This window comes from Agrococcus sp. Ld7 (assembly GCF_045064095.1).
Classification (GTDB): Bacteria; Actinomycetota; Actinomycetes; order Actinomycetales; family Microbacteriaceae; genus Agrococcus.
In genome coordinates this window covers 1-57296 of record NZ_JBISGY010000028.1, presented here as the reverse complement: position 1 = coordinate 57296, position 57296 = coordinate 1, and the positions used below count along the sequence as shown (strand labels likewise).

Genomic DNA, 57296 nt, shown 5'->3' with positions numbered 1-57296 from the left:
GCGAAGCCCATTGTGCGGCGCCGGGGCGTGCAGGCCCGTCGTCGCGACAGATGCAGAAGAGGCGCCCTCTCGGGCGCCTCTTCCGTGTGCCGCAGTTCGCGGACTTCTTGTTGCGGGGACAGGATTTGAACCTGCGACCTCCGGGTTATGAGCCCGGCGAGCTACCGAGCTGCTCCACCCCGCGGCACAAGATGAAACATTACCAGGGGTTCTGCAGAACGGCAACTCGGCTAGGGCGCGGTGGTCTCCTCCGGGGCCTCGGGCTCGGCCGGGGCCTCATCCGGTGCCGTCGTCTCCGCCGGCGCCGCATCGCCCTCGATCTCCGCCGAGAGCGCGAGCGCCTCCCCGAGCGCGGCCGTCAGTCGCTCGTCTGCTTCCGCGGCTGCGACCAGGTCGTTCTCCGCGTACGCCGCCTGACGCTCCTGCAGGGCGGTGCCAGCAGCCTGGACCGCAGCGTCGAGCTGTGCCTGCAGGCTGCCCTCGGGCGCGGGCTCCTCACCGGGCTGCTCCCCCTCGGGGTCGGTCGGATCGACATCCGAGTCGCCGGCCTCCGCCCCGGAGTCGCCGCCGAAGAGCGCGTCCAGCGCCTCGTCGAGCGTGTCCTCGAAGGCGATGTCGTCGCCGAACGACACCAGGATCTTCCGCAGCACCGGGTACGAGGTCGCACCGGTCGACTCGAGGTACACCGGCTGCACGTAGAGCAGTCCGCCGCCGACCGGCAGCGTCAGCAGATTGCCGTTCTTCACCTCCGAGGCTCCCTGCCGCAGCAGGTTGAGCTCTCGCGAGACCTGGTCGTCGGTGTCGAAGCGGTTCTGCACCTGACCCGGTCCCGGGATCGATCGATCCTTCGGCAGCATCTGCAGGGTCAGCTGCCCATAGGTGTCCGCCACCTCACCGTCGGTCCCTCCCGCGTCGGCGTTCACCGACAGGTAGCCGTAGAGCACATTGCGACCGTCCTGCGGAATGAACGTCGAGTAGAGCGTGAACGCCGGGTCCTGCCCATTCACCGACATGGTCAGGTAGTACGGCGGCTGCGTGGGCGCCGCGGCCTGCGTGGTGCCGACGGTCGGATCGGTCGGAGTCGCCCACTGGTCGTCGCCGGAGAAGAACGTCGCCGGGTTCGTCACGTGGTAGTTGCCCAGGATCGAGCGCTGCATCTTGAACATGTCGGCCGGGTAGCGGACGTGGCTCATGAGCTCGCCGGACATCTCGCTGATCGGCTTGATCGTGCCCGGGTAGATCTCGTTCCATGCCTGCAGGATCGGATCCTGCGGGTCCCATGCGTAGAGCGAGACCGAGCCGTCGTAGGCGTCCACGACCGCCTTGACCGAGTTGCGCACGTAGTTGATCACGTCACCGATCGGCGGCGTCGGGTTCGTGGTGTCGGCGATCGCCTGCGCGATCGAGCGCTGCGACGAGTAGGGGTAGCTGGACGCGGTCGTCATGCCGTCCACGACCCACACCAGCCGATCGTCGACGATCGCGGGATACGTGTCGGTGTCGAGCGTCAGGTACGGCGCGACCTGTGCGACGCGCTCGCGAGGATCGCGGTCGTAGAGGATCTGCGACGTATCGGTCACCGCATCCGAGAGGATGATCTGCTCCGACTGGAACTGCAGCGCGTAGACGAGCCGGTTGAAGATGTTGTCGAGCTTCGGCCCGCCATCGCCGGCGAAGGTCGTCTCAGCATTGCCGCTGCCCTCGTCGCTCGAGCGCGGGTAGTCGAGCTCGAGGTCCCCAGGAGCTCCCACGATCGAGTAGTCGGGCATCGATTCGCCGAAGTAGACGCGGGGCTGGTAGTCGCCGAGCTCGCCCTCTGTGGGGATGCCGGACTGCAGGAACACCGGCTGGCCCTCCTGGCCACGCTGGTTGCCGTAGGCGGCGACGACGCCGTAGCCGTGCGTGTAGACGATGTGGCGGTTGTACCAGCTGTCGTCGTCCAGGCCCGAGAGGTCCAGCTCGCGCACGGCGATGACCGTGTCCTGCGTCTGTCCGTCGACCTCGTAGCGGTCGACGTCGAGCTGGTCGCCGAAGCCGTAGTACGGGCGGTACTCCTGCAGGTTGGCGAACGCGTCGGTGACGAGCGCCGGGTCGATGATGCGGATGTTCGCGGTCGTCTCCGCGTCCTCCCGCAGCGCTCCGGGCTCGGCATCCGTGCGCGCGTCGGAGGCCGTCTCCACCATCTCGTCGACGCCCCAGGCAGCTCGGGTCGCGTCGATGTTGCGCTGGATGTACTCGGCCTCGAGCGTCCTCGCGCTCGGGTCGACCTGGAAGCGCTGCATGATCGCGGGATACGCGACGCCCACGACCAGCGACGCAGCGATCAGCAGCGCCGTGCCGACGATCGCGACGCGCCAGCGGCCGATGATCGCCGTGATGATGAAGAAGATCGCGACCACGGCCGCGATGCCGGCGAGGATCTGGGCGGCAGGGATCGACGCGTTCACCTCGGTCCATCCCGCACCGGTCTCGACGAAGCCCTGCGAGCTCTGCGCGAGCGACGCGTACTGGCCCAGCCAGATCGAGACGCCCAGCACGAGCATGTAGAGCCCGGCGATGACCGCGATCTGGATGCGCGCCGAGCGGGAGATGCGGAACTCGCGGCCGGTGATGCGGATCGCGCCGTAGAGGTACGCCGTGGCGATTGTCGCGACCGCGCAGATGAACAGCACGGCGAGCGCGAAGCCCACCACCTGCTGGTAGAACGGCAGCTCGAAGATGAAGAAGCCGACGTCGAAGCCGAACTGCGGGTCGACCTCGCCGAACGGGCGCCGGTGCAGCCACAGCTGCGCGACTTCCCACTGGGATGCCGAGGCGATGCCAGCGAAGAGCCCCAGCGCGGCCGGCGCGGCCCACATGACGAGCTTGCGGAGCGGCTCCACGAGCTCCTGATAGCGGTCGAGCTGCGAGTTCAGCTGCGCGTAGACGGGGCGTGAGCGGAACGCGATCTGCACCGCGAGCGCGAGCGGCACGGCCATCGCCACGAAGCCGATCGCGAACATCACGGCCATCGACAGCCAGCGCGTCTGCAGCACCTGCACGAAGCCGAGCTGATCGAACCAGAGGATGTCGGCGTAGAAGCCGGAGAAGAGCAGGAAGGCCCCGATGATGGCCGCCACGATCACCACCGTGATCAGCAGTGGCGAGGGCCGCTGCCTCCCGGTGGTCGCGGCGGTGGGTCGTTCGGCGTTGGCAGACACGTCGTGGGGCTCCAAAGGCTATGAGGCGGTCGAGCCATGGTAACCGTCGAGCCTATGAGCCGGCGCCCTCGCACGTGGGCAGTGCCGATGCATCCGCGCTCGTGGCGACCGTCTCGATCGCCCGGATCGCGTCGTCCAGCGTGTCGACCGCGAAGACCGTCAATCCTTCCGGCACATGACCGACGACGTCGCCGCAGTTCTCGACCGGCGCGAGGAAATGCGTGGCGCCTGCGTCGACCGCCCCGTGCAGCTTCTGCACGATCCCGCCGATCGGGCCGACGTCGCCGAGCGCGGAGATGGTGCCGGTGCCGGCCCAATCCGTGCCGGCGGTCATGGCACCGGGCGTCAGCTCATCAACGATGCCGAGCGCGAACATCATGCCCGCGCTCGGTCCGCCGACGTTCGGCAGCTGGATGTCGACGTCGAACGGGAAGGTGAACTCGTTGGACGGGTAGATGCCGACCAGTCGCTGCTCGCCCTCGACGAGCGGCGTGACCTCGACCGTCATCGGCTGCCCGTCGCGCTCGATGTCGAAGGTCGTCGCACCGTCCGTCGCGGCGATCGCCTCGCGGATGGAGTAGACGTCGTATGCCGTCTCGCCGTTGACGCGCAGGATGCGGTCTCCCTCCTCCAGCACACCGTCCGCGGGCGCGTCCGCGATCACGCCCGCCACGCGCACGTCGCTGACGATGTCGATCTCCTCGTGCAGCAGTGCCGCTGCCACCGCGGCCTGCTGCGAGTTCTGCATCTCGATCTGGCCCGCCTCGTTCGACTCCTCGACCGTCACGTCCGGCGGGAAGGCGGCGTCCAAGGGGATGATCGAGTCGGCCGGGTCGAGATAGGCCTGGGCGACCTCGATCCAGCTGAGCGGCCGCTGCGGGCTGCCGTACCAGGCGACCGTGAGCAGGCGCAGCTCGCCCTCGGTCGGATAGGTCTCGGCGCCATCGATCTCGATGAGCGGCCCCGCCTCGGTCTCGCCGAGCGTGTCGTAGGTCGGGCCCGCGGTCTCGACCACGTAGGGCGATGGCACGAACGCGAGCGCAAGCGCCGCGGCTGCCGCAGCGGCGAGGGCGCCCCAGCCGGCACGCCGAAGGCGCCGCGGCCGAACGTCGGGAAAGCGGCGGTGGACCGGCTGTTCGCGGACGGCGGAGGGCGGGATGGGCGGATTCCCGGCGGGTTCGGACATGCTGCGGCTAGCGTAGTCGCATGCCCGAGGACTCCGACGACCGTCGCCCCGAGGACGAGCTGCGCGAGATGCTGCAGCAGTTCCTCTCCGGCGCTGGCCCCATCGATCCATCGCGACTCGCGGGCGCGGCGGGCATGCCGACGGATCCCGCCCAGCTGCAGGCGATCATGGCCCAGCTGCAGGCGGCCCTGTCGCGCAGCGAGGACGGCATCGACTGGTCCGCTGCCAGCCGCCAGGCCGCCGCGATCGTGCAGCGCGACCCCGGTTCGGTCACGAGCGCCGAGCGCGAGGGCGTGCAGCAGGCCGTCGACCTCGCCTCGCTGTGGCTCGGCGAGACGACCCAGATCGGGGCGGCCACCGGCCTCACGATGCTGTCGCGGCAGCAGTGGGTCGACGCGACCATGCCGGTCTGGCAGGAGATGAGCGAGCCGGTGGCCAACAGCGTCGCCAACGCGCTGACGCGCGCGATGCAGGAGCACGCGCCGGAGGAGGCGCAGGAGATGCTCGCCGGCGCCGAGAAGATCCTGCGGAACGTGGGCGGCACGATGTTCGCCATGCAGCTCGGCAACGTCGTCGGCCAGCTTGCCGGCGAGACCGTCGCGGGCGGCGACTTCGGGTTCCCGCTGCTCGAGGACACGGCCGCGCTGCTCCCCGTCAACCTGCGCGCCGTCGCCGAGGGCCTGGAGATCCCCGAGGATCAGGTCCACATCTGGATGGCAGCGCGCGAGCTCGCCCACGCGCGCCTGTTCCACCACGCACGCTGGCTGCGCCTGCACGTGCTCTCCTCCGTGCGCGAGTACGCCGAGGGCATCCACATCGACATCGAGCGGCTCGAGGAGCTGGCGGAGTCGTTCGACCCGACGAACACGGACGAGCTGCGCGAGGCGCTCTCGAGCGGCGCGCTCATCCCCCCGAAGAGCCCGGAGCAGCTCGAGGCGCTCGCTCGGCTGGAGACCACGATCGCGCTGATCGAGGGATGGGTGGATGCCGTGACCGAGGCGGCCACCGCGCGCCTGCCCAAACGGGACGCGATCGCCGAGTCCGTGCGACGGCGTCGCGCCACCGGCGGCCCGGCAGAGAAGGCCTTCGGCACGCTCGTCGGGCTGGAGATCCGCCCTCGCCGCCTGCGGGAGGCGGCGGCCTTCTGGCGCAGCGTCACGGACGCCGTCGGACCCGAGCTGCGCGATTCGCTCTGGGATCAGCCCGACCTGATGCCGGGCTCCGATGACATCGACGACCCGGCAGGCGTGATCGCGCGGCTGCAGGGCGGCGGCGAGCTCGACGAGATGGATCTGGCGCTGCAGGAGCTGCTCGACGACGCCGAGCGAGCGCAGCAGGACGGCCGGGGGCCCGCTGACCCGGACGATGCTGCTGCGACCGATGCCGGCGAGGCGCCGGGCGACGACGAGGGCGACGCGGCCGACGCGCAGGACATCGCCCCGGATGACGAGCCCGGGGACGCCGAAACGCGCTGACCTGTGGAGAGCGGGCGACGGCACGCGCTGCGATGGCGCACCATGCGCCCATGCTCCGTCTCGATCCTCACCTGGCCGTCTTCCGCTGCACGCCCGACCGCATCGCGATCGGGGCACAGGAGCCGGTCGCGGTGCTCGACGCCGACCCCCCGACCCTGCGCGCCATCGCGGCGCTGACCCGCGGTGTGCTGCCGCGTGAACTCGCGCAGCTGATCGGCGACGACGCGGCCGACGCGCTCCTGGCCGCGCTCGCGTCGGCGGTGATCGACACGGCGCCCGCCATCGCAGTGGTCGTGCGCGGGCGCATCCGGCTGGCGGAGCGCCTGCACCGCGCCGCCCGCGACGCCGGGCACCCGGCGGGCGACGACGGCGTCATCGTGCCCGTCGCGTCGTGGCGGCTGCCCGACGCGGAGGTCGAGCGGCTGCAGCGCTCGGCTGCCGCGCAGCTGCCCGTGGTGGTCGGTGACGCGTGGCTGCAGGTCGGCCCGTTCGTGCCGATCGGAGGCGGGTGCACCCGTTGCCCTGCACCGCGGCAGCGGCTCCTGCTGCCGGCGCACCTCGCGTCCGTCGAGGGCGCGATCGGGTCGGCGCAGTGCGTGGTGACGGTGCTGCACGCGCTGCAGCGTGCGAGCGAGGATGCGCTGCCGGCCGGCTGGGCGGTCAGGATCCGCCAGCGCGACGGCGCGATCAGCGCGCTGCGCCGCCGGCCCTGCCCGCACCGCGACGCGCGCCCGGAGCACCCGGCGGCGCGATCTCGGCCAGGAACCGCGAGGGCTGCCTGACCGAGTGCCCGGCGCTGCGCGCCCAGCTGAGCGAGAGCGTGCGCTCCGCACGCGTGATGGCCACGTAGAGCAGCCGCCGCTCCTCGTCGATCTCGGCGAGCGTCGACGCGTGCGAGACCGGCAGCAGACCCTCGGCGAGACCGCACACGTGCACGTGCTGCCACTCGAGGCCCTTGGCGGCGTGGATGGTGGCGATCGTGACCGCCGCCACCGACGGCTCGTGCTCGGTCTGCGCCCGCCGCTGCAGATCGCTCGCGAAGGCGGGCAGATCGGTGCCCCCTGACTCCTCTGCGAGGGTGACGAGCGCGTGCAGGGCGTCCCACTGCGCCCGCTCCTCACCGTGCGTCGCCGGCGGCTCAGCGCGATAGCCGAGCCCCATGACGATGTCGGTCACCGCCTGGAAGACGGGTCGTCGGTCGGCCGGTGCGCTGCGCAGCATCATCACGGCGCGCTTGACGACCGGGATCTCGAAGAACCGGGCCGAACCGCGCACCGTCGACGACAGCCCGACGCTCGCGAGCGCCTGCTCGAGCAGACCGGACTGCGCGTGGAATCGCGTGAGGATCGCGATGCGACCGGGGTCGGCGCCCGCGTCGACCTGCGCGCGGCACGCCGCGGCGATCGCCGCAGCCTCCGCCGAGTCGTTGGCGTGCACCGACAGCGTCGGCTCCTTGCCCGGCTCGCCCGATGCGGCGGTGAGCGTGAGCGCATCGCGGCCACGCATGAGCCGATTCGCGCAGCCGACCACTGCGGCGGTCGACCGGTAGGAGCGCTCGAGCCGCACCACTTCCGCGTCGGGGTGATCGTGGACGAATCGCCCGAGGCTGGCCGCGTCGGCGCCGGCGAACGAGTAGATCGTCTGGCTCGGGTCGCCCACGACGCAGACGTCGCGGCGATCGCCCAGCCACGCGGCCAGCACCCGCTGCTGCATGGGCGAGACATCCTGGTACTCGTCGACCGTGAAGTGCCGGTAGCGCGAGCGAACCTCGTCGGCGACGACCGGCTCGCGCTCGATCATCCCCGCGGTCGCGAGCAGCACATCCTCGAAGTCGATCTGCCGGCGCTCATCCTTCACCCGCTCGTACGCCATGTGGAGGTCGATCATGGCCTCTGGCAGGATGCCCGTCGGCATGGGCCGGATGCGCGCCTGCACGCCGTAGTCCTCGATCGTCATGGCCTGCGACTTGCGCCACTCGATCTCGCCGGCGGCGTCGCGCAGCTGCGCCGTCGGCAGCCGCATCCGCAGCTGCGCAGCGGCATCCGCGAGCGTCGCCGCCTTCTGCGGCAGCAGCGCCGGCATGCGGGAGCCGGTGATGCGCGGCCAGAAGTGCGAGAGCTGCGCGAGCGCCGCAGCGTGGAAGGTGCGCGCCTGCACGCCGCCCGCGCCCAGCCGGGCGAGGCGCGAGCGCATCTCCCCCGCGGCCCGCGAGGTGAAGGTGAGTGCGAGCGACGCGTGCTCCGCCTGCTCCCCCGTCGCGACCGCGTAGGCGATCCGATGCGTGATGGCGCGCGTCTTGCCCGTGCCGGCACCGGCCAGGATCGCGACCGGACCGCCCAGCGTGGTCGCGGCCAGGCGCTGCTGCTCGTCGAGCCCCGCCAGGATGCGATCGGCATCGGTGACCGCGCCCGACACGCCTGTCGCGCTGCTCATCGCTCCAGCCAGGCCTCGAGGATCCAGGAGGCGATCGATGAGCGTCCGGGCAGCTGGACGGCCCCGGCGCGGAGCTCGGCGCGGGTGAACCAGCGCACATCGAGGATCTCGACGCCGTCCGGCACGATCGCTTCGGGATCGGGCGCCACACACTCGAATCCGAGCATGAGGCTGCGGGGGAACGGCCACGGCTGCGACCCCAGGTAACGGGGCTCGATGACCTCCAGGCCCGTCTCCTCCCGCACCTCTCGCACCACGGCGGCCTCGAGCGATTCGCCCGGGTCGACGAAGCCGGCGATGAGCGAGTAGCGGCCCTTCGGCCAGGCGGCGTTGTGGCCCAGCAGGATGCGCTCATCCGCCTCGTCGTGGATCGCGACGATCACGGCAGGATCGGTGCGCGGGAACTGGGCGGCACCGCCCGCTGCGCGCCGCACCCAGCCGGATTCCTCGAAGCTCGTGGGCGTGCCGTCGAGCGGGCTGTGCAGGCTCTCGCGCTGCCAGACGCCGAGCGCGACGGCCTGCACGAGCAGCCCGGAGTCCGCATCGTCGAGGTCCGCACCGATCTCGCGCAGTGCGCGCCACACGGCACCATCGACCTCGAACGGCTCCCGCACGAGCTGGCTGAGGATGATCGCACCCGGCTCCCCGTCACGATCGGGCACGAGGCGGCCCATCCAGCTCAGGGGCACCGGCGGCTCGACGTGCGGCAGGCTTCCGGGCAGCTCCTGCGGCGCGAAGCGCACGATCCTCCCGTCGCGCACGGGTGCACGATCACCGGCGATCACGATGATGCGGGTCGACCCGAGCTCGAGCGCTCGAGCGACGGCGTCCGGGGCGACGCGCGAGCCGTGATCGCGATCGAGGCCGAAGCGAGCGAGCGGTGGCACCGAATCGCGGCCTGCAGTGCTTGGCACGTCACCTCCATCGCGTGGCGCGGCCCCTCGTGCGCGAGTTGCGGCCTAGCCTGGCATCCATGAGCCCGAACCCCCTCACTCTAGCCGCGCTCGCCACCACTGCTGTGCCGGGCCTCGATGTCGTCGGAGCGACGGAGGACGGCTCGGACGAGCACCGCTCGGTCATCGCGGCGCGACTCGCCGACGGGTCGACCGTGCAGATGCTCCTGCCGCGATCGGTCGCCGCGCTCTCGAGCGCCACGGCGCATGCGGCCGCGCTCGGCGCGCTCACGCTCGCCACCCGTTCGCGACTGCCGTTCGAGGTGCCGTCGTTGCTCGGCACGACCCCGGCAGGCAAGTCGACGCTCTTCGTGCTGACGCGCCTCGCGGGTGCCCCCCTGCGGCTCGCCGACATCTCCCCCGCACGCCTCGGACTCGCCACCAGCGTCGGCAGGGCGATCGCCGCGATCCACGAGCTGCCGACGTCGGTGGCCGCCGATGCGGGCCTGCCGCACGAGAGCGCCCAGTCGCTGCGTGCGCGTCTGCTCGACACCTTCGATCGGGCGGCCGCGACCGGCGTCGTGCCCGCCGCACTGCTGCAGCGCTGGGAGTCGGCGCTGGGCGACGACCAGCTGTGGCAGTTCAAGCCCACGCTCGTCCACGGCGACCTGCAGGCCCCCGCCTTCCGCGTGGACGGCTCCGAGGTCGTCGGCCTCGACCTCTGGCACGCGCTGTCCATCGGCGACCCCGCCCGCGACCTCGCGTTCCTGCTGGGCTCAAACCAGTTCGGCAGCGTCGACGAGGCCTTCGACGCGCACGCGGCGGCGCGCGGCATCGGCGACCGCCAGGTGCGCCAGCGGGCGATGCTCCATGCAGAGCTCGAGATCGCGAAGTGGCTGCTGCACGGCGTCGATCGCGACGACGCGTCGATCGTCGAGGACGCGAAGGGGATGCTCGCCGGCCTGGTCGCGCGCGTCGACGCCGACCCGGACGCCGCCATCGCTCCGCAGCACCCCGAGACGATGGACCTCACGGGCGTGCAGGCCTACCTGGGCGAGTCGAACCCGTCTGCCGAGATCCCCGACCACGCGGCCGGAGCGGTCGAGAACCCGGTGGCGCACCACGATGGCGACGCGCCGGTGACGGACGGCGACGACGCGAGCAGCGGGGCCTCAGCCGACCGCTGAGGCCTCGGCCACCGCCTGCTGGGCCGCGAGCCAGCGCGCCTCCAGCTCCGCGAGCGACTCGATGCGATCGGGCCTGACGACACGGTCGTGCTCGACGAAGTAGAGCTCGGCGTCCACCTGCTCGGGATCGAGCCCCGCGTGCGCCGCGTAGGCGGCACGGTAGAGCGCGAGCTGCAGCTGGCGTGCCTCCAGATCGGCCGCACCGGAGGGCAGGCGCCCCGTCTTCCAATCGACGACCGTCGCCCGATCGCCGTCGCGGTAGACGGCGTCGATCTTGCACACCACCGTGGTGCCCGCGAGCGGCAGGTGGATCTCGATCTCGGTCTCGGCCGGCTGACGGTCGCCGTACGGCGAGGCGAGGAAGGTCTGCTTGAGGCGCTCGAGCCGCTCCGCGTCGATGCCGACGAGCTCCTCGTCGAGCGGCTCGTCGTCCACCGCATCACCGAGGCCGATCGCCCCGTCGCGCCGCTCCACCCAGCCGTGGAACAGGGTGCCGAGCCGCGTGGCGGCGAACGGCTGCTGCGGCATCGGGCGGGCGATCTGCCGCGCGACCGCGACCGGGTCGGCCGCCCAGTCCTTGAAGCCGGATGCCGCGATGCGGCTCGGGAGCGTCAGGGTCGGCTGCGCGCGGTCGGCCAGCAGCAGCTCGATCACGTCGTCCCACGGGGTCGGCTGCGCCGGGTCGGCCGCGTCGACGAGCGCGGCAGCCCGCTCGACCTCCGCACGGCGCCCGCCGAGCGGATCGACCGGCCAGGTCACGACCGCCGAGCTGCCGGCGCGCGGGTTGCCGTCATCCTTCGAGGCAGCTTCCAGCAGCGCGGTGCCCATCGTCGCGGCAGCCAGCTCGAGCAGCCGGGTCGGCTTCGCGGGCGTCGTGCCGGTGCCGTACCACTGTGCGCCGGAGAGCCAGAGCGCGCGGCGGGCCCGGGTGACGGCCACGTAGGAGAGCCGGTCGCCCTCGGACTCCCCGTGCTCGGCGAGCGCACCGAGGAACTCGCCGCGCGCGGCGAGGTAGTCGTGGAGCGTCGGCTGGTCGTGGTCGAAGACCGGCAGCATCGCCGCGTCGCCGCGCAGCGGGAACGGCAGCTTCCCCCAGTCGAGCCATCCGCGCGAGCTCGGGTCACGGCGGGCCTGCGCGAGCCGGGGCAGTGCGACGACGTCCCATTCGAGACCCTTCGAGGCGTGCATGGTCAGCACCTGCACGACCCCTGGCTTCGGCTCCTCCTGCGGCGCGTCCGGTCCGCGGCCGCGCTCGACGGCTTCCAGATAGGTCAGCAGCGCGTCGAGCGTCCCGCGCTCGTCGGCCGACGCGAAGGCCTGCACCTCGCGCGAGAAAGCGTCCAGCGCGGCGTTCGACCGACTCGGATGCGCTCCCACCTCGATGTCGAGGCGGAGCGCCCGCTCGACCACCCGCACGTAGTCGGGCAGCGGCATGCCCGCCTGCCTGCGGAGCTCGCGCAGCAGCGTCGCCGCCTGCCGCATCCGCGCGCTGCCCGCGTCGGTGGCGCCCTCCAGCGCAGCCCCGTCGACGAGCGCGTCGAGGGCGTCGACGATCGACGACGAGGCCTCGATGACCACCGCACCGCGGTCGCGCGCTCGCTGCTCGTCGGAGAGGCCAGCCGCTGCCATGCGCTGCGCCGAGCGCTGGAGCGCCATGAGGTCGGCGACGCCGATCCGCCAGCGCGCGCCCGCGAGCAGCCGCACGAGGCTCGAGCCCTCTTCCGGTCGACCGAGCACCCGCAGCGCCGCCACGAGGTCGACCACGGCGGGATCCTCGAGCAGACCGCCGCCGCCCGAGCGCGAGACCGTCAGTCCGCGGGCCGCGAGGGCGGCGGAGAGGTCGATCGCCTGCCCGTGCGTCCGCACGAGCACTGCGGCCGTGGTGTCACCCGCACCGGCACCGTGCCCGGTCAGCCACGCGGCGAGCGCATCGGCCTCGTCGTCGACCGTGCGGCAGTGACGCACCGCGACCTCTCCCTGGCCCGCGCCGCGGCGGGCTCGGAGCTGCTCCACCGGCACCTCGGCGCGGGTGGGCAGCTCGTCCGCGATCGCCCCGGCCAGCCTGAGGATCTCCGCGTCGTTGCGCCAGCTGATCGAGAGCGTCGCCTTCGCGGTCTCGCCGAAGTGATCCTGGAAGAGCGCGAGCGTGCCTGCGCTCGCACCGCGGAAGCCGTAGATCGCCTGGTTGGGATCGCCGACGGCCATGACGGGTCGGTCTCGGAAGATCCTGCCCAGCAGCTGCAGCTGCAGCACCGAGGTGTCCTGGAACTCGTCGAGCAGCACGAACCGGTGGCGATCGCGCAGCTCGTCGATCGCGCCGTCGTGCGCCAGCAGCGCGTCGAGGGCGAATCGCACCTGGTCGCTGAACTGCACGACGCCCAGCCGCCGCTTCTGCTCGTCGAAGGCGTCGACGAGCGCGCTGAGCGGGGCGAGCGCGCCGACCCGGGCGATATCGGCCGCGAAGTCCTGCTGCGCCTTCTGCGCCGGGGCGCGCTTCGCGGCCGGATCGGGCGGGAGCTCGGCCTTCGCCGCGAACGCGTCGGCGAAGCCCGCGCGGCGCAGCCGACCGGTCGAGACGTGGTGGTCGCCGAGCTCTCCGGCCAGTCGCAGCACGTGCTCCGCCACGCGGGTGGCCGAGCCGATCGCCGCCAGCCGCTCGTCGTCGGAGGCCCGAGCGATCCGCAGTGCCATCAGCAGCGCGGCCGGATCGGAGAGCACCTCGGAGTCCGGGTCGCGCCCGATGAGCAGCGCCCACTCCTTGAACAGGCTGCCTGCGAACGAGTTGTACGTCTGCACCGATGGCTTCCGGGTCTGCACGACCTCCGCCGGCACCAGCTGCGCCGCTGCCAGCAGCGCCAGCTGCTGCTCGAGCCGCTCTGCCAGCTCGCGCGCCGCCTTCCGGGTGAAGGTCAGCCCCAGCACCTCGTCCGGCTGCGCGACCTCGTTGGCGACCAGCCAGAGCACGCGCTGCGCCATCGTGTGCGTCTTGCCGCTGCCGGCGCCCGCGACGACGAGCGTCGGAGCGGTCGGCGCCTGGATGACGGCGATCTGCTCCTCGGTCGGCAGCTGCACGGGCTTCCCCGCCGCATGGGCGAGCCGCTCCGCGAGCTCCGTGGCGCTGAACTTCATTCGGTGACCTCCGGGAGGACGTGGATGGCGCACTGGCCGTAGGAGAAGTCGTCGTAGCAGTGCTCGGCAGGCGACGCGGAGAAGGCGACCCCGCCCATCGTGTCGATCGCAGCGCGCAGGTGCTCGACGAAGTGCTCGCGCACGTCGTCGAACGCCGACGCCTCCACCACCTTCGTCCTCGGGGCGATCCGGGGCAGGAACAGTCGTGCCTCGGTGGGCGAGTGCGCGGGCACGCGCTCGATGGCGCCGAGCGAGACCGCCAGCTGGTAGGCGCGCAGCTGCAGGTTGCCCAGCTCCGGGTGCGCGTCCGGCTTGTGCGATCCGGTCTTCAGGTCAACGACGCGGACGGTGCCGTCGGCACCGTGCTCGAGCCAGTCGATCGATCCCCGCAGCTGGCTGCCGTCGTCGAACCGCACCTCGAAGCGCGCTTCGTGCTCTGCCGGCTCGACGCGCCATCCCTCGCCCTTGAGCGCAAGGAAGTAGTCCGCGATCTGGGCGGCAATGGGTGGGATGTCGGCCCGCTGGCGCGCGGCTTCCCACGTCGACTCGTGCACGAGCTCGCCCACCCGCGCGCCGATCGCGGCTTCGAGCGCCGCAGCATCCGTCGCATCCGACGACTCGACGGCCTCGTGCACGATCGTGCCGAACCCGGCCGCGCGGTTCGACGTCGAGCCCGCCAGTCGGTCGATCACCCAGGCCACCTCGCACTCGTCGAGCTTCTGCAGCGAGGAGGGTGAGGCGGCCACGGGCTCGTTCGCGTCCAGGCGGGCCTCGGTCGTGATCGGGGCGAGCCCCGCCCACTCGGCCGTCGCCGCGCCCGCCGCGCCCTCGTCGGCGAGGCGTCGCAGCGCTGCTGCGGCAGCCGCATCCTCGCGCGCGGTGACCCTGGTGCGCAGGTGCGCGACGAGCGATCGCAGCGAATACCAGGCCTCGGCGTGCGGCAACGCCTTCGACGCACCCATCGTGAACGGCGACGGCTGCTCCTCGTCGCTCTCGACCGCGGCGAGCACCACCGTTGTGCGCGCGGTCGAGACGGCCTTCGCGAAGGTCCGGAGCTCATCGTGCAGCACCGCAGCGCGGGCATCGTCGGTCACGTCACCGTCGAGCCGGTTGGCGCCCAGCAGCGACCCGCGCAGCCGCAGGTTGGGCCAGACGCCCTCCTGCAGGCTCGCGACCACGACCGTGTCGAGCTCGCGGCCGACGAACTGCCCTGGCGTGCCGATCGAGACCCGCGCGCCGTCGGTGCGGGCAGCGAGCGAGTCGTCGTCGACGTTCGAGGCCAGCCAGGAGTCGACGAAGCCGCCCGTGTCGAGGTCGGGTCGCCGCTCGATGAGCCTCGCCACCTGGTCGAACAGCGCCACGACCGCATCCAGGCGCCGGTTCGCGAGCGCGCGTTCGACGCCACCGCCCTCGAGCGCCGCGCGCTGCCAGGGCTTCGCGACGCCCGCGGCCGCCCACACCGCCCACAGCGCCTGATCGACGGACGCCGGCGACTCCGCCTCCACGAGCGCCCGCGCATCCGCGAGCATGCGGGCAAGGCGGCGTGCTGCGATGGCGCCCGCCCGCGCACCGCGCAGCCCCTCGAGCGCCTCGGGGTGCTCGAGGGCCGCTCGCACGAGCTCGGCACCCGGCACATGCACCTCGTCGCCCGCGGCGATGATCTCGTGCCGCAGCGCGCGCTTGAGCCGACGCACCGCGAGCGCGTCGAGACCCAGCAGGTCGCTGCGCAGCAGCTGCTCGGCGAGCTCGCCCGTGAGCGGCATGCGGCCCGTCGCGAGCGCGAGCACCTGCACGAGCGCATCGACGACCGGCGCCTCGCGCAGCCGCGTCGGAGCGCCGGAGGCGACGGGCACGTCGAGCGCCGCGAGCATCGAGGCGAGCTCCGAGGCGATGCGGCCCGTGCGCACGATGATCCCGATCTCGTCATGCGCCACCCCTGCGCGCCGCCGCTCATGGACGACGCGCGCGATCTGCCGCGCCTGCTCGTCGACGGATGCGGCGACGCGCAGCGCGACCGGTTCGTCAGCGCCCCCCGCCGCAGCGGCGGCGCGGTGGTCGCTCGCGCCCGCCGCGCCGATGCGCTCGGCGAGGCTCGCCGCGAAGGCTCGCACGTGCTCACCGTGCCGGTGGTCGTGGCGCAGCAGCAGACGGCGGCCGTCGAGGTGGGAGAAGCCCAGCCTGATGGGCAGCCGGGCCAGCAGCGCAGGATCGGCGCCGCGGAAGCCGCCCGTCGTGGTGTCGGGATCGCCGAAGGCGATCACCGACGCGCCGCGGGCGCGCAGTGCCTCCAGCAGGACGACGGCGCCCTCGGTCAGCTCCTGCGCGTCGTCGACGAGCACGAGGGACGGCACGGCGACGGCGGTCGAGGCGACCTGCGCCGCCGCCGCGCGCAGCAGCGACGCCGCCGTGACCGCATCGGCACCGCGTCGCTCGAGCCGCTGCAGCCGCTCGAACTCATCCATGAAGGCGCCGGCTGCAGCCCATTCGGGCACGTCGCGATCCCGGCCCTCGCGCGCGAGCGCATCGGCCGTCATGCCGCGCTCTGCGGCTGCTGCCATCAGCTCGCGCAGCTCGGCACGGAAGCCCGCCTGCTCGCGCACCTGAGGACCGAGGTGCTCGGGCCACTGCGGTCCGCTCGGGAGACCGGCGGCGGCATCGTCGGCGTGACCGGCGAGCATCGCGGCGATGATGCGGTCCTGCTCGGCGCCCGAGAGCAGCTGCGGGGCGGGCCGGCCGTCGGCGAGCGCAGCGGCGGTGAGCACCGCGTGCGCGAACGAGGGCATCGACCGCGCCATCGGGCCCGGGGTGACGAGCCCGGTGCGCGCCGCCAGACGGTCGCGCAGCGCGGTCGCCGCCTGCCGAGAGCCCGCGACGACGAGCAGCTCGGCCGGCTGCAGGCTCGACGCCCGCAGACCATCCGGCCGCGGGCTCGAGCCGAGCCGCTCGGCGACGAGCTCGACGAGCGTGGTCGTCTTGCCGGACCCCGCCACGCCCAGCACGATCGCGGATGCATCCTCCGGCAGGTCGAGCACAGCACGCTGCGAGGCGTCGAGGGGCATGGGCTGATCGGTCACAGCGCCACGGTACCGACGACCGCCGACACCGCGGAGCGGCCCACCGCCGTCCGTCGTCCGAACGTCGCGCACCGACGTTCGCCCGGCGCGGAAGCGGCGGAGCGGCCCGCGCGGATCGCCTATCCTCAGGAGCATGGACATCCGCATCGGCATCAAGGACTCTGCGCGTGAGATCGCGTTCGACTCGGCGCAGGCCGCCAAGGAGGTCGAGGACGCCGTGCTCGCAGCACTCGACTCGGGTCACCTCGTGCTCGACGACGCGAAGGGGCGCCGCTACATCGTGCCCAGCGCCGGGATCGCGTACGTCGAGATCGGCAGCGAGTCGACGCGGCAGATCGGCTTCGTCGCCTGATGCTCCCCATCCTCATCCTCGTGCCCATGGTGATGGGCGCGACCATCGGGCTGCTGGCGCGCTACCTGCTGCCGGGGCGCCAGTGGGTGGGGCTGTTCCTGCACCCGCTGGCGGCCGCTGCCGCAACCGGCATCGTCTGGACGATCGGTGCGGCGCTCGGCGCCACGGCCGACAACGGCTGGCTGTGGCTGGCGAGCCTCGTCGCGGCGCTCGTCGTCTCGCTGGTGATCCCGCGAGTGCTGCCTGGGCGTCGCGCGGCTGCCGACGCGACGTACCTCGCCCAGCTGCAGGCGATCAAGCGGGCCTGAGCCTCAGGCCGTCAGGCCCAGCTCGTCCATGCGGCGGGTGTGCGAGGCGACGATGTCGTTGAAGGCCGGCTCCAGCCGCTTCTGGCTCGGCACGGCGCGACCGGTCTCGTCGGGCCCGTTGACGGCGAGATACATCTGCAGCAGCGCATCGCCGACCAGCCGTCGGCCCCACACCGCCATGCGGTCGGAGAGCCTCGGATTCACCTCGATCGCCCCGTGCAGCAGCGCGACGAGCAGCGGGTGCGCGCTCTCCTCCCGCAGTGCGCGCAGCATCGCGTCCTGGTCGCCCTCCGGCAGGCCCGGCGCGATCGCGATGAAGAAGTCGCCGAGCAGCCCGGAGACGACGTGGATCGCGAGCAGCTGCTCGTACCAGTCGGCGCCCTCGGTCGCTCGCGCGAACTGATGGATCGACTCGGCGAAGGGCCGCATGGCATCCTCGACCTCGACGCCCTCTCGCTCGAGGATGCGCGCGAGGGAGTTTGCCCGGCTGGCGTGCACGCGAACCACCTCGGCGAGCTGGCTGCGCTCCGCGAGCGTCGGCGCGTGCTCGAGCACGCGACCGGCCTTCGCGACCAGCTCGAGCTCGAGTCCGAGCGCCTGGCCGACGAACGGCACGAGCGCCGGGCGCACGTCCGAGAGCAGCACGCGATCGCCGACCACCGGCATCCGGTGCTGTCGGAGCAGCTGGCGCGTCACGTCGCGCGGCGTCCGGTCGAACCACTTCACCACGTGCAGGAGTCTACGGGCGACGCCGAACGTTCCCCCGCACGCCCACGGGTAGGATTGCCGGAGTATACGAACAGGCGGAACACTCCCTTGACTTTCCAAGACCTCAACATCGACGCCGACATGGTCCAGGCTCTCGCCGACCGCGGCATCCTCGAGCCCTTCCCGATCCAGCAGCAGACGATCCCGCTTGCGCTCTCGGGGCAGGACATCATCGGCCAGGCCAAGACCGGCACCGGCAAGACCTTCGCGTTCGGTCTTCCTCTCTCGCAGCGGCTGGGCGAGACGCCCGCACCGGGTGTGCAGGCGCTCATCGTCGTGCCCACGCGCGAGCTCGCGGTGCAGGTGACCGAAGACCTGGAGCTCATCACCTCCAACCGGCCCACCACGGTCGTCTCGATCTACGGCGGCAAGGCCTACGAGGGCCAGATCGACCAGCTGAAGGCCGGTGCCCAGATCGTGGTCGGCACCCCCGGTCGCCTGCTCGACCTCGTGCAGCAGCGCATCCTCGACCTCTCGAACGTCAAGGAGATGGTGCTGGACGAGGCCGACCGCATGCTCGACCTGGGCTTCCTGCCCGACGTCGAGAAGCTCTTCTCCAAGGTGCCGGGCGTGCGCCACACGATGCTGTTCTCGGCCACCATGCCGGACGCCATCGTCGGGCTCGCGCGGCGCTTCATGTCGCGCCCGCTGCACATCCGCGCCACGAACGTCGACGAGACGATCGCGCAGGCGAACATCGAGCACATCGTCTACCGCGCGCACGCGCTCGACAAGGACGAGGTGATCTCGCGCATCCTGCAGGCCGATGGGCGCGGCAAGGCGGTCGTGTTCACGCGCACGAAGCGCGCCGCCTCCCGCATCACCGAGGAGCTCATCGACCGCGGCTTCAACGCCGCCGCCGTGCACGGCGACATGAGCCAGGAGGCTCGTGAGCGCGCCATGGCGCAATTCAAGGCCGGCAAGAAGGATGTGCTGATCGCAACCGACGTCGCCGCCCGCGGCATCGATGTCGACGACATCACGCATGTGATCAACCACACGCTCCCCGAGGACGAGAAGGCGTACCTGCACCGCGTGGGCCGCACGGGCCGCGCTGGCCGCACCGGCATCGCCGTCACCTTCGTCGACTGGGATGACCTGCACAAGTGGGCCCTCATCGACCGCGCGCTCGAGTTCAACAGGCCCGAGCCGGTGGAGACCTACTCCTCCAGCCCGCACCTCTACACCGACCTGAACATCCCCGAGGGGGTCAAGGGTCGTCTCACGACCACCCCGCCCCACAAGGAGGCCAAGCGCGAGGGCGTCGCGCCCGGCGGCCGCGGCGGCGAGCGCGGCGGACGCGGCGAGAGCGGCGGACGCAGCGAGCGCGGCGGTCGCAGCGAGAGCGGCGAGCGCAGCGGTCGCAGCGGCGACGGTGCCGAGCGCGCCGAGGGCGATGGCCGGCGGCGGCGCACCCGCAGCGGCCGCGGTCGCTCCGGTGGCGAGGGCCAGCAGGCCGATGGGGCACCGTCGCGCGACCAGCATGCCGGTGGCGAGCAGCCCAGCGCCCAGCCGGTCGAGGGCCGCGGCACGCACGACGGCGGCGGCAGCGAGCACCACGACGGCAACCCCGCTCCCCGGCGTCGGCGTCGCCGTCGCTCGGGCGGCGGTGGCGGCGGCGCGAACGCGCCCCAGGCGCCGCAGGCCTGACGCCTCCCCGCAGCGACGCTGCGCACGGCCGCTCCGCAGCTGCGGGGCGGCCGTGCTGCATTCCGCGCCGCGAGCCTCGCGTGCAGCCGCAGCCACCGAAGCCTTGCGCTCTCAGCGCCGCGCTTCGGCCTCGGCGTCCCGCGGATCGTCAGCGCTGCGGCAGCACCGGCGGCCACCCCGTGGCGCGCCGCACGATCTCGGCGACCACGGCGGGATCCGTCGTGTGCTCCCCGAGCCGGTTGGGCTTGCCCGTGCCGTGGTAGTCGCTCGATCCGGTGACCAGCAGATCGTGCTGCGCCGCCTCGGCCAGCAGCCGTCGACGGTCGGTCTCGTCATTGTCGCGGTGCCAGACCTCGAGTCCGCCGAGGCCCGCGTCCACCAGGTCGCCCAGCACGCCCATCCGCAGCACCGGTCGTCCCCTGCCGCCGGGGTGCGCGAGCACCGAGACACCGCCCGCCTCGCGGATGATGCCGATCGCCTCCTCCGGCGCGGGTGCGCGATGCGGCTGGTAGTAGCCGCCCTGCCAGTGCAGGATGCCCTCGAAGGCCGATGACCGGTCGGGGACGATGCCGAGCGTGACGAGCGCGTCGGCGATGTGCGGGCGACCGATCGTCGCGCCCGGCGCGGAATGCTGCTCGACGTGCTCCCAGCGCAGCGGGTAGTCCCTGCCGATCGCGTGCACCATGCGCTCTGCACGGGTGATGCGCTCGGTGCGGATGCGCTCGCGCTCCCCCATGAACGCGGGCGCCTCGGGGTCGAGCAGGTAGCCGAGCACGTGCACGCTCGCCGGGCCGATCTGGGAGGAGAACTCGACGCCCGGCAGCAGCGCGACGCCGGTCTCGCGAGCGGCATCCGTCGCCTCCGCCCACCCCGCGACCGTGTCGTGATCGGTGAGCGCGATGACGCCGAGCCCGGCTGCCGCGGCCGCGCGCACGACGGCTCCGGGCGCATCCATGCCATCGGATTCCCGCGAGTGCGTGTGCAGGTCGGCGGGGCCGAGTGCGCTCCAGTCGACGTCGGTCGGCTCGCCCTCAGCCCGGTGTCGCTCCATGCCGCCAGCCTACGCGCGCGCCCTCCCGACGACGCTCAGCCGATCGCCTACGCTCGCACCATGCTCGCGATCCTCGGCTGGCTGCTCGCCATCGTCATCGCGGGCTGCTTGACCGTCGCCGCATGGCCGCAGGCGTTCGGCCTCGAGCAGGCGCCGGTCGTGGCGCAGGTGGTCTCGATGCGCATCGGGGTGGTCGGCATCGCCATCGTGCTGCTGCTGCTCTTCCTCGCCTTCGTCGGCTGGCGACGGGTGCGGCCCTTCGTGCTCGGGGTGGTGTCGCTGCTGCTGGCGTTCGTGCTCGTCTCCTCGGGCATCCACCTCTCCCGCGGCGTCGATGCGAGCCAGACGCTCTCGGAGGGGGTCGACGGCGACATCGTCGTGCTCACCTGGAACACGCTCGGCGACGAACCCGGCGTCGACGAGATCGCGCGCATCGTCGACGAGACCGGTGCGGATGCGGTGATGCTGCCCGAGACGACGCTCACCACGGGCGTCGCGGTCGCCGAGCTGCTCCGCGAGACCGGCAAGCCCTTCTGGGTGCACACGACGGGCTACTCCCCCTCCTACGGCGCGCTGAACACGACGCTGCTGATCTCCGCGGCGCTCGGCGAGTACACGACGGATCTCGAGGTGGGCGGCACCCGCACGCTCCCGACGGTGGTCGCGCGCCCCGACGACGGCGAGGGGCCGGTGCTCGTCGCCGCGCACCCGGTCGCACCCGTGCTCGGCCAGATGCGCAACTGGCGGGCCGACCTGGAGTTCGTCGCGGGCCTGTGCGACGGCTCCGACTCGATCATCATGGCGGGCGACTTCAACTCGACGCTGGATCACTGGTGGCAGCACCGCGCCGACGGCGGCGACCTCGGCGTCTGCCGCGACGCCGCCACCGCGGTCGGCGCCGGCGCGGTCGGCACGTGGCCGACCTGGGCGCCGGTCTGGCTCGGCACGACCATCGACCACGTGGTCGCCACGCCCGACTGGACGCCGGTCGCCGCGCGCGTCCTCACCGGCCTGGACGATGCCGGCACCGACCACCGCCCCGTGGTCGTGCGCCTGCGCCAGACCAGCTGACCCGCGAGCCGCGCCGCGCCCACTCGCCCCCGCCCACTCGGGCGGAGAGGCGCGTCAGCGGGCGCGCGTCAGCGGGCGCGCGTCAGCGCGTCGACGGCGGCGAGCACCGCGCGTGCCGCCTCGGCGGTCGCGAGCGGCCGGAAGTGCCCGTTCGCGCGCAGCCGCACGCCCGCCGTGCCCTCCGGGATCAGGTTGCCGGGGATGTGCGGGTCGATGTCGGGCAGCACGACGCGGATGCGCGCGTCGGCGCTCCGCTCCGCCGCGAGGGCGCGCAGAGACTCGTTCGTGGGGTCGAACTCCCGGATCGCGGCATTCCGCATCAGCCTCGCGCGGGACGACCCGGCGAATGGCGTAGCGAGCGCCACGAGTCCCGCCGGCTGCGGCAGCTGCGGCTCACCCGCTCGATCCACGAGCATCCGCTTGCCGCTCAGCCCGCCCTTGGAGTGGCCGACGAGCACGACCTGCGCCTGGGGGTGGGCCGCTGCGACGCGATCGACTGCCACCCGCACGAGCACTGCGGCCTCGTGCACCGGCATCAGGTGCCTGCCCAGCTCCGGCACGAAGTGCACCGCGTGGCCCGCGTGCACGAGCCGCTTGCCGAGCGGCTCCATGAAGTGCCAGCGCTCGACGACGCCGGGGATCATGATGCAGTGCACGCGGGCACCGGGCATCCCGGTCACGCTCGGCGGCCGAGGGTCGAGCGTCGACCTCAGGTGCATCCGCGCCGCGAACTGGTAGTCGCGTGCCCACACGAGCACCTCACGCAGCGTGATCGGCACCGGCGAACTCCTGGATCATCGACGCGACCGGCTCCGCGCCGGTGACCATGGCCTCGTGCCCGCGGCCCTCCGCGACCCGCAGGCGACCATCCGGCAGGCCCGCGACCACCTGCCGCACCCAGTCGGCAGGGGCGACGCGATCCTCGTCGCCCCGGATCACGAGCGTGGGCTGCTGGATGCGCGGCAGCACCGCGCGGATGTCGTGGTCGAGCATCGTCCGGAGCTTCCGCAGGTACCAGCGCGGCCCGGTCCGGAGGTAGAGGCGCGCGCCGATGGCGGCGACGATCGGTGGATCGTTCGCCAGATCCTGCACCAGGCGCAGCGCCTGCTGCCAGCCGGTGCGCTCGGCCGCGTTCACCGTTGGGGCGATCAGCACCACGCTCTGCACGAGCTCCGGATGCCGCGCGGCGAGCTCGGCGACCACCTGGCTGCCCATCGAGTGGCCGACCGCGACGCAGGGCACGCTCGCGTGCGCCTCGATCGCGTTCGCCACCAGGTCGGAGAGCTCGGGCATCGACAGCGACTGCGACGGCTCCGGGGACGTGCCGAAGCCTGGCAGGTCGAGCGTGACGACGTCGAACGTGCGCGTGAGCTCCGCTCGCAGCAGCCCGAAGTACTGCTGCCCCATGCCGATGCCGTGCACCAGGACGGCGCAGGGCGCGTCGGCGCGCGGCCAGCGACGCACGATCACCGAGTGCTCCCCCTCGGTGTGCGCGGCGCTCACCGCGTCTGCGAGCCCGTCGGCGGCAGCACGCCACTGCGCGACGCGCGCGCTGCTCAGGATCCCCACCCCTCCAGGGTAGGCCCGGCGGCTGAGCGAGCCACGCGTCAGGATCCGCCGTCGGGCAGCCGCCGCAGCAGCCAGAACGGACCGATCACCACGCACAGCGTCGACAGCAGCTGGCCCGCGGCCCCGGCCCACAGCGTCGGCACCACGCCAATCCAGGTGCCCAGGCCGCCAGCGAGCAGCGCCGCGATCGGCATGACGCCCCAGACGCAGAAGCGCACGGATGCGTTCATGCGGCCGAGGAGGCGCGTCGGCGTGATGCGCTGACGGAACGTCACCTGCGTGATGTTGTAGACCAGCACGGCGAAGCTGCCGACGAACAGCTGCGCGACCAGGAGTGGGAACGCGATCGTCGGCACGGCAGCGGCCAGCGGCAGCACGAGCGCAGCGAGCCCGAACGCGATCGCGCTCACCGGGATCGCTCGCGCCTCGCCGAGCCGACGGACGATGTGCGGGGTCGCGATTGCGCCAGCGAGCCCGCCGACCGAGCCGAGCGACAGGATGATCCCCATCTCCACGGGGCTCAGGCCGAGCTCGCGCAGCAGGAAGATCGGCAGCAGCGTGAACGACATCGTGCTGAAGAAGTTCGAGATGCCGGTGGTGCCGACGATGCGCCGCAGCAGCGGGTTGCCGAACACCCAGCGAAGGCCCTCCGCGATCTCGCGGCCGATCGGCGCACGATCATCTGCGGCGCGCGGCACCTCGTGATCGCGCGTCAGCAGGAGCGCCACGAAGGACGCGAGGTACGTCGCGACCGTCGCGACGATCGCGAGCGGCGCCATGATCGCGCCGATCAGCCATCCGCCGACCGCGGGGCCGGCGATGTTCGCCAGCTGCCCCGTGGCCTCGAGCTTGCCGTTGGCCTCAGCGATCTGGCTGGGTCGCACGAGCGAGGGGATGAGGCTCTGGTAGGACACGTCGAAGAAGACGGTCGCGACGCCGACGACGAGCGCGACGAGCACCAGGTGCCACATTGCGAGCACGTCGGCCCACCAGAGCACCGGCACCACCAGCAGCGCGACCGCACGCACCGCGTCCGCCCAGATCATCACGCGCCGCTTGCGCAAGCGGTCGATCCAGGCACCCGCCGGCAGCCCGACGACCAGGAAGGCGGCGACACCCGCGGCGCCCAGCACCCCCACCTCGAACTCGCTGGCCTGGAGCAGCAGCACCGCGAGCACGGGGATCGCGAGTTCGGTCACCTGCGACCCGACCTGCGCGAGCGCTTGGCCCGACCACAGCGTGAGGAAGTTCGCGTCGCGCCACAGCGAGCTGGTCCTGCCGGCATCGCCCGCCCGCCCCGGCGTCGCGGCGGAGGGACCGCCGGCCCGCACGGACGTCGAAGGCGTCGCATCCGGTGGCGTCGCGTCGGGTGGCGTCGCACCCGGTGGCGTCGCCTGCGGCTGTGATTGGGACATGTCGATCAGTATGCGCGTGCGATTGAGGAGTGTCAATCGATGTCGCTAGCATGTGTGCATGGTGCAGGAGCCCCGTGAGGCAGTGGCCGAGAGTGATGCCGACGTGCAGGCGCGCGCACGCGCCCTCAGCTCGCCGCTGCGGCTGCGCGTGCTCCGACTGTGCGCGTTCGAGGCGCGTACGAACAAGGAGCTCGCGCAGCTGCTGGGCGTCAACCCCGGGACGATGCTCCACCATGTGCGCACGCTGGTGCAGACCGGCTTCCTCGCCGCAGAGCCCGACCGCTCGGGCACCGGCGGGGCGCGCGAGGTGCCCTACCGTGCCACAGGACGCTCCTGGACGACTCGGGTGCCGGAGATCTCCCCGGTGCTGCTCGAGACGTTCCTGCAGCAGATCGACGGCGTGCCGCCCGACATGATCGACATCTCCTGGATGGGGCTGAAGCTCAACGATGAGCACCGCGAGGAGTTCCAGCAGCGCCTCTTCGAGCTGATGAACGAGTTCAAGGAGCGCGGCCCAGACCCGGACGGGGAGACGATCGGCGTGTTCACCTCCGTCTACGCCGACTTCAACCCGGCCGCGCCGGAGCGCTGACCCGCTGCCCCTCCCCCGCCCCGGCCAGTCGGTGGGACACTGGGGGCATGAGCAGTGATTCCACCACGACACAGCCCACCACCAACCGCTCGACGACACCGACGTCGTCGGCCTTCACCGAGCACATCCAGTCGGGTTGGGCCGAGCGCGATGAGACGACACCGTCGCCGCGCGCAGCAGCCGCCTTCGCGGCGGCGCGGCGCGCACGCATCTCGGCCCTCCACCCCGGTGTGCGGCTGGTGATCCCCGCCGGCGGGCTCAAGGTGCGCTCGAACGACACCGACTACCCCTTCCGCGCCCACCCCGACTTCACCTACCTCACCGGGTGGGGATCGGATGCCGAGGCCGACTCGGTGCTCGTGCTCGAGCCCGTCGCGGGTGCCGACGAGCACCGCGCGACCCTCTACTTCCGCGGACCCGCCGGCCGCGGCACCACCGAGTTCTACGCCAACCCGGCGATCGGCGAGTTCTGGGTCGGGCCGCGCCCCTCGCTCGCGCACGTCGCCGCCGATCTGGGCCTCGAGGTCGCCGACCTGAGCGAGCTCGGCGCCGCGCTCGCGGGCGCCGGCGACGTGCTGGTCGTGACCGGTGCCGACCCCGCCGTCGAGTCGCAGCTGACCACGGCGAACCCGGATGGCGACCTGCTCGCGCGGGACCTGAGCGAGCAGCGGCTCGTGAAGGACGAGCACGAGGTCGCCGAGATCCAGGCGGCGGTCGATGCCACCGCGCGCGGCTTCGACGATGTCATCGCCGACCTGCACACCGCCTCGCAGCACGAGCGCGGCGAGCGCGTCGTCGAGGGCGCCTTCCACCGCCGCGCGCGCCTGGATGGCAACGCCGTCGGCTACGACACCATTGCCGCATCCGGGCACCACGCCTGCTACCTGCACTGGACCCGCAACGACGGCGCCGTGCGCGACGGCGACGTGATCCTGCTCGACGCTGGCGTCGAGGTCGACAGCCTCTACACGGCCGACATCACGCGAACGCTGCCCATCTCCGGCTCGTTCAGCGAGGTGCAGCGCCGCATCTACGAGGCCGTCCTCGAGGCGGCCGACGCCGCCTTCGCGATCGTGAAGCCCGGCATCATCTTCAAGGAGGTGCATGCCGCCGCCATGGAGGTCATCGCGCGTCGCACCGCCGAGTGGGGCCTGCTGCCGGTCGCTGCGGAGGTCTCGCTCGAGCCCGACCAACAGCTGCACCGCCGCTGGATGGTGCACGGCACCAGCCACCACCTGGGCCTCGACGTGCACGACTGCGCGCAGGCCCGCCGTGACTTCTACCACGACGGCGTCGTGCGCGAGGGGATGGTCTTCACCATCGAGCCCGGCCTCTACTTCCAGGCCGATGACCTCACGGTGCCGGACGAGTTCCGCGGCATCGGCATCCGCATCGAGGACGACATCCTCGTGACCGCGGATGGCGCGGTCAACCTCTCGGCCGCGATCCCGCGCACCGCCGACGAGGTCGAGACGTGGATGCGCGAGGTCCGCGCGCGCTGACGCGCGCCGCGCGCCCGCCCCGCCGATCCAGGCGACGCGTGTCAGGTTGTTGCACTTTCTCGCTCCCGCGGCTGCAACAACTCGACACGCGGCGCTCAGCCTTGCCGTGGCGGGTGGGCGCGGCAGCGGGTGGGCGCGGGGGCGGATGGGCGCGCGGACGCGTCAGCCCGTGACGAGCATGACCGCGATCATGAGCATCACGAGCGCGATGCCGCCGTCGAGGATGCGCCAGGCGCGCTCGGTGCGCAGCAGCGGCGCGAGGTAGCGGGCGCCGTAGCCGAACCCGACGAACCAGACCGTGCTCGCCGCGATCCCGCCTACCAGGAACCACCAGCGGGCATCGCCGTAGGTGCCGGCGACGGAGCCCAGCACGACCGTGGTCTCGACGATCGCATGGGGGTTGAGCCAGGTGACGGCGAGGATCGTGAGGAAGACGGTCATCCGCCCGCCGCGCTTGCGCTTCGTGGTGAAGCCGGTGGTCGGCATGGCACGCTCCGTCGCGATCGCCCGGGTCGGCGTAGCAGCCCCACTGGCCGCATCCGCGTCTGCGCACGACGCGACGCGTCCAGCGCCCTCCGCTCCCTCGTGCAGCAACGGGTCGGCCGGCTCGTCCGGTGCGGCCTCCAGCGACCCGCCGCCGCGGATCGCGCGTCGGATGCTGAGCGCCGCGAAGCCCACGATGAAGGCGGCTCCCGCCCATCGCGCGAGCGTCTCGAGCCACGGCTGCGCCGTGATGAGGGTGGCGACGCCGGCAACCCCCACGAACTGCAGGATGGCGTCGCTCACCACGCAGACCAGCACCACGATGCCGACGTGCTCGCGTCGCAGTCCCTGCCGCAGCACCACGGCGTTCTGCGCGCCGATCGAGAGGATCAGGCCGAGGCACAGCGCGAAGCCCGACAGCAGCGCGACGATCCCCTGGTCCATGACCACGACGCTAGGACAACCAGCGGATGCAGTCCAACGATTGTTTCTTCGCCAACGTAAGCCAAACTGCATCTAGTGTGGTCGGCATGGAACTGCCGCTCGATTATCTGCGCACCCTGGCCGCCGTCGTCGACGCGGGCACGCTCGAGCGCGCGGCATCCGCGCTGGGCATCACGCCCTCAGCAGTGAGCCAGCGCCTCCGGGCGATCGAGCACCGCACGGGCCGCATCGTGCTGCAGCGCACGAAGCCCGTGCGCCCAACGGAGGCCGGGGAGACGCTCGTGCAGCTCGCCCGCAAGCTCGCGCTGCTCGAGCATGACGCGCTGACCGCGCTCGGCGCCGCCGCAGGCCCGACCACAGCACCGCGCGTGCCGCTGGCGGTGAATGCCGATTCGCTCGTCACGTGGTTCATGCCCGCGCTCACCGCAGTCACCGCGCAGACGCCCGCCACCTTCGATCTGCACCGCGAGGACGAGGAGCGCACGGCGCAGCTGCTGCGAGCCGGCACCGTCATGGCCGCGGTCACCGCGCAGCGCGAGCCAGTCTCGGGCTGCATCGCGTCACCGCTCGGCAGCATGCGATACGTGCCGGTCGCCGAGCGTGCGTTCGCGGCACGCTGGTTCGGGGACGGGCTGACCAGGGCTGCGCTCGAGACCGCCCCCATCGTGGACTTCGACGCGAACGACACGCTGCAGGCGCGGTTCGCGAAGCGGCACGGCGCACGCACCGCCGCGCCCCGGCATCGCATCTCGGCGTCCGCCGAGTTCGCGCAGGCGGTGCGGATGGGCCTCGGCTGGGGCATGCTGCTGCCCGGTCAGTTCGAGCGCGGCGTGGCCGACGGCTCGCTCGTCGTGCTGGCCGATGATGCGGTCGCGGTGCCGCTGTGGTGGCAGCGGTGGAACATCCAGTCGCCCCTGCTCGACCTCGTCAGCGATGCGGTGGCGGATGCTGCCCTGCGGTCGGGCGCAATCTCCTGATCGCGCGCTGCTGACCGCAAGGCTGATCGCGCGCGCTCGACGCGAGGCCGGTGTCCCTCGCGCCTCGACGACCTAGGAGCGAGGCGGCTCGCGCCGCTCCGGCGCCGGCGTCGACGCACCCGTGCGCTCCCCCGGCCCGTCTGCGGATGCGCCCGTCGGCTGCTCCATCTGCTCCGGCGACCCGTGCGGCGGCGGCGCGCTCTGCAGCTGCGCTTCGCTCGGCACGGCGGCGCCCTCGCGCTGGCCGATGACCTGCATCGCACGACCGGCGACCGTCTGCGGTGCCACGACGTCGTACCGAGCCGCGAGCACCTGCTGCGTCGACGCGAAGTCGCGCTTGCGACGGATGATCGCGTGCTGCACGACCGCGAGCAGGATGCCGAATGCGAGGCCGAGCAGCGGGAACACCAGCACCGAGGTGATGGCCTCCGGCACGAACACCAGGAACATCAGGCCCAGGAACGCACCGAAGCCGAGGCCGCGGATCGCGCCGCGCATGGCGACCTTGCCCCAGGTGAGTCGGCCGACGATGCGCTCGACGAGCTTCAGGTCGTTGCCGATGATGGCGAGGCCCGCGAGCTCGGTGTCGGAGCTCGAGACCTTCGCGACCGCAGCCTGCGCCTGCGCATACGTCTCGTAGGAGGCGACGACCACGCCGTTCGGCAGATGCTGGTCGCCAGCCATGGATCGCTGGAACATGCTCACCGGCCCAGTCTTCCACGCGACCCCGCGAGGCGCGGCCCGGTTCGCTATCGGCGTCAGCCTCGCGCGGTACGTTGGTGGCCATGAGCGCACCCACGGTCTTCGTCGCGCGCCTCGCGGGCGCGGGCGTGTTCGACCCCGCCGGCGAGCGCATCGGCAAGGTGCGAGACGTCGTCGCGGTGCCGAGGCAGGATGCGTCCCCCCGCGTCGTCGGACTGGTGGTGGAGGATCGCGGCCGCCAGCGGGTCTTCCTCTCGATCGGTCGCGTGCTCTCGATCGGTGGTGGCCAGCTCATCGCCTCGACCATCAGCGATCGTCGCTTCAGCCAGCGCGGCAGCGAGCGGCTGCTGCTCGCCGACGTCCTCGGCCGCAGGGTCACACTGCAGAACGGCTCCAGCGCAGTGCTGGAGGATCTGTCGATCGCCGAGCAGGGGCCCGGCGAGTGGGAGGTGTTCGAGCTCTTCCTCCGCAAGCCCAAGGTCGGCCCATTCGGCAAGGGGCCGACCAGCCTTGCTCGCTGGAACGACGTGCGCCACGAGCGCGACGCCGAGCACGACACCGAGCACCTGCTGGCCACGCTCGAGGAGCTGCCCGCGGCCGATGCGGCATCGGCCATGCTCGACCTGCCGCAGCAGCGCATGCTGGAGGTCGCCGAGGACCTCTCGGACGACCGCCTCGCCGACATCCTCGAGGAGATGCACGAGGATCGGCAGATCGAGATCCTGGCCTCGCTCGAGGACGGGCGCGTTGCCGACGTGCTCGACCAGATGGAGCCCGACGACGCGGCCGACCTGCTGGGCCACATGACGGCGGAGCGCGGCGAGACGCTGCTGGGCCTCATGCACCCGGATGAGGCCGAAGACGTGCGGATGCTGCTGTCGTTCGACGCCGACACCGCCGGCGGCCTGATGACCACGGAGCCGATCATCCTCGCCTCCGACTCGACGGTCGCCGAGGCGCTCGCGCTCATCCGCCGGCACGAGGTCGCACCCGCGCTGGCGGCCGCCGTCTGCGTCACGCTGCCGCCGTACGAGGCGCCGACGGGCCGATTCCTCGGCATGGTGCACTTCCAGCAGCTGCTGCGGTATCCGCCGAACGAGCGCGTCGGCACGCTGCTCGACGAGCAGATCGAGCCGGTGCTCGCGAGCGATTCCGCGGCGGAGGTCACACGGCAGCTCGCCGCCTACAACCTGGTCTCGGTGCCCGTGGTCGACCCCGCCGGCCGGCTCGTCGGCGTGGTCACGATCGACGACGTGCTCGACCACATCCTGCCCGAGGACTGGCGAGCGCAGGAGGAGGCATCGCATGGCTGAGCGCAGCGAAGACTTCTCGCGCCCGAAGGAGCAGCGCCGACGCATCCGCCTGCCCGAGTCGAAGGATCGCTTCGGCCGCTTCACCGAGGCGTTCGCGCGCGGCATGGGAACCCCTGCATTCCTCATCGGGATGACGATCTTCTGCACCTTCTGGCTCGGCTACAACTCGCTCGTGCCGCCCGCGGCGCAGTTCGATCCGCAGTCGCAGGGCTTCCCGCTGCTCACCCTCGTGCTCAGCTTGCAGGCCTCCTACGCCGCGCCGCTGCTGCTGCTGGCCCAGAACCGCCAGGACGACCGTGACCGCGTGCAGATCGAGCAGGACCGTCTGCGCGCGGAGCGCAACCTGAACGACACCGAGTACCTGGCGCGCGAAGTCGTCGCCCTGCGGATGGCGATGCGCGACATGGCGACGCGCGAGTTCATCCGCGCCGAGCTGAAGTCGTTCGTCGACGACCTCGACGAGCGCCGCGACCGCGACGAGCGCACGGCTCGGTGACAGCGGCGACGGGCACGGCTGCGCGTCGGCGCTCGCGCTGAGATGATCGACCCATGGTGACCTCGATCGACCCCGCGCTGCAGCGCGCGCTCGCGACCGTCATCGACCCAGAGATCCGTCGGCCGCTCACCGAGCTCGACATGATCCCCGCCGCCACCCTCGAAGGCGGCATCGCGCGCATCCGCCTCGAGCTCACGGTGGCCGCCTGCCCCGCGGCCGACCGCATCCAGGCGGATGTGGTGCAGGCAGCATCGTCGGTGCCCGGCGTCGAGCGGGTGGAGATCGACCTCGGCGTCATGGCCCCCGAGACCCGCCAGGCCCTCGTTGCGCGGCTGCGCGGCTCGCGGCCGCAGCAGTTCGGCCCCGACACCCTCACCCGCATCATCGCGGTCGCGAGCGGCAAGGGCGGGGTCGGCAAGTCGACCGTCACCGCCAACCTCGCGGTCGCGCTGGCCGCCCGCGGGCTGGCCGTCGGCGTCATCGATGCCGACGTGCACGGCTACTCGATCCCCGCACTGCTGGGCACCGACGCGAAGCCCACGAGGGTCGGCGACATGATGATGCCGCCGCAGGCGCACGGCGTGCGGCTGGTGTCGATCGGGATGTTCGTCGACGGCAACCGCTCCGTCTCCTGGCGCGGCCCGATGCTGCACCGCACGCTCGCACAGTTCGTCACCGACGTCTGGTGGGGCGACCTCGACGTGCTGCTCATCGACATGCCACCGGGCACCGGCGATGTCGCGATCTCGCTCGGCCAGCTGCTGCCGCACGCCGAGGTGCTCGTGGTGACGACCCCGCAGAAGGCCGCGGCCGACGTCGCCGAGCGAGCCGCCGAGGTCGCGCGGCAGACGGGCCAGAGCGTGCTCGGTGTGGTCGAGAACATGGCGGGGCTGCCCCAGCCCGACGGCAGCATCCTCGACCTGTTCGGCTCCGGCGGCGGCGATGAGGCGGCGCGCCGGTTGGACGTGCCGCTGCTGGCGCGCATCCCGCTGTCGGTCGCGCTGCGCGAGGGCGGCGACGCGGGCGCGCCTGTCGTGCGCGAGGCACCGGCTGACCCGGCGGCAGCAGCGATCATCGCGCTCGCCGAGTCGCTGCGCGGCACCCGGAGCATCTCCGGTCGCAGCCTGCCGATCTCGCCCGCCTGAGGGACGCTGGCGTCGGCGCATCTGCGCTTCGCGCCGCTTCATGCGTGCGAGCCGTGCGGCGTTTTGGAACCCCGGCATACTGTCCCCATGGGCATCGCCGTGACGTATCTCGCGTTGATCTTCGGCTGTGGCCTGCTCGCGAGGCTGCTCAAGCTGCCGGCGTTGATCGGCTTCCTCGGTGCGGGGTTCGCGCTCAACGCGCTGGGTGTGGAGCAGGTCGACGCGCTCTCGGTGCTCGCGGACATCGGCGTGACGCTGATGCTCTTCGCCATCGGGCTGCGGCTGGATCTGCGCAGCCTGCTCGGCAAGCACGTATGGGTCACCGCTGGCGCACACATGGTGCTGCTCACGGTCATCGGCACGGCGTTCCTCGCGGGCATGAGCGCACTCGGCGCGTTCGGCCCGGAGCCGCTGCACGTGCTCGCGACGCTCGCGCTGGTGCTGTCGTTCTCGAGCACCATCTTCGTGGTCAAGATGCTGCAGGAGCGCGGCGACGAGCAGGCGCTCTACGGCAGCATCTGCATCGGCGTGCTGATCATGCAGGACATCGTCGCCGTGGTGGTGATCTCGATCTCCCGCGGCCAGGCGCCGAGCCTGTTCTCACTCGGTCTGCTCATCGTCATCCCGGCGCTGTACTGGGCGACCCGGCACTGGTACCGGCTCGGCCACGGCGACATGGGGGCACTGTTCGGCATCGCGATGGCTCTGATCCCCGGGTACGCGCTGTTCGAGTGGCTCGGACTCTCCGGCAGCCTCGGTGCGCTGGTCATGGGGCTCATCCTCGCCCCGCATCCGGGCGCCGACCAGCTGTCGCACACGCTGTTCACGGTCAAGGAGCTGCTGCTGGTCGGCTTCTTCGTCACGATCGGGTTCCAGGGCCTGCCGACGTGGCACAACGTGGGTGTCGGGATGCTGCTGCTGCTCCTCCTGCCGCTGCACGCCCTCGCGTACTGGGGATTGCTGTGGCTGCTCGGGATGCGCAACCGCACGAGCGTGCTCTCGGCGCTGCTGCTCTCGAACTACTCCGAGTTCGCGCTGATCATCGCCGCGATGGGGGTCTCTGCGGGCTGGCTCGCACCGCACTGGCTGCTGTCCCTGTCGATCGCCGTGTCCGCTGGCTTCATCGTCTCTGCCCTGGTGAACCCGCGCAGCGTGTCGCTGGCCTCCAGGTTCGCCCAGCGACTGCCGGCGCGGCCGCCGCACAAGATCCACCCGGACGACCGCCCCATCGAGCTCGGCGACGCGACCGCGATCGTGCTGGGCATGGGCCGGGTCGGCCTCGCCACCTACCGGCAGCTCACCGAGGCGCATCAGTACACCGTGCTGGGCGTGGAGCACGATCCGACGCGTGTGCACCACCTGCGCGAGCGCGGGGTCAACGTGGTCGAGGGCGATGCCACCGACTACGACTTCTGGGCTCGACTGATCGGATCGGGCACGGTGCGCATCGTCGTGCTCGCCATGCCCGCCCAGCACGCCAACATCGATGCGCTGCGCGAGCTGCGCAGCTTCGGCTACGGTCAGGTCACGGTCGCCGCGGTCGCGTCGTACCAGGAGGACGTCGAGGAGCTTGAGTCGCTCGGACTCGACGCGGTCATCCGCCTGTACGAGGGTGCCGGCGAGACGCTCGCGGACCGGTCCGTCGCCGCAGCGCGCGAACTCCCGTAGGTTCGGATTCCGGCGGTGCCGACTCGTCAGTTCGGAGCTCCGCCCTGCGCGATATCGAGCGCGACGATCCGCAGCAGGTCATGGCGCGGGTGACAGGCAACGACAAGCGCGGCAACGAGCGCGTGGGCGGCGATCACCGGCAGAACCGCTGATCTTCGACGGTCCGCACGAGCTGACCGAGATGCACATCGCGCTCAGCCTGCGCGCGAGCGTCGCTGGGTCGCTGGGGCAGCTCGAGCAGTGCCGCCGCGGGCGGGCAGCAGGCGCGGCCTACGTGGCCTCATCGTCAAAGCGCATCGGTCCGGCCTCGCGTCGCGGCCTCGCGGTCGTCCGCAGCACCCTCGGCTTCGGCGCCGCGGCGGCTGCGGCCGCAGGCTCATCCCGAAGCGCATCCATCACGATGCGGCGCGGGTCGTACTGCCGCGGATCCAGCTTCTTCCAGTCGACGTCGTCGAACTCCGGGCCCATCTCCTCGCGCATCCGCTCCTTCGCGCCGCCCGCGAGATCACGCAGGGTGCGAACGAGGGTGCCCAGCTTCTCCGCGAGCATGGGCAGGCGCTCGGGGCCGATGAGCACAGCCGCGAGGATCAGAATGATCATCAGCTTGTCGAGCGTGATGCCTGCCAGGGACACCCCACTAGGGTAGCGAGCACTGCGGCGAGCCCCGGACAGCCCCGGGCGCCGCGGTCGCTACGCTCGACGTCGGAGGAACCGTGCAGATAACACCGCTCATCGCCAAGTACCTCGACGAGCTCGCCTCGGAGGATGAGACGCTCACCGCGGCCCGCGACGCATCGCTCGAGCTGGGCGTCACGCCGATCGCACCCGCCGTGGGCGCGCAGCTCGCTGCGATTGCCGCCACGACGCAGGCGGCAGCCATCCTGGAAGTGGGCACCGGCGCCGGCGTGAGCGGTCTTTGGCTGCTGCGCGGCGCCCCGAGCGCGACGCTCACCTCCATCGACACCGAGCTCGACCACCAGCAGCACGCCCGCGCGGCGTTCGCCAAGGCCGGCATCCCCGTCACGCGCGCCCGCCTCATCACCGGCAAGGCGCGCGACGTGCTGCCGCGCATGAACGAGGCGAGCTACGACATCGTGTTCCTGGACGCCGATGCCGCGAACCTGCTCGAGTACGTCGAGCATGCGCTCTCGCTCGTGCGGGTGGGCGGATCCGTGCTCGTCGCGCACGCGCTCATGGGCGGCAAGGTGGCTGATCCTGCCCAGCGCAGCGACGAGGTCGCCGACCTGCGCGCGCTGCTCAAGGAGCTCTCGACCTCCGACGCCGTGCGTGCGGCCGTGACGCCCGTGGGCGACGGTCTGCTGCAGATCGTGCGGCTGCCGGAGCCGGCCTCCGCCTGAGCGAGCCCCCGCGCTCGGATCGAACGACGAACGGGCCCGATCCGCACTGGATCGGGCCCGTTGTCATCGGCCCTCATCGGCCGATCTTGATCAAGCGGTGACGACGACCTCGCCGAGCGCCTTGTGCAGCGCGGCAGCCTCTTCGTCGTTCACGGAGACGACCAGGCGTCCCCCACCCTCGAGCGGGACACGCACGACGATGAGCCTGCCCTCCTTGACTGCCTCGAGCGGTCCATCACCCGTGCGTGGTTTCATGGCGGCCATGCGGCTCCCCCTTCAGTTCCTGTGGGTCCATTATCTCACGTCTCGGTGACACGAGTGTCCGAGCGCGCACTGCGACGCTTGTGCTAGGGAACGGTCCAGTCGCTGCCCACCACGTGCCAGCAGAACCAGATCCACACCGGCTGCAGGGCGATGCAGGCCGCCAGCAGCACAGCGCGCGCCCACGAAGGCCTCACGGCCGCGAGGATGACCGCCACCGGGAAGATGGGCATGAGCAGGCGCCACGTCGACGACTGCGGGAACCACACCGCGGCGAGGTAGACGAGATAGCCGACGACCCACAGCTTCGCCTCGATGCCGACGGTCGCCGCCCAGGGCCCCGCGAGCAGCACCACCGCGGCGAGCACGATGCCCACGAGCCACAGCGGCCACCATGGGCCGAACCACCACTCGAGCCCGATCGGCCAGGTGGTGAACGGCACCAGCTCCTGCCTGCCGATGTAGGCCGACCGCCACGAGAGCTCGGTCTCGACGTAGGCGGTCAGGCTGCCGGTCGCGATCGTGCAGGCGATCAGCCAGCCGAAGCCCCACAGCGCGCTCCAGGCGCCGAGCCCGACGAGCATCCACCGCTCCCGCGCCTCGAACGCGCTGCGCTCGCGCCACCAGCGCAGCAGGAACCACAGCCCCAGCGCGAGCGCGAGCGCGAGGCCGCCGGGCCTCGTGAGCGCCATGATCGGGATCAGCACCCACAGCCACTCCCACTCGCGCAGCCTCCACGCCAGCAGCACGGCCGCGAGCAGCAGCAGGAAGAGCGCCTCGGCGTAGCCGAGCTGCAAGACCGGCGCGAGCGGCGAGAGCAGCACGATCGCGAGCGCGAAGCGCTCCCTACCGGGCGCGATCTCGGCGAACAGGCGGTAGGCCACGAGTGCGAACGCCGCGGATGCGAGCACCGAGAGGAGCACGGCCGCACCCTCCCACGGCAGGCCCGCGACCATGAGCAGTCGCGCGAGCATCGGGTAGACCGGCATGAAGGCCCAGGCGTTCTCGCCCACGTGCCCCGACTCGTCCAGCGGCAGCTCGGTGGGATACCCGCTCATCGCGACGATGAAGTACCAGTGCGCGTCCCACATCGTCGAGTAGTCGAGCAGATCGGGACCCGCTGCCGTCCACGAGCTCTGCTCCTGGCGACCGGCGAAGGCGCCGAGCAACGCCGTGCTGACCAGCCGCGAGACGAGCCACAGCGCCAGCGGCCACAACCACCAGCGCTCGCGCTCGGATGCGCGGGGAGGCGTCAGGCTCGCGAGAGCCACGCGCGCAGGCTCTGCTCGGTCGCGACGATCTGCGCGACCGGCACCGACTCATCGTCGGCGTGGGCCTTGGAGGGGTCGCCGGGCCCGAAGTTGACGGCGGGGATGCCGAGGGCGGAGAAGCGGGCGACATCCGTCCAGCCGTATTTCGGCTGCGGCGTCGCGCCGACCGCATCGATGAACTCCTGCGCGAGTGGCGCGTCGAGCCCCGGCCGCGCCCCGGATGCGGCATCGACGACGCGCACGTCAAAGCCCTCGAAGAGCTCGACCACGTGGTCGGTGGCCTCCTCGACCGAGCGCGAGGGCGCGAAGCGATAGTTGACCTGCACGACGCACTCGTCGGGGATGACGTTGGTGGCGACACCGCCGGAGATCAGGACCGCGTTCAGTCCCTCGCGGTAGCGCAGCCCGTCGACGTCGACCTCCCGCGGTCGATAGGACTGCAGCACCTGCAGCACGTCCGCAGCATCGTGGATGGCGTTGTGCCCCATCCAGGCGCGTGCGGAGTGCGCCCGCACGCCGCGGGTGCGGATCTCTGCGCGCAGCGTGCCGTTGCAGCCGCCCTCGATCGCACCGTTGGACGGCTCGCCGAGGATCGCGAAGTCGGCCTGCATGAGCTGCGGATGGCTCAGCGCCAGTCGGCGCAGGCCGTTGTGCTCCTCGCCGACCTCCTCGTGGTCGTACCAGATCCAGGTCACGTCGAAGGCCGGCTCCGCCAGCTCGACGGCGAGCTTCAGCTGCACGGCGACGCCCGCCTTCATGTCGACCGTGCCGCGCCCCCAGATGTGCTGCTCGCCGCCCACGACGGCATCCCGTGTCGGGAGGTTGCCGTTGATCGGCACGGTGTCGATGTGCCCCGCGAGCACGACGCGGCGGTCGCGCCCCAGGTCGGTGCGCGCGACCACCGTGTCGCCGACCCGCGTCACCTCGAGGTGGTCCGCCGTGCGCACGGCTGCCTCGATCGCGTCGGCGAGCGGGCTCTCGTTGTCGGAGACGGAATCGATGTCGCACAGCTGCCGGGTCAGGTCGACGGTCGAGGCGCTGAGGTCGAGCGCGAGCAGGTCACGAGGGGAGGCCGTCATGGGCTCCAGCCTAGACTTGGGGCATGGCTCGCCCCGCACACGGACATGCACTCGTCACCGTCTTCCAGGGCCGGGTGCTGGACGCCTGGTACCCGGCGCCCGCGCTCGGCTCCGCGAGCGGCGACGCGCAGTGGGTCGGCGGGACCGAGCTGGACGGCCTCACGGGCTCCGTGCCCGCGCGCGGCGTGGAGCTGGAGCTGCGGCACGTCGAGATCGACCTGGATGCCGCGCCCGCCTCGGCCGAGGACGCCTACCTGCGCCTCCACCTGCTCAGCCACCGCCTCGTGCAGCCGAACACCATCAACCTCGAGGGGCTCTTCGGAATGCTCCCGCTCGTCGCGTGGACCAGCGGCGGCGCCGTGGCCCCGGAATGGGCCAGCGCGCACCGCGTGGAGCTGCAGCGCGCCGGGCTGCAGGTGCAGCTCGTCGACCGCTTCCCGCGCATGACCGACTTCGTGATCCCTGATGGCGTGCGGATCGGCGACGCCAGCCGCATCCGCCTCGGTGCGCACCTCGCCCCCGGCACCGTGGTCATGCACGAGGGGTTCGTGAACTTCAACGCCGGCACGCTCGGCGCATCCATGATCGAGGGGCGCGTGTCACAGGGCGTCGTGATCGGTGACGGCACCGACATCGGCGGCGGCGCATCGATCATGGGCACTCTCTCGGGTGGCGGCAGGGAGCGCATCGCGCTCGGCGAGCGCGTGCTGCTGGGTGCGAACGCCGGCGTCGGCATCTCCATCGGCGACGACTCGGTGGTGGAGGCGGGCCTCTACGTCACCGCCGGCACGAAGGTGACGCTCCTGCCGAGCGGTGAGCGGGTGAAGGCCGTCGAGCTCTCCGGGCGTCCGGGGCTGCTCTTCCGCCGCAACTCGGTCTCGGGGGCCGTCGAGGTGCTCGCACGCGATGGCGACGGTGTCGCGCTGAACGCGGCGCTGCACGGCTGATCCGCACTGCGGCGCTGCCGTTGCGGGGGCCACGGACACCGCGCGGTCGCAGCGCGCTGACCGATTGCTGAGCGTGCTCACGGCTTCGCGCCCAGCCGAACGTTGGATGATGAGGGCATGTCGCATCCTGAGCCGCACGCAGCGCCCTTGCCTCCCGTGCTCGCGCTGCGCGAGCTGACCAAGCGATTCGGTCAGAAGGTGGCCGTCGACCGGCTCTCGCTCGACGTGCCGCACGGCACCATGTTCGGGCTGCTCGGGCCGAACGGAGCCGGCAAGACGACGACGCTCTCGATGGCGACGGGGCTCCTGCGCCCCGATGCGGGCACGGCATTCATCCATGGCGTCGACGTCTGGGCCGATCCCCCGGCGGCCAAGGCCCGCATGGGGGTGCTCCCCGATGGCGTGCGACTGTTCGACCGCCTCACCGGCGCCGAGCTGCTGCGCTATCACGGGCTGCTGCGCGGCCTGCCGGAGGCTGACGTCACCGCCCGCGCCGCCGAGCTGCTCGACGCGCTGGACCTGGTCGAGGCCGGGTCGACCCTCGTGATCGACTACTCCGCCGGCATGCGCAAGAAGATCGGGCTCGCGTGCGCGCTGATCCACGCGCCCCGCCTGCTGCTGCTGGACGAGCCCTTCGAGGCGGTCGACCCGGTCTCGGGCGAGACGATCCGGGAGATCCTGCGCGGCTTCGTGGCGTCGGGCGGCACGGTCGTGCTCTCCAGCCACGTGATGGAGCTGGTGGAATCGCTCTGCGACCGCATTGCGATCGTGGCCGATGGGCGCGTGCTCGCAACCGGCACGCTCGACGAGGTGCGGCAGGGGCAGCCGCTGCAGCGGCGGTTCCTCGACCTGGTCGGCACCCATGCGCTCGGCGCAGAGAGCCTGTCGTGGTTGCGCTCCTCGTAGGGCTGCGGCTGCGGCAGCAGTGGCGCACGCTGACGGGCAGCCCGTGGGCGATCGTCACGCTCGTCTTCGCCGTGCTCGGCTCGGTCGGCCTGCTGAGTGCGATCGCCGCGCTGATGGGAGCGCTGCGCGTCCTGTCGCCGGAGGCCGCCCCGGATGCCGTCGTGCTGCTGGGCGCGGCGCTCGTCATCGGGTGGGCGGTCGCGAGCCTGCTCCTGTCTTCGGACGACGCGCTGGCACCCGAGCGCTTCTCGATGCTCCCCGTGCCCGCACAGCGCCTGCTGCCGGGCGTGCTGCTGGCTGGAGCGATCGGCGTCGGCGGCATCGCCACCCTCATCGCCCTGCTGCTGACGCTCATCGGCTGGAGCGTCTCCCCCGCTGCCCTGCTCACCGCTGCCCTGCTCCTGCCGCTGCAGCTGGCCACCTGCCTGCTCGCAGGACGCGCCCTCGCGGCTGCCCTGGCTCGCCAGCTGTCGAAGCGGGGAGGTCGCGACCTCGTGATCGTGATCGGCAGCGTGCTCGGCATCTGCGCCGGCATCCTCGTGCCCGTGGTCGCGGCGGGCGTCAGCGCCGTCGGCGCGAGCGAGTCGCTGCCGGGAGCCATCGCCGGCGTCGTCGCGTGGACGCCGATGGGTGCCGCGTGGGGCGTGCCGCACGCGGCGGCGGCCGGCGACGCGATCGGTGCCGGCGCCAAGCTGGTGATCGCCCTCGCGACCGCGGTGCTCCTGTGGCGCGTGTGGGCACACGACTTCCGCTCGCGCCTGACGGCGCCGATCGCATCCGGCGGGGGTGGCCGCGTGCACAGCGGCGCGTGGATCGACCGGCTGCTGCCATCGACACCGGTCGGGGCAATCGCGGCGCGTGGCCTGCGCTACCGGTTCCGCGACCCGCGGCACCTCGTGAATGTCATCGGCGTGCCGCTCGTGCCGCTGCTCGTGCTCGGCATGAACCAGATCGTGAGCGTCTCGTTCGAGGCGCAGTCGTTCGAGACCGCCCCCGACCTCGGCGCGGCGGCCGGCATCGGGGCGATGCTCGTGCCGCTGTTCGGCGCCCTCGTGCTGATGACGATCGCGCAGCTCGATGCCGCCTACGACAACTCGGCGCTCGCCGCGCACGTGCTCACCGGCGTCTCCGGCACCGCCGATCGCGCCGGCCGAGCCCTCGGCATGGCCGTGCTGTTCGGGCCGTTGCTCATCGTGACCGTGATCGCCTCGATCGCCATTGCGGGCCGCTGGGATCTGCTGCCGGGCTCGCTCGGTGCCACGCTCGGCACGGCAGGGGTCGTCGTCGGCGTCGGCGCGGCGATCAGCCCGTGGATGCCCGGCCAGACACCCGCGCCCGAGGCGAGCCCGTTCGGCGCGGGCTCGTCCGGGGGCGCGCAGGCGCTGCTGGGAGCGCTGATCATGATGGCCGCAGCCGGGACCGTCGGCGCGCCCGCGATCGGCACCGCCATCGCCTCGGCGTGGATCCCCTGGCTCGGCTGGCTGAGCCTGGCGATCGGCCTCGCGGTGGGCGCGCTCGCCATCTGGCTCGGCGTGCGGATCGGCGGCAGGGCGCTCGACCGCCGCTGGCCCGAGCTGCTGGCGGCCGTCTCGCGCGCGGCCTGAGGCGCTCGGAATGCGGCGACGCCGCGGTGCCTCGCCCGATCAGGCGCCGAGCATCGCCTCGATCGGGCCGCGCGCGAAGAACACCACGAACAGCGCCGCCACGATCCACAGCAGCGGCGAGATCTGCTTCGCGCGCCCCCCGACCGCATTGACGAGCACCCACGCGATGAAGCCGACGCCGATGCCGTTGGCGATGTTGTAGGTCAGCGGCATCACGACGATCGTGAGGAAGGCCGGGAGCGCGACGCGGAAGTCGGTGAAGTCGATCTCGGTCACCTGCGTCATCATGAGCGCTCCGACCACGACCAGGGTCGCGGCAGCGACCTCCAGCGGTACGACGGAGGTCAGCGGCGTGAGGAACATCGCGGCCAGGAACAGCATCCCCGTCACGACCGATGCCAGGCCGGTGCGAGCGCCGTCGCCGATGCCGGCCGCCGAGTCGATGAAGACCGTGTTCGATGACGCGCTCGCGCCGCCGCCCGCGACGGCACCGAATCCCTCGACGACGAGCGCCCGCTTCAGCCCGGGGAACTGCCCGTTGGGTGTCGCGATGCCCGCCTGGCGCGCGAGGCCCGTCATCGAGCCGATCGCGTCGAAGAAGTTCAGGAACACGAGCGTGAAGATGAACATCGTGGTGGCGAGGATGCCGATGCGCTCGAAGGCGCCGAACGAGACCTGGCCGATGAGCGAGAAGTCAGGCAGCGAGAAGATCGAGGTCGGCAGCGCCGGCGGATTGAGGTTCCAGGCGTTGGGGTTCGTGCCGAGCGACGGCCCGACCTTGAAGATCGACTCCAGGACGATCGCGATGGCGGTTGCCGCCACGATGCCGATCAGCAGCCCGCCCTGCACGCGGCGGGCGAGCAGGATGCCCATGAGCGCGAGCGCGATGATGAACACGATGGTCGGCAACGACGTGATGGAGCCGCCCTCGCCGAGCTGCACGGGCGGTGCCGCGATGCCGGTGGTGCGCACGAAGCCGGCGTCGACGAAGCCGATGAAGGCGATGAACAGGCCGATGCCGACGGTGATCGCAGCCTTGAGCGGCGCGGGCACCGCATCGAAGATCATGCGGCGCAGGCCCGTCAGGCCCAGCACCACGATGATGATGCCGTTGATGACCACGAGGCCCATCGCCTCCGGCCAGGTGAGCTCCCCCACGAGGCTGAAGGCCAGGAACGAGTTGATCCCGAGACCGGCGGCGAGACCGAACGGCACGTTCGCGATCAGGCCCATCGCGAGGGTCATCACGCCGCCGACGAGTGCCGTGACGGCTGCGACCTGGTGGTTCGGCAACCAGCCGCCCTCGACATCCACGACCGCCTGGTCGGCGGAGAAGCCACCGATGATGAGCGGGTTCAGCACGATGATGTAGGCCATCGCGAAGAAGGTCACGAGACCCCCGCGCAGCTCCTGCGGCACGGACGAGCCGCGCTCGGAGATCTTGAAGAAGCGGTCGACCGCGCTCTTGGGCGCTGCCTGCGTGGTGTTGGTCATGGGTGCTGGTGCTCCGGCTCAGCCGCGCAGGCGGCGCTTCATGTGGTGCGGAAGAGGGGACTGCGCGAGCGCCGCATGCGACGCCGCGCGTCAGATGTGGCGCTCGGTCGGTCCCACGTACAGCTGCTGCGGGCGGCCGATCTTCGTCTGCGGGTCCAGCATCATCTCGCGCCAGTGCGCGATCCAGCCCGGCAGGCGCCCGATCGCGAAGAGCACCGTGAACATGCGCTCAGGGAAGCCCATCGCCTTGTAGATGACGCCCGTGTAGAAGTCGACGTTGGGGTAGAGCTGGCGCTCCTTGAAGTAGTCGTCGGCGAGGGCGACCTGCTCCAGCTCCTGCGCGATGTCGAGCAGCGGGTCGCGCACGCCGAGCTGCGCGAGCACCTCCTCGGCGGACGACTTCACGAGCTTCGCGCGCGGGTCGTAGTTCTTGTAGACGCGGTGCCCGAAGCCCATGAGCTTCACGCCCTGCTCCTTGCGCTTGACGCGCTCGACGAAGCGCTCGACGCCCTCACCCGAATCGCGGATGCCGCGCAGCATCGTCAGCACCGCCTCGTTCGCGCCGCCGTGGAGCGGCCCGGAGAGCGCGTGGATGCCCGCGGAGACGGAGGCGAACAGGTTGGCGTCCGTCGACCCCACGAGGCGCACGGTCGAGGTCGACGCGTTCTGCTCGTGGTCGGCGTGCAGGATGAGCAGGCGCTCGAGCGCCCGCACCATCACCGGGTTCTGGATGTACTCCTCGGCCTCGATGCCGAAGTTCAGCTTCAGGTAGTTCTCGACGAAGCTCAGGCTGTTGTCGGGGTACAGGAACGCCTGGCCGATCGACTTCTTGTGCGCGTACGCGGCGATGATCGGCATCTTCGCGAGCAGCCGGATCGTCTGCTTGTCGACCTTGTTCGGGTCGCGCGGGTCGTGGTCGGACTCGTAGTAGGTCGACAGCGCGCTGACGGCGCTCGAGAGCGCGCTCATCGGGTGCGCATCCCGCGGCAGCGCATCGAAGAAGCGCCGCAGATCCTCGTGCAGCAGCGTGTGCCGGCGCACGCGCTGGTCGAACGTCGCCAACTCATCCTCGGTCGGCAGCTCGCCGTAGATGAGCAGGTGGGCGACGTCGAGGAAGGTCTTCTGCTCGGCGAGCTCCTCGATCGGGTACCCGCGGTAGCGCAGGATGCCGGCCTCGCCGTCGATGTAGGTGATGGCGCTGCGGGCATTCGCGGTGTTCACGAAGCCGTAGTCGAGCGTGGTCAGGCCGGTGTCGCGCGTCAGCCTCGCCACGTCGATCGCGGACCGCCCGTCGGTCGCCTCGAGCACGCGCAGCTCGGTGGAGCTGCCGTCGTGCTGCAGGGTCACGGAACGGTCCGTCGCACGGGCGGGGGTCGATGCGGTGTCCTGGGTCGTCACGATGACACACTATCGGTCGCCCGGCGGGCGCCCTTCACGGGCGCCGACGTCAGCCGCGCAGGCGAGCTGCCGCCCTGCTGATGTCCGCGTCGGAGGCAGTGAGCGCGACGCGCACATGCGTGCGGTCACCGTAGAACGTGCCGGGCGCGACCAGGATCCCCAGCCGTGCGAGCGCATCGACCTGGTGCAGCGCATCCGTGCCGTCGGTCGCCCACAGGTACAGGCCCGCATCGGAGGCGACGCGGTAGCCGCGCGCCTCGAGCGCCGGCAGCAGCATGGCGCGCCGAGCCCGATAGCGCTCGCGCTGCGCATCGACATGGACCTCGTCGCCCAGGGCGACGGCGAGCGCGTGCTGCACCGGGGTCGGCGCCATGAGGCCGAGGTGCTTGCGCACAGCGAGCACGCGCTGCAGGAGCTGCGGATCACCCGCGATGAAGGCCGCCCGGTAGCCGGCCAGGTTCGACTGCTTGCTCAACGAGTAGACGGCGATCAGGTTGCTGAGATCGCCGTCGGTGACGCGCGGATCGAGGATCGACGGCGACTCGTCGACCTCCCACGGCAGCAGGGCGTAGCACTCGTCGCTCGCCACCACGATCCCCCGGTCGCGCGCGGCATGCACGACGCGGCGGAGGGCATCCACGCCCAGCACGGCGCCGGTCGGATTCGACGGCGAGTTGAGCCACACGAGCTTCGTCGCGGCCGGCCAGTGATCGGGATCGTCGGCGCGCACCGGCTCGGCGCCGGCGACCCGCGCCCCGATGTCGTAGGTCGGATACGCGACCGACGGATGCACGACGACGTCGCCGGCGCCGAGGCCGAGCTGCAGCGGCAGGCCGGCGACGAGCTCCTTCGAGCCGACCGTGACGAGCAGATGCGCGTCGGTCAGCCCCGCGACCCCGCGCACGCGGTCGAACCACTCGACGATCGCCGCCCGCGCCTCCGCCGAGCCGTGATTGGTCGGGTAGGCGTGCGCGTCGGTCGCGTCGCGGAGCGCACGCTGGATGAGCGGCGGCGTGGGGTCGACGGGCGAGCCGACGCTGAGGTCGACGAGCCCGTCGGGATGCTGCGAGGCCCGAGCCTTCGCCCCTGCGAGCGTGTCCCAGGGGAACTCGGGCAGCAGCATCAGTCGTGCTGCTGCGGGGGCAGCGCGGCGACGATGGGGTGGTCGTACGCGATGACGCCCACCTTCGCGGCGCCACCGGGCGAGCCGATCTCGTCGAAGAAGTGCACGTTGGCCTCGTAGTACTCGGCCCATTCCTCCGGCGTATCGTCCTCGTAGAAGATGGCCTCGACGGGGCACACGGGCTCGCACGCACCACAGTCGACGCACTCGTCGGGGTGGATGTAGAGCATCCGCTCACCCTCGTAGATGCAGTCGACGGGGCACTCGTCGACGCAGGCGCGATCCTTGAGGTCGACGCACGGGAGCGCGATCACGTAGGTCATCGGTCTGCCTCCCCTTCTGTCCTAGTCCTGGCAGCCATTCTAATCCGTCGCATCGACTCCGCGTTCGGCCACGCCAGCGCGATGAACGATGCGAGCACCGGCAGCGTCGACCAGAGCCAGCCGGCGAGGTTCGCGGGCACGAGCGAGCGCTCCGTGCCCCAGGCGCCCCGGCCGAGCGGATCGATCGCGATGACCGCGATCACACCGATGACGCCCAGCACCGTCGCGATAGTCATCGGGCGCGAGCCGCTCGCGGCGCGCACGCCGGTGATGAGGCCGACCGCGGCGATGAGCGAGAGCCCGAGCCCCCAGGGCAGCTGCTGGTGCGAGAACGTGCCGACCACGCCCACGACGACACCCGCCAGCAGCGCGCCGGCGCGCAGCAGCCAGCGGGTGCTGCGCCTCGGCCGCGCCTCGATCAGGCGGTAGTGCTCGACGCGATCGATCGGCTGCCGCTGCCCGCCGACGTGCAGCACATCACCGCCATCGACGGTCAGCTGCGAGGAGTGCGCCGCGAGCGCTGCGAGCACGCGCTCCCGCACGGGCGCCAGCTCGAAGGAGACATCGGCCCTGTGCGCCGTGCGGACGTACAGCGGCAGGTCGTAGCGCCGCGCGACCATCACCGCGGCATGGTGCGCCGCGACGTGATCGGGATGGCCGTAGCCGCCGTCGGCGTCGTAGCTCACGAGCGCGGTCGGATCGACCTCCTCGATCACGACGCTGAGCGCATCCGCGAGGTCGTCGATGTCCGCGCGGCTCATGGACGTCGGCGGGGCGTCTGGCGCAGCCCCCGCCTTGCCGTTCGCGTGCCACGCCATGCCGGAGTCGTCCCAGCCGTGGATGCGGCGGCCGCGGGCACCGAGCGCTCGCAGCGCAGCCTCGAGCTCGGCGCGGCGCAGCTCGCCGATGCCCACGTCCTGCACGGCTCCCAGGCGTTCGGGGCGCACCTCGCCGCGCTCTCCGAGCGTGAACGTCACCACCACGGCATCGCCGCCGCTCGCTGCGACCGTGGCGATCGCGGCGCCGGTCGAGAGCGTCTCGTCATCGGGGTGGGCGTGCACGAACATCACGCGCTCGAGGCGGGGATCCATCGCTCTCATCCAACCACTGTCCGGCAACCAGCAGAGCCAACGAACCCCTCCGGCCGACATCGACCTGGCGTACCGGGTCGACGTCGGCGGGAGGGGTCCCGTTCGCGTGCGGCTAGCCCCGCTTCTTCAGCCGGCTCGCCTCTCGGCCTCGCGTGGTCGCGTCGAGGATCACCTTGCGGATGCGCACGTTGGTCGGCGTGACCTCCACGCACTCGTCGTCGCGCGCCCACTCGAGGCACTCCTCCAGCGAGAGCTGCTTCGAGGGCGTCAGTCGCTCGAGCTCCTCTGCGTTCGACGAGCGGATGTTGTTGAGCTTCTTCTCCTTGGTGACGTTGACGTCCATGTCGTCGGCTCGCGAGTTCTCGCCGACCACCATGCCCTCGTAGACGTCATCACCGGGCTCCACGAAGAAGACGCCGCGCTCCTGCAGCGCCATCATGGCGAACGGCGTCGCAACGCCCGTGCGGTCGGACACCAGCGCGCCGTTGCTGCGCGTCACGATGGCACCCGCCCAGGGCTGCGTGCCGTGCGAGATGGCGTTGGCGATGCCCGTCCCGCGCGTGATCGTCATGAACTCGGTGCGGAACCCGATCAGGCCGCGGCTCGGCACGACGAACTCCATGCGAACCCAGCCGGTGCCGTGGTTCTGCATGCCGTCCATGATGCCCTTGCGCGAGGCGAGCAGCTGCGTCACGGCACCGAGGTGCTCCTCCGGAACGTCGATCGTGAGGTGCTCGAACGGCTCGTGCAGCACGCCGTCGATCCTGCGCGTGACGACCTGCGGCTTCCCGACCGTGAGCTCGAAGCCCTCTCGGCGCATCTGCTCCACGAGGATGGCCAGGGCGAGCTCACCGCGACCCTGCACCTCCCACGCGTCGGGTCGACCGACATCCACGACCTTGAGCGACACGTTGCCGATCAGCTCGCGGTCGAGACGGTCCTTGACCATGCGGCCCGTGAGCTTCGAGCCCTTGACCCTGCCGGCGAGGGGCGACGTGTTCGTGCCGATCGTCATCGAGATCGCGGGCTCGTCGACAGTGATGGTCGGCAGCGGTCGCACATCGTCGGGATCGGCGAGCGTCTCGCCGATCGTGATGTCCGGGATGCCCGCGACCGCGATGATGTCGCCCGGGCCGGCGCTCTCGGCCGGCACGCGATCCAGCGCCTTGGTCTCGAGCAGCTCGGTGATGCGCAGGTTCTGCACCTGCCCGTCGTGGCGCACCCACGCCACCGTCTGGCCCTTGGTGATGGTGCCCGCCTTGACGCGCAAGAGCGCCAGACGACCGAGGAACGGGGATGCGTCCAGGTTCGTCACGTGCGCCTGCAGCGGCGCCTCGTCGTCATAGGTGGGCTCGGGGATGTGCGTGAGGATCGCAGCGAACAGCGGCTCGAGGTTCTCGCTGTCGGGCAGCTCGCCGTCGGCGGGCTTCACCGTGGAGGCGCGACCGGCCTTGCCGGAGGCGTACACGACGGGCACGTCCAGGACGGCGTCGAGGTCGAGGTCCGGCACGTCGTCAGCCAGGTCGGAGGCGAGGCCGAGGAGCAGGTCCTGGCTCTCCGTCACGACCGCGTCGATGCGCGCATCCTGTCGGTCGGTCTTGTTCACCAGCAGGATGACGGGCAGCTTCGCCTCGAGCGCCTTGCGCAGCACGAAGCGCGTCTGCGGCAGCGGGCCCTCGGAGGCATCGACGAGCAGCACGACGCCGTCGACCATCGAGAGGCCGCGCTCGACCTCGCCACCGAAGTCGGCGTGCCCGGGGGTGTCGATGACGTTGATCGTCACGACCTCGTCGGTGTGCTCCCCGGCGTAGCGGATCGCCGTATTCTTCGCGAGGATGGTGATGCCCTTCTCGCGCTCGAGGTCACCGGAGTCCATCACGCGGTCGTCGACGGCCTGGTGGGCTGTGAACGAGCCCGTCTGCCGGAGCATCGCGTCGACGAGGGTGGTCTTTCCGTGGTCCACGTGGGCGACGATCGCCACGTTGCGGAGGTCTGATCGCGATGCGATCGGCATGCAGGTGCCTTCCGATATGGGAGTGCGCGACGAACGGCCGCGGTCGCCAAGTCTAGCGGGCGACCGCGGCCGTGCCGCGTCGGGCGACGGTCAGATCTTCTCTTCCTCGTCGAGCGTCTGATCGGCCTGGCGATTGTGGGCGACCTGCTTGGGGTCGGCGACCGGGGGCACGTCGCGCTCGGGCGACTCCTCCGAGGTGCGCGCGAGCACCTCGAGGCGGACCTCGCGGCGCGCAGCCTGCTTGTCGGGGTCCGGCACCGGGATGGCGGCGATGAGGCGCTGCGTGTAGGGCTCCTTCGGTGCGCGCAGGATCGCGTCGCGCGCGCCCTGCTCGACGATCTTGCCGTGGTGCATGACGGCAATGCGGTCCGACATCAGGTCGACGACCGCGAGGTCGTGGCTGATGAACAGGCACGCGAAGCCCTGCTCCTGCTGCAGCTCGCGCAGCAGCTCCAGCACCGTTGCCTGCACGGAGACGTCGAGCGCGCTCGTGGGCTCGTCCGCGACCAGCAGCTCGGGGCTCATGGAGAGCGCCCTGGCGATGCCGACACGCTGCTTCTGGCCGCCCGAGAGCTCGTGCGGGAAGCGGTTGCGATAGGACTGCGGCAGCCGCACCGCCTCGAGCAGCTCCTCGACGCGCGTGTCGAGCGCCTTCCCGCGGTGGATCTTCGCGAGGTACATCGGCTCACCGATCGACTCGCCGATCGGCAGCCGAGGGTTCAGCGATGACGACGGGTCCTGGAAGACGATGCCGACCTTGCGGTTGAGGCTGCGGGCGAGCTTGCGATCGATGTTGGAGATGTCGATGCCCGCCACCTCGAGCCGGCCCTCGGCGATGGGCTGCAGGCCGATCGCCGCGCGACCGATCGTGGACTTGCCGGATCCGGACTCGCCCACCAGGCCGAGGATCTCCCCCGGGCGGATCTCGAGCGAGACACCGTCGACCGCCCGGAATGCGCCGAGCTTGCCCTTCTTGCCGTACTCGACCGCGACGTTCTCCAGCACGAGTGCGGGCTCGCCCTCGAAGACCTTCGCGCTCCGCGTGGCCTCCTCTGCTGCGCGCGCATTGACCTCCACGCGCCGCTGCAGCTCCTCGTTCTCTGCTGCACCGTTCGTGGACAGCGCAAGGGCTGCGGTCAGGTCGATGGCCTCGCCGTCGCCGGTGCCCTCTCCCAGCCGCGGCACGGATGCCAGCAGCATCTGCGTGTAGGGCTGCTTCGGGCTGGCGAAGATCTCGCGCACCGGGCCCTGCTCCACGATGTTGCCCTGCTCCATCACCACGACCCAGTCGGCGAGGTCGGCGACGACGCCCATGTCGTGCGTGATCAGCAGCACCGCGGAGCCGAGCCGATCCTTCAGGTCGCGCATGAGCTCGAGGATCTCGGCCTGCACCGTCACGTCGAGCGCCGTGGTCGGCTCGTCGGCGATGAGCAGCTCGGGGTCGAGCGAGAGCGCCATGGCGATCATGGCGCGCTGGCGCTGGCCGCCGGAGAGCTGGTGCGGGTACGACTTGAAGGCCTTCATGGCGTCGGGCAGCTCGACCAGGTCGAGCATCTCGAGCGCGCGCTCCTGCGCGGCGCTGGGCGCCATGTTGCGGTGGATCCGCAGCGCCTCCATGATCTGGAAGCCGACCGTGAAGACGGGGTTCAGCGCCGTCATCGGCTCCTGGAAGATCGCGGAGACGCGGTTGCCGCGCACCTCGCGCATCTCGACCGGCGAGATCTCCGTGAGCTCGTCGCCGCCCAGCTTGATCGAGCCGCGCACCCGCGCGTTCTTCGGCAGCAGGTCGAGGATGGCCATGGACGAGACGCTCTTGCCGGAGCCGGACTCCCCGACCACGGCGACGACCTCGCCCCTGCCGATCTCGTAGGAGATCTCTCGAGCTGCCGGGATCCAGTAGCCGTCGACCGCGAAGTCGACGCTCAGTCCGGTGATCTGGAGTGCTGGCACATCGCTGTGCTCGCCGTGCACCGGCTCGGTGTGGGTGGAAGTCATGCCGCATCCTCCAGCGGGGTGTCGAATACGTCCGGCGCTGCGGCGCCTGCGACGATGATGCTGTGAACAACGATCTGCGCACCGTGACGGTCCACTCTCGCGTCAATCGGGGTATGGCGATCGCTGCGTGGGCCCTGCTCGCCGTCGTGGGTGCGCTGCTCGCGCTGGGCTCCACCGTGCAGGGCATGGCTGCCGTCGCGCTCGGCGTCGCCTGGCTCGCCTACGCCGTGCACGTCTTCCTCTGGGCTCCGAGCCTCACGGTCGACGACCGCGGGAACGAGATCGGGAACCCCCTGCGCACCGTCACGGTCGCGTGGGAGGCGCTCATCCACGTCGACACGCAGTACGCGCTCACGCTCCACACGCCCGGCGCCAAGTGGAGCGTCTGGTGCGCGCCGCAGGCGAGCGCCCTGGTCGCCCGCACCAAGGCACGCCGCGCTCGCGAGGATCGCGACGCCCGTGATCCTCGCAATCCGCTGGACGCCGGCGTGCGCGTCGGCGACCTGCGCGGCACCGAGTCGGGTGACGCAGCCGCCCTGGTGCGCCAGCGCTGGGACGAGCGGCGGCACGGCGATGTCGACGCCGGAGGCGTCGCGGTGCCCACGCGCATCCACTGGGGACGCGTGACGGCGCTCATCGTCGGACCGGTGCTCGCGTCCGTCGCTCCGCTGCTGCTCTGAACTCCTCACGGTCGGCCCGGTCTCACGCATTGCGCGGCGCGTCGGAGTTCTGAGGCAGTTCCTTCGTGCGACGGATCGAGAACCGCTTCTGGCGCGGGTCGAACGCATCGCGCAGGCCGTCGCCGATGAAGTTGATCAGCAGCGCGGGCACCACGATGAACGAGGCCGGGAACCAGAAAAGCCAGGGCCGCGTGGCGAACGCCGACTGGTTGTCGGAGACCAGCAGTCCGAGCGAGGCCTCGGGGGCGCGGATGCCGTAGCCGAGGTAGCTGAGCGCCGTCTCCAGCAGGATCGCCGACGCTGCGATGAGCGAGGCTGCGACGATCACCACGCCGAGGGCGTTCGGCAGGATGTGCTTGAAGATGATGCGGGCATCGCTCGCACCGGCCACCCGCGCCGCCTCCACGAACTCGCGCTCGCGCAGCGACAGGAACTCTGCGCGCACGAGACGCGCGATGCCCATCCAGGCGACCAATCCCAGCGTGATGGCGAGCCACTGCACGCCGAGGCCACCGGTGATCTGGCCGACGACAGCCCCGACCACGATCAGCGGGATGACGATGAAGACGTCGGTGATGCGCATCAGGATCGCGTCGACCCAGCCGCGGTAGTAGCCGGCGATGGCGCCGACGACGGTGCCGAGCACGGTCGCGACGCCAGCCAGCAGCACGATCACGAGGAACGAGTTCTGCACGCCTCGCATCGTCGCCGCGAAGTAGTCGACACCGATGCGCGTCTGCCCGAACGGGTGCTCGCCAAGCGCGAAGCCTGCCCCGCCGAGCCACTCCGGGATCAGCGAGAGCGTGGGCTTGCCCGCGTCCAGCACCGGCACCGGCTGGTAGTAGTTGTAGTGCCACCAGCCCGGGATCGGTCCGAGCCCGATCGCCGAGATCGAGAAGGCGAAGATCAGGACCAGCAGCACGAACGAGACCATCGAGGTCTTGTTGCGCACGAAGCGCTTGAGGACCAGGCTCGTCTGGCTCTCGCCAGCAGTGCCCTCGCCCGGAGTCTTTGTGTCGTCGGGGGTGGTGCTCATCACTTGACCCTCACTCTCGGGTCGAGGAGCGCGTAGCTCAGGTCTGCCAGGAAGTTGAACAGGATGGCGGTGATGGCGATCACGATGAAGTAGCCCATGACCGGATTCACATCCACCCTGCCGAGCGCGATCGTGAACAGCGCACCCATGCCGCTGATCGCGAACACGCGCTCGGTGATGAGGGCACCGCCCAGCAGCACCCCGATGTCAGCCGCGACGATCGTCGTGATCGGGATGAGCATGTTGCGGAACGCGTGCCGGGTGATGACGACGCGCTCGCTCAGGCCCTTCGCCCGCGCGGTGCGGATGTAGTCCTGGTTCAGCACCTCGAGCAGACCGGCGCGCGCATAGCGCGTGTACCCGGCGAAGGAGATCAGGGTGAGCGAGATCGTCGGCAGCAGGAAGTGCGTGAAGGTGTCGATGCCCATCACCCACATGTCGCCCGAGAGCCCGACGGTCTGCTCGCCCACCGTGGCGATCGGCCGGTTGTTGATACGCGGATTCGACAGGTAGGCCGGCCACGCCTGCAGGAAGCGATCGGCGATCACCAGCAGCATCCCGAGGAAGCCGACCAGCACGGTCACGCGAACGACCAGGCTCCTGTCGGGTCCGCCGATGACCCATCCGACGATGAAGCAGATGGCGAGCGTCGCGAGCGCGACGATGCCGACCGTCCACATCGTCGAGATGTCGAACAGGCCCTGCAGCGCGAAGTACGACCCGTAGGTGAGCACGCCCGCGATGATCGCACCCAGCAGCGCTCGTCGATTGGCGAACCCGGCCAGCACTGCCGTCACGCCGAAGACCGTGCCGCCGATCAGCAGCAGGAGCCCCAGAGCGCCGAGCCCCGGCCGCTGGAACCAGTCGACCGCGTCGAGGTAGTACAGCATCCCGAAGGTGGCAGCGGCTGCGATGACGAACGTGATCAGCCTGCGCCGGTTGGAGCCGGCGGTGAGCGCCTGCATGATCACGCCGATGATGATCGCGACGACCAGGGTCGGCACGAAGCCGATGCTCGAATCACCGGACGAGAGCCAGTTGTTGAAGTCGATCGCGACGAACTCCTTCAGCAGCACCGCTGCGAGGAACGACGGCAGCGAGTAGAGGAAGAAGCTGACGAAGGTCATGCCGAGGTCGAACGCCGAGTACTGGCGCAGGGCCGAGACGATGCCGGTGATGACGCCGAACAGGATCGCGAGGATCGTCGATGCGGCGACCAGCCTCACCGTTGAGGCGGTGGCGTTGGCGAGCAGCGCGGTGACCGGCGTGTAGTTGAGGTCGGTGCCGAGGTCGCAGGGCGTGAAGGGCGTCAGGCAGCCCGCAGCACCGGCGAGCCAGCCGAACCATCGCAGCGGCGGCGGCACGTCGAGGTTGAGTCGCTCGATGCGCTGACCGATCAGGAGCTGCGCATTGGCGGCGCTCGAGCCTCGGAGGTCTTCGAGCGGGTCTCCTGCGTTGGCCGTCAGCACGTACATGATGAACGACGCGACGAGGAGAGTGAGGATAGAGGCGAGGATGCGCCTCACGATGAAGCTGAGCACGGCTCTGGGCTCCGATCAGCCGGAGGATCGCGCGGATCGCGCGCGATCGGGGACGGACACGGGTTGGCCGTGGCTGTCGGGACGTGCGTCCCGACAGCCACGGCCGAAGGACTAACTGGGAATCATACTGTCAGGCGATCAGCCGACGAGCGACCACTCCCAGGTGTTCCAGATGGCGCCCGTCTGGCCGCCGTTGTACACGACGCCTTCCACTTCACCGTTCGTTGCAACCAGACCGGGGGTCTGGAACATCGGCAGGCCGTAGAAGTCGTCACGCGTGAGGCTGTCGATCTCGATCATGATCTCGTTGAGTCGCTCCTCGTCACCGATCGTGACCTGCGACTCGTCGACGAGCGCGTCCACCTCGGCGTTCGAGTAGCCGTTGTAGTTGCCACCGCCGCCGGTCTTCCAGATCTGCGGGAGGCCGGCGGAGCCGACACCGGGAGAGATCCAACCGAAGATGCTCGCGTCGTAGCTGCCCGAGCCGAGCAGGCTGCCCCAGTCGGGCGAGCCGGCGTCGACGATGTTGAAGCCTGCCTCCGAAGCGCTGGCCTGGATCAGCTGGAACGAGTCAACGCGGTTCGGGTTGTTCGTGTTGTACAGGATGCTGACGGTCGGCGTGGCACCGGCGAGCAGCTCCTTGGCGCCCTCGATGTCGGGCTCGGCGAAGTCCGAGTAGCCGTTGACCGCGACCGCGTCCTCGTACTGCGGCTGGTTGGTGACGAACTGCTGCGAGTTCAGCACCTCAGCGTCCTCCTGCACCGGGGTGACGATCGAGTCGAGGATCGCCTGGCGCGGGATGGTCTTCAGGAACGCCTCGCGGACGTTCGCGTCAGCGAAGACCTCGGAGTCCATCGTGAGGTCGATGTGGTCGTACGACAGCTGCGAGCCCTGGATGAGCGTGCCGCCGAAGCCCTCGATCGCGGAGATCGTGTCGGCGGACGGCTGCGGCTCGATGACCTGCACCTCGCCGTTCTGCAGCGCCGTGATCTGCGCGTTCGGGTCACCGATGAAGCGGATGATCAGCTCGTCGAAGCTCGGAGCCATCTCGCCGCGCCAGTTGGGGTTCGGCTCGAAGGAGATGAAGCCACCGTCGTCGGCGGTGAAGTCCTTGGGGACCCACATGCCGGCGCCGACGAGCAGTCCCTCGTCCGTGGGCATCGACGTGATGTTGTAGCCGGTGTTCCACAGCTCGGAGAGCGACTGCAGCTGCTCGTTCGGCTCAGCCGGAGCGTCGGCGTTGCCCTCGGGCGTCTCCTCGAGGAACGTCGCGAGCTCCTCGACCGAGCCGAAGCCAGCGTGCTCAGCGAACACGTGCGCGGGCTTGCCAATGAGGTTCACGAGGTTCCAGTCGACGAACGGCTCGCTGTAGTTCAGCGTCAGCGTTCCCGCCTCCTCGTCGATCTCGGGGAATGCGGTCGTGTCGAGACCGGAGGTGGAGCCTGCGAGCTGGAAGTAGACGTTGCCCGAGGCGACCTCACCGGTCTCCTCGTCGTAGGTGGCGTCGTCGTAGTAGCCGGAACCGATCGCCCACATCAGGAGCATGTCGGTCGTCGTCATCGGCGTGCCATCGGACCAGACGGCCTCGGGGTCGAGTGTGTACTTCACCACGAGCGGGTCGTCGGTGACGAGCTCGATCGTGCCATTGGTCTCATCGGGAACGATGTTGAACTCGTTGTCGACGTAGAAGAACGAACCGGGACCGGTCTGATTTCCCATCAGGAAGTCGATCATGCCGTTCGTGTTCAGGTTGGTCTCCGGCGTGCCGGCCGACAGCGCGGTCGCGGCATTGGTCTGCGCGATGCTGATCGTGCCACCGGCTGCGGCGCTGGGGTCCGTGTCGCCCGAGGTGCCCGGGTCGGGGGTGGTCGTGGTGCAGCCCGCGAGCGCGACCATGGCGGCAGTGCCGATGGCGAGCCCGGCGGCCGTGCGGCCACGACGCCTGTTAGTGATTGTCACTGGTTTCCTCCTGTGCAAGGTGAGCGAGCGGCCTGTTGAGCCGCAGTGCTCTGAGATAGACGCCAGTCTAGGCACGCCCCCGCCGCGCATCGCGCGGAGTGACGGGATCGTTACCAAGTTGGTGCTTCCACAATCCTGAGGCACGCTGCCCCTAGCGTTGAGGTGTGACTCTCACGCGGACCCGCCATCGACTTGCGCTCGAGATCGCGATCGTGCTGCTCCTCTCGCTGGGCGCGAGCGCCCTGTGGTCGCTGCTGCAGTACATCGACGTCTCCACGCGGCCGACGCCCATCGGCGAGCAGCAGGTGGCGCTGAACCCCGCTCGATCCGACCGCGCCTGGCTCGATCTCGCCTATCAGCTCACCGGCATCGTGTTGGACCTCGTGCCCGTCGCGCTCGTTGTCTGGCTGCTGTGGCGCTGGCGGCGCCCGCACCTCGGCGCGCTCGGGATCGACGGCACGCGCCCGTGGCGCGACTCCGCATCCGGCGCCGCGCTCGTGCTCGTGATCGGGATCCCGGGCCTCGCGCTCTACGCAGCCGGCCGCTCGCTGGGCCTGACGGTCGACGTGGTGCCCTCGCCGCTCGACGCGCACTGGTTCACGGTGCCCGTGCTGCTGCTCTCGGCATTGCGCGCGGGGCTCACCGAGGAGGTGATCGTAATCGGGTACCTGTTCGAGCGGCTACGCCGGCTCGGCTGGAGCGCGTGGCAGATCATCGTGGCGACGTCCGCGCTGCGCGGGATGTATCACCTGTACCAGGGCGTGCCCGCGCTGATCGGCAACGTCGCGATGGGCCTGCTGTTCGGCTGGCTCTATCAGCGCACCGGGCGACTGCTGCCGCTCATCATCGCGCACACCCTGATCGACGTCGCGGTGTTCGTGGGCTATCCGTGGGCGTACGCGACGTTCCCGGGGCTCTTCGGCGGTTGATCTCGTGACGCGCGCTGCGCGCGCTCCTCGATCAACGAGCGCCAACGCTGCGCGCGCTCCTCGATCAACGAGTGGTCCGTAGGACAGTCCTATGGATGTCAAGTGGGGTTGAGGTCGTGTTTGAGGGCGGCGAGGATCTCGCGGCAGAGGTAGCGCTTGAGGGCTCTGATGGCGTCTCGTTTGGAGTGTCCTTCGGCGAGTTTC

General features: G+C 71.2%; 47 protein-coding genes and 1 tRNA gene. 20 read left to right on the top strand and 28 right to left on the bottom strand.

Annotated elements, in window-relative coordinates; all coding sequences use genetic code 11:
• Positions 1–110 precede the first annotated feature (110 nt).
• The 3 genes from ACJJVL_RS07955 to ACJJVL_RS07945 form a co-directional block, all read right to left on the bottom strand.
• Positions 111–184, bottom strand: a tRNA-Met gene (locus tag ACJJVL_RS07955).
• A gap of 46 nt (positions 185–230) precedes the next feature.
• On the bottom strand, positions 231–3200 hold the full coding sequence (locus tag ACJJVL_RS07950) for a UPF0182 family protein (RefSeq protein WP_405217993.1): 2970 nt from the start codon (positions 3198–3200) through the stop codon (positions 231–233).
• A gap of 52 nt (positions 3201–3252) precedes the next feature.
• A complete protein-coding gene (locus ACJJVL_RS07945; protein WP_405217992.1) occupies positions 3253–4386 on the bottom strand; it encodes a PDZ domain-containing protein in 1134 nt (377 codons plus the stop codon).
• 20 nt (positions 4387–4406) lie between these two features.
• Between ACJJVL_RS07945 and ACJJVL_RS07940 the strand changes: the two genes are divergently transcribed.
• Positions 4407–5861 (top strand): zinc-dependent metalloprotease, encoded by a 1455-nt coding sequence (locus ACJJVL_RS07940; protein WP_405217991.1) that lies wholly within the window; start codon positions 4407–4409, stop codon positions 5859–5861.
• Positions 5862–5911: 50 nt separating this feature from the next.
• Entirely contained in the window at positions 5912–6643 is a 732-nt protein-coding gene (locus ACJJVL_RS07935; RefSeq protein ID WP_405217989.1) for a hypothetical protein, read from the top strand.
• Here ACJJVL_RS07935 and ACJJVL_RS07930 read toward each other — a convergent pair.
• Together ACJJVL_RS07930 and nudC are read right to left on the bottom strand one after the other, a co-directional pair.
• Entirely contained in the window at positions 6549–8294 is a 1746-nt protein-coding gene (locus ACJJVL_RS07930; RefSeq protein WP_405217987.1) for an ATP-dependent helicase, read from the bottom strand. The genes ACJJVL_RS07935 and ACJJVL_RS07930 overlap by 95 nt on opposite strands.
• The gene (gene nudC, locus ACJJVL_RS07925) at positions 8291–9208 is read right to left on the bottom strand and encodes an NAD(+) diphosphatase (protein WP_405217986.1); all 918 of its coding nucleotides are present in this window, start codon (positions 9206–9208) and stop codon (positions 8291–8293) included. Before nudC ends, ACJJVL_RS07930 begins: the two co-directional genes overlap by 4 nt.
• Positions 9209–9267: 59 nt before the next feature.
• Between nudC and ACJJVL_RS07920 the strand changes: the two genes are divergently transcribed.
• Positions 9268–10374 (top strand): phosphotransferase, encoded by a 1107-nt coding sequence (locus tag ACJJVL_RS07920; RefSeq protein WP_405217985.1) that lies wholly within the window; start codon positions 9268–9270, stop codon positions 10372–10374.
• Here the strand turns inward: ACJJVL_RS07920 and ACJJVL_RS07915 are convergent.
• Positions 10360–13503 carry a UvrD-helicase domain-containing protein gene (locus ACJJVL_RS07915; RefSeq protein WP_405217984.1) on the bottom strand — a complete coding sequence of 1048 codons (3144 nt, stop codon included), beginning with the start codon at positions 13501–13503 and terminating at the stop codon, positions 10360–10362. The two genes, ACJJVL_RS07920 and ACJJVL_RS07915, sit on opposite strands and share 15 nt — an antisense overlap.
• Complete coding sequence (locus ACJJVL_RS07910) at positions 13500–16577, bottom strand: PD-(D/E)XK nuclease family protein (RefSeq protein WP_405217983.1); 3078 nt, start codon at positions 16575–16577, stop codon at positions 13500–13502. Before ACJJVL_RS07910 ends, ACJJVL_RS07915 begins: the two co-directional genes overlap by 4 nt.
• A 133-nt stretch (positions 16578–16710) precedes the next feature.
• Between ACJJVL_RS07910 and ACJJVL_RS07905 the strand changes: the two genes are divergently transcribed.
• Positions 16711–16929 carry a DUF3107 domain-containing protein gene (locus tag ACJJVL_RS07905; RefSeq protein WP_405217982.1) on the top strand — a complete coding sequence of 73 codons (219 nt, stop codon included), beginning with the start codon at positions 16711–16713 and terminating at the stop codon, positions 16927–16929.
• Positions 16929–17237 carry a hypothetical protein gene (locus ACJJVL_RS07900; RefSeq protein ID WP_405217981.1) on the top strand — a complete coding sequence of 103 codons (309 nt, stop codon included), beginning with the start codon at positions 16929–16931 and terminating at the stop codon, positions 17235–17237. Before ACJJVL_RS07905 ends, ACJJVL_RS07900 begins: the two co-directional genes overlap by 1 nt.
• Before the next feature lie 3 nt (positions 17238–17240).
• Here the strand turns inward: ACJJVL_RS07900 and ACJJVL_RS07895 are convergent, their stop codons facing one another.
• Complete coding sequence (locus tag ACJJVL_RS07895; RefSeq protein ID WP_405217979.1) at positions 17241–17966, bottom strand: ferritin-like fold-containing protein; 726 nt, start codon at positions 17964–17966, stop codon at positions 17241–17243.
• An 87-nt stretch (positions 17967–18053) separates the two neighbouring features.
• Between ACJJVL_RS07895 and ACJJVL_RS07890 the strand changes: the two genes are divergently transcribed.
• Positions 18054–19655 carry a DEAD/DEAH box helicase gene (locus tag ACJJVL_RS07890; protein ID WP_405217977.1) on the top strand — a complete coding sequence of 534 codons (1602 nt, stop codon included), beginning with the start codon at positions 18054–18056 and terminating at the stop codon, positions 19653–19655.
• A 148-nt stretch (positions 19656–19803) separates the two neighbouring features.
• Here ACJJVL_RS07890 and ACJJVL_RS07885 read toward each other — a convergent pair whose 3' ends face one another.
• A complete protein-coding gene (locus ACJJVL_RS07885; protein ID WP_405217976.1) occupies positions 19804–20706 on the bottom strand; it encodes a PHP domain-containing protein in 903 nt (300 codons plus the stop codon).
• A 60-nt stretch (positions 20707–20766) separates the two neighbouring features.
• On the opposite strand from ACJJVL_RS07885, the gene ACJJVL_RS07880 reads away from it, so the two are divergent.
• Entirely contained in the window at positions 20767–21777 is a 1011-nt protein-coding gene (locus ACJJVL_RS07880; protein ID WP_405217975.1) for an endonuclease/exonuclease/phosphatase family protein, read from the top strand.
• Between the two features lie 68 nt (positions 21778–21845).
• On the opposite strand, the gene ACJJVL_RS07875 is transcribed toward ACJJVL_RS07880, so the two are convergent.
• Genes ACJJVL_RS07875 through ACJJVL_RS07865 form a run of 3 tightly spaced genes read right to left on the bottom strand, consistent with a single transcriptional unit; the run spans position 21846 to position 24761 of the window.
• Positions 21846–22556, bottom strand: coding sequence for an esterase/lipase family protein (locus tag ACJJVL_RS07875; RefSeq protein ID WP_405217974.1), 711 nt, complete (start codon positions 22554–22556; stop codon positions 21846–21848).
• The gene (locus ACJJVL_RS07870) at positions 22537–23346 is read right to left on the bottom strand and encodes an alpha/beta fold hydrolase (protein WP_405217973.1); all 810 of its coding nucleotides are present in this window, start codon (positions 23344–23346) and stop codon (positions 22537–22539) included. The genes ACJJVL_RS07875 and ACJJVL_RS07870 overlap by 20 nt, the downstream gene beginning before the upstream one ends.
• A 38-nt stretch (positions 23347–23384) precedes the next feature.
• Complete coding sequence (locus tag ACJJVL_RS07865) at positions 23385–24761, bottom strand: MFS transporter (RefSeq protein WP_405217971.1); 1377 nt, start codon at positions 24759–24761, stop codon at positions 23385–23387.
• Between the two features lie 58 nt (positions 24762–24819).
• On the opposite strand from ACJJVL_RS07865, the gene ACJJVL_RS07860 reads away from it, so the two are divergent.
• Together ACJJVL_RS07860 and ACJJVL_RS07855 are read left to right on the top strand one after the other, a co-directional pair.
• Positions 24820–25353: an ArsR/SmtB family transcription factor gene (locus ACJJVL_RS07860; protein ID WP_405217969.1), complete on the top strand. Its 534-nt coding sequence runs from the start codon at positions 24820–24822 to the stop codon at positions 25351–25353.
• A gap of 47 nt (positions 25354–25400) precedes the next feature.
• Positions 25401–26855 carry an aminopeptidase P family protein gene (locus ACJJVL_RS07855; RefSeq protein ID WP_405217968.1) on the top strand — a complete coding sequence of 485 codons (1455 nt, stop codon included), beginning with the start codon at positions 25401–25403 and terminating at the stop codon, positions 26853–26855.
• A gap of 162 nt (positions 26856–27017) precedes the next feature.
• Here the strand turns inward: ACJJVL_RS07855 and ACJJVL_RS07850 are convergent, their stop codons facing one another.
• Positions 27018–27782, bottom strand: a complete 765-nt coding sequence (locus tag ACJJVL_RS07850) for a LysE/ArgO family amino acid transporter (protein WP_405217966.1) — start codon at positions 27780–27782, stop codon at positions 27018–27020.
• Between the two features lie 86 nt (positions 27783–27868).
• Here ACJJVL_RS07850 and ACJJVL_RS07845 point away from each other — a divergent pair, with 86 nt between their 5' ends.
• Positions 27869–28759 (top strand): LysR family transcriptional regulator ArgP, encoded by an 891-nt coding sequence (locus tag ACJJVL_RS07845; protein ID WP_405217964.1) that lies wholly within the window; start codon positions 27869–27871, stop codon positions 28757–28759.
• Between the two features lie 72 nt (positions 28760–28831).
• Here the strand turns inward: ACJJVL_RS07845 and ACJJVL_RS07840 are convergent, their stop codons facing one another.
• Positions 28832–29458 (bottom strand): general stress protein, encoded by a 627-nt coding sequence (locus ACJJVL_RS07840; protein ID WP_405218012.1) that lies wholly within the window; start codon positions 29456–29458, stop codon positions 28832–28834.
• An 86-nt stretch (positions 29459–29544) separates the two neighbouring features.
• Here ACJJVL_RS07840 and ACJJVL_RS07835 point away from each other — a divergent pair, with 86 nt between their 5' ends.
• The 4 genes from ACJJVL_RS07835 to ACJJVL_RS07820 all read left to right on the top strand — a co-directional run bounded on the left by ACJJVL_RS07835 (position 29545) and on the right by ACJJVL_RS07820 (position 34083).
• Positions 29545–30774, top strand: coding sequence for a magnesium transporter MgtE N-terminal domain-containing protein (locus ACJJVL_RS07835; protein ID WP_405217963.1), 1230 nt, complete (start codon positions 29545–29547; stop codon positions 30772–30774).
• Positions 30767–31270, top strand: a complete 504-nt coding sequence (locus ACJJVL_RS07830) for a DUF1003 domain-containing protein (RefSeq protein ID WP_405217962.1) — start codon at positions 30767–30769, stop codon at positions 31268–31270. Before ACJJVL_RS07835 ends, ACJJVL_RS07830 begins: the two co-directional genes overlap by 8 nt.
• A 53-nt stretch (positions 31271–31323) precedes the next feature.
• The gene (locus tag ACJJVL_RS07825; protein WP_405217961.1) at positions 31324–32415 is read left to right on the top strand and encodes an Mrp/NBP35 family ATP-binding protein; all 1092 of its coding nucleotides are present in this window, start codon (positions 31324–31326) and stop codon (positions 32413–32415) included.
• Positions 32416–32502: 87 nt separating this feature from the next.
• Positions 32503–34083 (top strand): cation:proton antiporter, encoded by a 1581-nt coding sequence (locus ACJJVL_RS07820; protein WP_405217959.1) that lies wholly within the window; start codon positions 32503–32505, stop codon positions 34081–34083.
• A gap of 270 nt (positions 34084–34353) precedes the next feature.
• On the opposite strand, the gene ACJJVL_RS07815 is transcribed toward ACJJVL_RS07820, so the two are convergent.
• The gene (locus ACJJVL_RS07815) at positions 34354–34710 is read right to left on the bottom strand and encodes a Sec-independent protein translocase TatB (RefSeq protein ID WP_405218011.1); all 357 of its coding nucleotides are present in this window, start codon (positions 34708–34710) and stop codon (positions 34354–34356) included.
• Between the two features lie 86 nt (positions 34711–34796).
• Here ACJJVL_RS07815 and ACJJVL_RS07810 point away from each other — a divergent pair, with 86 nt between their 5' ends.
• Positions 34797–35441, top strand: coding sequence for an O-methyltransferase (locus tag ACJJVL_RS07810; protein WP_405217957.1), 645 nt, complete (start codon positions 34797–34799; stop codon positions 35439–35441).
• Between the two features lie 90 nt (positions 35442–35531).
• Here the strand turns inward: ACJJVL_RS07810 and ACJJVL_RS07805 are convergent, their stop codons facing one another.
• From ACJJVL_RS07805 to dapE, 3 genes are all read right to left on the bottom strand, one after another.
• Positions 35532–35705: a DUF3117 domain-containing protein gene (locus ACJJVL_RS07805; RefSeq protein ID WP_021010157.1), complete on the bottom strand. Its 174-nt coding sequence runs from the start codon at positions 35703–35705 to the stop codon at positions 35532–35534.
• Between the two features lie 83 nt (positions 35706–35788).
• Positions 35789–36973: a hypothetical protein gene (locus ACJJVL_RS07800; protein ID WP_405217956.1), complete on the bottom strand. Its 1185-nt coding sequence runs from the start codon at positions 36971–36973 to the stop codon at positions 35789–35791.
• A complete protein-coding gene (gene dapE, locus ACJJVL_RS07795) occupies positions 36955–38052 on the bottom strand; it encodes a succinyl-diaminopimelate desuccinylase (RefSeq protein ID WP_405217955.1) in 1098 nt (365 codons plus the stop codon). The genes ACJJVL_RS07800 and dapE overlap by 19 nt, the downstream gene beginning before the upstream one ends.
• A gap of 23 nt (positions 38053–38075) precedes the next feature.
• On the opposite strand from dapE, the gene ACJJVL_RS07790 reads away from it, so the two are divergent.
• The 3 genes from ACJJVL_RS07790 to ACJJVL_RS07780 all read left to right on the top strand — a co-directional run bounded on the left by ACJJVL_RS07790 (position 38076) and on the right by ACJJVL_RS07780 (position 41509).
• Entirely contained in the window at positions 38076–38999 is a 924-nt protein-coding gene (locus ACJJVL_RS07790) for a DapH/DapD/GlmU-related protein (protein ID WP_405217953.1), read from the top strand.
• A 117-nt stretch (positions 39000–39116) separates the two neighbouring features.
• Positions 39117–39905 (top strand): ABC transporter ATP-binding protein, encoded by a 789-nt coding sequence (locus tag ACJJVL_RS07785; protein WP_405217951.1) that lies wholly within the window; start codon positions 39117–39119, stop codon positions 39903–39905.
• A complete protein-coding gene (locus ACJJVL_RS07780; RefSeq protein WP_405217950.1) occupies positions 39887–41509 on the top strand; it encodes a hypothetical protein in 1623 nt (540 codons plus the stop codon). Before ACJJVL_RS07785 ends, ACJJVL_RS07780 begins: the two co-directional genes overlap by 19 nt.
• Positions 41510–41548: 39 nt before the next feature.
• Here the strand turns inward: ACJJVL_RS07780 and ACJJVL_RS07775 are convergent, their stop codons facing one another.
• The 7 genes from ACJJVL_RS07775 to ACJJVL_RS07745 form a co-directional block, all read right to left on the bottom strand.
• Positions 41549–43003: an NCS2 family permease gene (locus tag ACJJVL_RS07775; protein WP_405217949.1), complete on the bottom strand. Its 1455-nt coding sequence runs from the start codon at positions 43001–43003 to the stop codon at positions 41549–41551.
• Between the two features lie 90 nt (positions 43004–43093).
• Positions 43094–44350: a citrate synthase gene (locus ACJJVL_RS07770; RefSeq protein ID WP_405218009.1), complete on the bottom strand. Its 1257-nt coding sequence runs from the start codon at positions 44348–44350 to the stop codon at positions 43094–43096.
• A 100-nt stretch (positions 44351–44450) separates the two neighbouring features.
• Positions 44451–45524: a succinyldiaminopimelate transaminase gene (gene dapC, locus ACJJVL_RS07765; protein ID WP_405217948.1), complete on the bottom strand. Its 1074-nt coding sequence runs from the start codon at positions 45522–45524 to the stop codon at positions 44451–44453.
• Positions 45524–45847, bottom strand: coding sequence for a ferredoxin (gene fdxA, locus ACJJVL_RS07760; protein WP_405217946.1), 324 nt, complete (start codon positions 45845–45847; stop codon positions 45524–45526). Before fdxA ends, dapC begins: the two co-directional genes overlap by 1 nt.
• Complete coding sequence (locus ACJJVL_RS07755) at positions 45844–46938, bottom strand: PIG-L family deacetylase (RefSeq protein WP_405217945.1); 1095 nt, start codon at positions 46936–46938, stop codon at positions 45844–45846. The genes fdxA and ACJJVL_RS07755 overlap by 4 nt, the downstream gene beginning before the upstream one ends.
• Before the next feature lie 112 nt (positions 46939–47050).
• Positions 47051–48952: a translational GTPase TypA gene (gene typA, locus ACJJVL_RS07750; protein ID WP_405217944.1), complete on the bottom strand. Its 1902-nt coding sequence runs from the start codon at positions 48950–48952 to the stop codon at positions 47051–47053.
• 90 nt (positions 48953–49042) lie between these two features.
• Positions 49043–50947 carry an ABC transporter ATP-binding protein gene (locus ACJJVL_RS07745; protein WP_405217943.1) on the bottom strand — a complete coding sequence of 635 codons (1905 nt, stop codon included), beginning with the start codon at positions 50945–50947 and terminating at the stop codon, positions 49043–49045.
• Positions 50948–51009: 62 nt separating this feature from the next.
• Between ACJJVL_RS07745 and ACJJVL_RS07740 the strand changes: the two genes are divergently transcribed.
• Entirely contained in the window at positions 51010–51627 is a 618-nt protein-coding gene (locus ACJJVL_RS07740; protein ID WP_405217941.1) for a PH domain-containing protein, read from the top strand.
• Positions 51628–51649: 22 nt separating this feature from the next.
• On the opposite strand, the gene ACJJVL_RS07735 is transcribed toward ACJJVL_RS07740, so the two are convergent.
• The 3 genes from ACJJVL_RS07735 to ACJJVL_RS07725 all read right to left on the bottom strand — a co-directional run bounded on the left by ACJJVL_RS07735 (position 51650) and on the right by ACJJVL_RS07725 (position 56163).
• Entirely contained in the window at positions 51650–52663 is a 1014-nt protein-coding gene (locus ACJJVL_RS07735; RefSeq protein WP_405217940.1) for an ABC transporter permease, read from the bottom strand.
• Complete coding sequence (locus tag ACJJVL_RS07730) at positions 52663–54204, bottom strand: ABC transporter permease (protein WP_405217938.1); 1542 nt, start codon at positions 54202–54204, stop codon at positions 52663–52665. The genes ACJJVL_RS07735 and ACJJVL_RS07730 overlap by 1 nt, the downstream gene beginning before the upstream one ends.
• A gap of 138 nt (positions 54205–54342) precedes the next feature.
• A complete protein-coding gene (locus tag ACJJVL_RS07725; RefSeq protein WP_405217936.1) occupies positions 54343–56163 on the bottom strand; it encodes an ABC transporter family substrate-binding protein in 1821 nt (606 codons plus the stop codon).
• Between the two features lie 164 nt (positions 56164–56327).
• On the opposite strand from ACJJVL_RS07725, the gene ACJJVL_RS07720 reads away from it, so the two are divergent.
• The gene (locus tag ACJJVL_RS07720) at positions 56328–57092 is read left to right on the top strand and encodes a CPBP family intramembrane glutamic endopeptidase (protein ID WP_405217935.1); all 765 of its coding nucleotides are present in this window, start codon (positions 56328–56330) and stop codon (positions 57090–57092) included.
• Positions 57093–57296 lie beyond the last annotated feature (204 nt).

Coding starts and splice junctions, on each gene's coding strand:
- ACJJVL_RS07945 (WP_405217992.1), bottom strand. CDS start 4,386: ATGTCCGAACCCGCCGGGAATCCGCCCATCCCGCCCTCCGCCGTCCGC.
- ACJJVL_RS07940 (WP_405217991.1), top strand. CDS start 4,407: ATGCCCGAGGACTCCGACGACCGTCGCCCCGAGGACGAGCTGCGCGAG.
- ACJJVL_RS07935 (WP_405217989.1), top strand. CDS start 5,912: ATGCTCCGTCTCGATCCTCACCTGGCCGTCTTCCGCTGCACGCCCGAC.
- ACJJVL_RS07930 (WP_405217987.1), bottom strand. CDS start 8,294: ATGAGCAGCGCGACAGGCGTGTCGGGCGCGGTCACCGATGCCGATCGC.
- ACJJVL_RS07920 (WP_405217985.1), top strand. CDS start 9,268: ATGAGCCCGAACCCCCTCACTCTAGCCGCGCTCGCCACCACTGCTGTG.
- ACJJVL_RS07915 (WP_405217984.1), bottom strand. CDS start 13,503: ATGAAGTTCAGCGCCACGGAGCTCGCGGAGCGGCTCGCCCATGCGGCG.
- ACJJVL_RS07905 (WP_405217982.1), top strand. CDS start 16,711: ATGGACATCCGCATCGGCATCAAGGACTCTGCGCGTGAGATCGCGTTC.
- ACJJVL_RS07900 (WP_405217981.1), top strand. CDS start 16,929: ATGCTCCCCATCCTCATCCTCGTGCCCATGGTGATGGGCGCGACCATC.
- ACJJVL_RS07885 (WP_405217976.1), bottom strand. CDS start 20,706: ATGGAGCGACACCGGGCTGAGGGCGAGCCGACCGACGTCGACTGGAGC.
- ACJJVL_RS07880 (WP_405217975.1), top strand. CDS start 20,767: ATGCTCGCGATCCTCGGCTGGCTGCTCGCCATCGTCATCGCGGGCTGC.
- ACJJVL_RS07865 (WP_405217971.1), bottom strand. CDS start 24,761: ATGTCCCAATCACAGCCGCAGGCGACGCCACCGGGTGCGACGCCACCC.
- ACJJVL_RS07860 (WP_405217969.1), top strand. CDS start 24,820: ATGGTGCAGGAGCCCCGTGAGGCAGTGGCCGAGAGTGATGCCGACGTG.
- ACJJVL_RS07855 (WP_405217968.1), top strand. CDS start 25,401: ATGAGCAGTGATTCCACCACGACACAGCCCACCACCAACCGCTCGACG.
- ACJJVL_RS07850 (WP_405217966.1), bottom strand. CDS start 27,782: ATGGACCAGGGGATCGTCGCGCTGCTGTCGGGCTTCGCGCTGTGCCTC.
- ACJJVL_RS07845 (WP_405217964.1), top strand. CDS start 27,869: ATGGAACTGCCGCTCGATTATCTGCGCACCCTGGCCGCCGTCGTCGAC.
- ACJJVL_RS07840 (WP_405218012.1), bottom strand. CDS start 29,458: ATGTTCCAGCGATCCATGGCTGGCGACCAGCATCTGCCGAACGGCGTG.
- ACJJVL_RS07835 (WP_405217963.1), top strand. CDS start 29,545: ATGAGCGCACCCACGGTCTTCGTCGCGCGCCTCGCGGGCGCGGGCGTG.
- ACJJVL_RS07830 (WP_405217962.1), top strand. CDS start 30,767: ATGGCTGAGCGCAGCGAAGACTTCTCGCGCCCGAAGGAGCAGCGCCGA.
- ACJJVL_RS07825 (WP_405217961.1), top strand. CDS start 31,324: ATGGTGACCTCGATCGACCCCGCGCTGCAGCGCGCGCTCGCGACCGTC.
- ACJJVL_RS07820 (WP_405217959.1), top strand. CDS start 32,503: ATGGGCATCGCCGTGACGTATCTCGCGTTGATCTTCGGCTGTGGCCTG.
- ACJJVL_RS07805 (WP_021010157.1), bottom strand. CDS start 35,705: ATGGCCGCCATGAAACCACGCACGGGTGATGGACCGCTCGAGGCAGTC.
- dapE (WP_405217955.1), bottom strand. CDS start 38,052: ATGACGGCCTCCCCTCGTGACCTGCTCGCGCTCGACCTCAGCGCCTCG.
- ACJJVL_RS07790 (WP_405217953.1), top strand. CDS start 38,076: ATGGCTCGCCCCGCACACGGACATGCACTCGTCACCGTCTTCCAGGGC.
- ACJJVL_RS07785 (WP_405217951.1), top strand. CDS start 39,117: ATGTCGCATCCTGAGCCGCACGCAGCGCCCTTGCCTCCCGTGCTCGCG.
- ACJJVL_RS07775 (WP_405217949.1), bottom strand. CDS start 43,003: ATGACCAACACCACGCAGGCAGCGCCCAAGAGCGCGGTCGACCGCTTC.
- dapC (WP_405217948.1), bottom strand. CDS start 45,524: ATGCTGCTGCCCGAGTTCCCCTGGGACACGCTCGCAGGGGCGAAGGCT.
- fdxA (WP_405217946.1), bottom strand. CDS start 45,847: ATGACCTACGTGATCGCGCTCCCGTGCGTCGACCTCAAGGATCGCGCC.
- ACJJVL_RS07755 (WP_405217945.1), bottom strand. CDS start 46,938: ATGGATCCCCGCCTCGAGCGCGTGATGTTCGTGCACGCCCACCCCGAT.
- typA (WP_405217944.1), bottom strand. CDS start 48,952: ATGCCGATCGCATCGCGATCAGACCTCCGCAACGTGGCGATCGTCGCC.
- ACJJVL_RS07745 (WP_405217943.1), bottom strand. CDS start 50,947: ATGACTTCCACCCACACCGAGCCGGTGCACGGCGAGCACAGCGATGTG.
- ACJJVL_RS07735 (WP_405217940.1), bottom strand. CDS start 52,663: ATGAGCACCACCCCCGACGACACAAAGACTCCGGGCGAGGGCACTGCT.